Annotated in this window: 47 protein-coding genes, 2 tRNA genes and 1 other RNA gene; 28 read left to right on the top strand and 22 right to left on the bottom strand. The window is 26.9% G+C overall.

What is annotated here, in order from left to right:
• Nucleotides 1-347 precede the first annotated feature (347 nt).
• Both rplK and rplA read left to right on the top strand, forming a co-directional pair.
• Nucleotides 348-791 carry a 50S ribosomal protein L11 gene (rplK, locus tag ACWXVO_RS01420; protein WP_438340820.1) on the top strand — a complete coding sequence of 148 codons (444 nt, stop codon included), beginning with the start codon at nucleotides 348-350 and terminating at the stop codon, nucleotides 789-791.
• The gene (gene rplA / locus ACWXVO_RS01415) at nucleotides 791-1,483 is read left to right on the top strand and encodes a 50S ribosomal protein L1 (protein WP_438340819.1); all 693 of its coding nucleotides are present in this window, start codon (nucleotides 791-793) and stop codon (nucleotides 1,481-1,483) included. Before rplK ends, rplA begins: the two co-directional genes overlap by 1 nt.
• A 110-nt stretch (nucleotides 1,484-1,593) precedes the next feature.
• Here rplA and eno read toward each other — a convergent pair whose 3' ends face one another.
• Entirely contained in the window at nucleotides 1,594-2,970 is a 1,377-nt protein-coding gene (eno, locus tag ACWXVO_RS01410) for a phosphopyruvate hydratase (protein ID WP_456002105.1), read from the bottom strand.
• A 150-nt stretch (nucleotides 2,971-3,120) separates the two neighbouring features.
• On the opposite strand from eno, the gene ACWXVO_RS01405 reads away from it, so the two are divergent.
• Both ACWXVO_RS01405 and tig read left to right on the top strand, forming a co-directional pair.
• Nucleotides 3,121-3,822 (top strand): hypothetical protein, encoded by a 702-nt coding sequence (locus ACWXVO_RS01405; protein ID WP_438340817.1) that lies wholly within the window; start codon nucleotides 3,121-3,123, stop codon nucleotides 3,820-3,822.
• Between the two features lie 48 nt (nucleotides 3,823-3,870).
• Entirely contained in the window at nucleotides 3,871-5,304 is a 1,434-nt protein-coding gene (gene tig / locus ACWXVO_RS01400; RefSeq protein WP_444705116.1) for a trigger factor, read from the top strand.
• A gap of 418 nt (nucleotides 5,305-5,722) precedes the next feature.
• Here tig and hpt read toward each other — a convergent pair whose 3' ends face one another.
• The 13 genes from hpt to ruvA all read right to left on the bottom strand — a co-directional run bounded on the left by hpt (nucleotide 5,723) and on the right by ruvA (nucleotide 19,246).
• A complete protein-coding gene (gene hpt, locus ACWXVO_RS01395) occupies nucleotides 5,723-6,277 on the bottom strand; it encodes a hypoxanthine phosphoribosyltransferase (RefSeq protein ID WP_438340815.1) in 555 nt (184 codons plus the stop codon).
• Nucleotides 6,247-6,918: a deoxynucleoside kinase gene (locus ACWXVO_RS01390; RefSeq protein WP_456002102.1), complete on the bottom strand. Its 672-nt coding sequence runs from the start codon at nucleotides 6,916-6,918 to the stop codon at nucleotides 6,247-6,249. Before ACWXVO_RS01390 ends, hpt begins: the two co-directional genes overlap by 31 nt.
• A 158-nt stretch (nucleotides 6,919-7,076) precedes the next feature.
• The gene (locus tag ACWXVO_RS01385) at nucleotides 7,077-7,949 is read right to left on the bottom strand and encodes a tetrahydrofolate dehydrogenase/cyclohydrolase catalytic domain-containing protein (RefSeq protein ID WP_456002099.1); all 873 of its coding nucleotides are present in this window, start codon (nucleotides 7,947-7,949) and stop codon (nucleotides 7,077-7,079) included.
• Between the two features lie 2 nt (nucleotides 7,950-7,951).
• Complete coding sequence (locus ACWXVO_RS01380) at nucleotides 7,952-8,128, bottom strand: DUF2188 domain-containing protein (RefSeq protein ID WP_438340812.1); 177 nt, start codon at nucleotides 8,126-8,128, stop codon at nucleotides 7,952-7,954.
• A 623-nt stretch (nucleotides 8,129-8,751) separates the two neighbouring features.
• Nucleotides 8,752-9,145, bottom strand: a transfer-messenger RNA (tmRNA) gene (ssrA, locus tag ACWXVO_RS01375).
• 1 nt (nucleotide 9,146) lies between these two features.
• Nucleotides 9,147-9,578: an SsrA-binding protein SmpB gene (gene smpB, locus ACWXVO_RS01370; protein WP_438340811.1), complete on the bottom strand. Its 432-nt coding sequence runs from the start codon at nucleotides 9,576-9,578 to the stop codon at nucleotides 9,147-9,149.
• Between the two features lie 31 nt (nucleotides 9,579-9,609).
• Nucleotides 9,610-11,754, bottom strand: coding sequence for a ribonuclease R (rnr, locus tag ACWXVO_RS01365; RefSeq protein ID WP_456002096.1), 2,145 nt, complete (start codon nucleotides 11,752-11,754; stop codon nucleotides 9,610-9,612).
• 12 nt (nucleotides 11,755-11,766) lie between these two features.
• A complete protein-coding gene (secG, locus tag ACWXVO_RS01360; protein ID WP_438340809.1) occupies nucleotides 11,767-12,009 on the bottom strand; it encodes a preprotein translocase subunit SecG in 243 nt (80 codons plus the stop codon).
• 14 nt (nucleotides 12,010-12,023) lie between these two features.
• A complete protein-coding gene (gene aspS, locus ACWXVO_RS01355; protein ID WP_438340808.1) occupies nucleotides 12,024-13,697 on the bottom strand; it encodes an aspartate--tRNA ligase in 1,674 nt (557 codons plus the stop codon).
• A 1-nt stretch (nucleotide 13,698) separates the two neighbouring features.
• Complete coding sequence (gene hisS / locus ACWXVO_RS01350; RefSeq protein WP_456002093.1) at nucleotides 13,699-14,958, bottom strand: histidine--tRNA ligase; 1,260 nt, start codon at nucleotides 14,956-14,958, stop codon at nucleotides 13,699-13,701.
• Nucleotides 14,959-14,973: 15 nt separating this feature from the next.
• Nucleotides 14,974-17,616 carry a protein translocase subunit SecDF gene (gene secDF / locus ACWXVO_RS01345; protein WP_455994008.1) on the bottom strand — a complete coding sequence of 881 codons (2,643 nt, stop codon included), beginning with the start codon at nucleotides 17,614-17,616 and terminating at the stop codon, nucleotides 14,974-14,976.
• Between the two features lie 87 nt (nucleotides 17,617-17,703).
• On the bottom strand, nucleotides 17,704-18,651 hold the full coding sequence (gene ruvB, locus ACWXVO_RS01340) for a Holliday junction branch migration DNA helicase RuvB (protein WP_456002090.1): 948 nt from the start codon (nucleotides 18,649-18,651) through the stop codon (nucleotides 17,704-17,706).
• Complete coding sequence (gene ruvA / locus ACWXVO_RS01335) at nucleotides 18,635-19,246, bottom strand: Holliday junction branch migration protein RuvA (RefSeq protein ID WP_438340804.1); 612 nt, start codon at nucleotides 19,244-19,246, stop codon at nucleotides 18,635-18,637. The genes ruvB and ruvA overlap by 17 nt, the downstream gene beginning before the upstream one ends.
• Nucleotides 19,247-19,357: 111 nt before the next feature.
• Here ruvA and ACWXVO_RS01330 point away from each other — a divergent pair, with 111 nt between their 5' ends.
• The 3 genes from ACWXVO_RS01330 (at nucleotide 19,358) to ACWXVO_RS01320 (ending at nucleotide 21,721) form a co-directional block, all read left to right on the top strand.
• Nucleotides 19,358-19,906 (top strand): inorganic diphosphatase, encoded by a 549-nt coding sequence (locus ACWXVO_RS01330; protein WP_438340803.1) that lies wholly within the window; start codon nucleotides 19,358-19,360, stop codon nucleotides 19,904-19,906.
• A gap of 140 nt (nucleotides 19,907-20,046) precedes the next feature.
• Nucleotides 20,047-20,427 (top strand): hypothetical protein, encoded by a 381-nt coding sequence (locus tag ACWXVO_RS01325; protein ID WP_438340802.1) that lies wholly within the window; start codon nucleotides 20,047-20,049, stop codon nucleotides 20,425-20,427.
• A gap of 184 nt (nucleotides 20,428-20,611) precedes the next feature.
• Complete coding sequence (locus tag ACWXVO_RS01320) at nucleotides 20,612-21,721, top strand: MHO_1580 family protein (RefSeq protein ID WP_456002087.1); 1,110 nt, start codon at nucleotides 20,612-20,614, stop codon at nucleotides 21,719-21,721.
• A 148-nt stretch (nucleotides 21,722-21,869) separates the two neighbouring features.
• On the opposite strand, the gene nadE is transcribed toward ACWXVO_RS01320, so the two are convergent.
• Nucleotides 21,870-22,637 carry an NAD(+) synthase gene (nadE, locus tag ACWXVO_RS01315; RefSeq protein WP_456002084.1) on the bottom strand — a complete coding sequence of 256 codons (768 nt, stop codon included), beginning with the start codon at nucleotides 22,635-22,637 and terminating at the stop codon, nucleotides 21,870-21,872.
• A gap of 139 nt (nucleotides 22,638-22,776) precedes the next feature.
• Here nadE and efp point away from each other — a divergent pair, with 139 nt between their 5' ends.
• From efp to ACWXVO_RS01300, 3 genes are read left to right on the top strand one after another with little or no spacing between them, the layout of a single operon-like run.
• Nucleotides 22,777-23,334 carry an elongation factor P gene (gene efp, locus ACWXVO_RS01310; protein ID WP_438340799.1) on the top strand — a complete coding sequence of 186 codons (558 nt, stop codon included), beginning with the start codon at nucleotides 22,777-22,779 and terminating at the stop codon, nucleotides 23,332-23,334.
• Nucleotides 23,334-23,645: an MMB_0454 family protein gene (locus ACWXVO_RS01305; protein WP_444705108.1), complete on the top strand. Its 312-nt coding sequence runs from the start codon at nucleotides 23,334-23,336 to the stop codon at nucleotides 23,643-23,645. Before efp ends, ACWXVO_RS01305 begins: the two co-directional genes overlap by 1 nt.
• Nucleotides 23,638-25,479 (top strand): hypothetical protein, encoded by a 1,842-nt coding sequence (locus tag ACWXVO_RS01300; RefSeq protein ID WP_456002081.1) that lies wholly within the window; start codon nucleotides 23,638-23,640, stop codon nucleotides 25,477-25,479. The genes ACWXVO_RS01305 and ACWXVO_RS01300 overlap by 8 nt, the downstream gene beginning before the upstream one ends.
• Before the next feature lie 16 nt (nucleotides 25,480-25,495).
• Here ACWXVO_RS01300 and ACWXVO_RS01295 read toward each other — a convergent pair whose 3' ends face one another.
• Entirely contained in the window at nucleotides 25,496-26,203 is a 708-nt protein-coding gene (locus ACWXVO_RS01295) for a pseudouridine synthase (protein WP_438340796.1), read from the bottom strand.
• A 124-nt stretch (nucleotides 26,204-26,327) separates the two neighbouring features.
• On the opposite strand from ACWXVO_RS01295, the gene ACWXVO_RS01290 reads away from it, so the two are divergent.
• From ACWXVO_RS01290 to ACWXVO_RS01270, 5 genes are all read left to right on the top strand, one after another.
• A complete protein-coding gene (locus ACWXVO_RS01290) occupies nucleotides 26,328-26,636 on the top strand; it encodes an MG284/MPN403 family protein (protein ID WP_444705106.1) in 309 nt (102 codons plus the stop codon).
• Nucleotides 26,620-27,753, top strand: coding sequence for an MHO_1580 family protein (locus tag ACWXVO_RS01285; protein ID WP_456002078.1), 1,134 nt, complete (start codon nucleotides 26,620-26,622; stop codon nucleotides 27,751-27,753). The genes ACWXVO_RS01290 and ACWXVO_RS01285 overlap by 17 nt, the downstream gene beginning before the upstream one ends.
• The gene (locus ACWXVO_RS01280; RefSeq protein ID WP_438340793.1) at nucleotides 27,753-28,298 is read left to right on the top strand and encodes an MHO_1590 family protein; all 546 of its coding nucleotides are present in this window, start codon (nucleotides 27,753-27,755) and stop codon (nucleotides 28,296-28,298) included. The genes ACWXVO_RS01285 and ACWXVO_RS01280 overlap by 1 nt, the downstream gene beginning before the upstream one ends.
• Nucleotides 28,299-28,306: 8 nt before the next feature.
• The gene (locus ACWXVO_RS01275) at nucleotides 28,307-28,531 is read left to right on the top strand and encodes a phosphopantetheine-binding protein (protein WP_438340792.1); all 225 of its coding nucleotides are present in this window, start codon (nucleotides 28,307-28,309) and stop codon (nucleotides 28,529-28,531) included.
• 36 nt (nucleotides 28,532-28,567) lie between these two features.
• Nucleotides 28,568-28,642: transfer RNA gene (locus tag ACWXVO_RS01270), tRNA-Trp, on the top strand.
• 101 nt (nucleotides 28,643-28,743) lie between these two features.
• Here the strand turns inward: ACWXVO_RS01270 and ACWXVO_RS01265 are convergent.
• A tRNA-Thr gene (locus ACWXVO_RS01265) sits at nucleotides 28,744-28,818 on the bottom strand.
• Nucleotides 28,819-28,913: 95 nt separating this feature from the next.
• Between ACWXVO_RS01265 and prfA the strand changes: the two genes are divergently transcribed.
• The 10 genes from prfA (at nucleotide 28,914) to ACWXVO_RS01215 (ending at nucleotide 38,549) form a co-directional block, all read left to right on the top strand.
• Complete coding sequence (prfA, locus tag ACWXVO_RS01260) at nucleotides 28,914-29,993, top strand: peptide chain release factor 1 (protein ID WP_438340791.1); 1,080 nt, start codon at nucleotides 28,914-28,916, stop codon at nucleotides 29,991-29,993.
• On the top strand, nucleotides 29,993-30,703 hold the full coding sequence (locus ACWXVO_RS01255; protein ID WP_438340790.1) for a peptide chain release factor N(5)-glutamine methyltransferase: 711 nt from the start codon (nucleotides 29,993-29,995) through the stop codon (nucleotides 30,701-30,703). Before prfA ends, ACWXVO_RS01255 begins: the two co-directional genes overlap by 1 nt.
• Before the next feature lie 35 nt (nucleotides 30,704-30,738).
• A complete protein-coding gene (gene dnaJ, locus ACWXVO_RS01250; RefSeq protein ID WP_456002075.1) occupies nucleotides 30,739-31,845 on the top strand; it encodes a molecular chaperone DnaJ in 1,107 nt (368 codons plus the stop codon).
• Between the two features lie 90 nt (nucleotides 31,846-31,935).
• Nucleotides 31,936-33,777 carry a type I DNA topoisomerase gene (gene topA, locus ACWXVO_RS01245; RefSeq protein ID WP_456002072.1) on the top strand — a complete coding sequence of 614 codons (1,842 nt, stop codon included), beginning with the start codon at nucleotides 31,936-31,938 and terminating at the stop codon, nucleotides 33,775-33,777.
• Between the two features lie 81 nt (nucleotides 33,778-33,858).
• Entirely contained in the window at nucleotides 33,859-34,968 is a 1,110-nt protein-coding gene (locus ACWXVO_RS01240; protein WP_456002069.1) for a hypothetical protein, read from the top strand.
• 3 nt (nucleotides 34,969-34,971) lie between these two features.
• On the top strand, nucleotides 34,972-35,262 hold the full coding sequence (locus ACWXVO_RS01235) for a hypothetical protein (protein WP_444705101.1): 291 nt from the start codon (nucleotides 34,972-34,974) through the stop codon (nucleotides 35,260-35,262).
• Nucleotides 35,262-35,930: a (d)CMP kinase gene (gene cmk, locus ACWXVO_RS01230; RefSeq protein WP_455994567.1), complete on the top strand. Its 669-nt coding sequence runs from the start codon at nucleotides 35,262-35,264 to the stop codon at nucleotides 35,928-35,930. Before ACWXVO_RS01235 ends, cmk begins: the two co-directional genes overlap by 1 nt.
• Nucleotides 35,930-37,246: a ribosome biogenesis GTPase Der gene (der, locus tag ACWXVO_RS01225; protein ID WP_444705100.1), complete on the top strand. Its 1,317-nt coding sequence runs from the start codon at nucleotides 35,930-35,932 to the stop codon at nucleotides 37,244-37,246. Before cmk ends, der begins: the two co-directional genes overlap by 1 nt.
• A 2-nt stretch (nucleotides 37,247-37,248) precedes the next feature.
• The gene (locus ACWXVO_RS01220) at nucleotides 37,249-38,223 is read left to right on the top strand and encodes an NAD(P)H-dependent glycerol-3-phosphate dehydrogenase (RefSeq protein WP_456002066.1); all 975 of its coding nucleotides are present in this window, start codon (nucleotides 37,249-37,251) and stop codon (nucleotides 38,221-38,223) included.
• Nucleotides 38,224-38,252: 29 nt separating this feature from the next.
• Nucleotides 38,253-38,549 carry an HU family DNA-binding protein gene (locus tag ACWXVO_RS01215; RefSeq protein ID WP_438340782.1) on the top strand — a complete coding sequence of 99 codons (297 nt, stop codon included), beginning with the start codon at nucleotides 38,253-38,255 and terminating at the stop codon, nucleotides 38,547-38,549.
• Here ACWXVO_RS01215 and recU read toward each other — a convergent pair.
• The 5 genes from recU to ACWXVO_RS01190 form a co-directional block, all read right to left on the bottom strand.
• A complete protein-coding gene (gene recU, locus ACWXVO_RS01210; protein ID WP_438340781.1) occupies nucleotides 38,539-39,042 on the bottom strand; it encodes a Holliday junction resolvase RecU in 504 nt (167 codons plus the stop codon). The genes ACWXVO_RS01215 and recU overlap by 11 nt on opposite strands.
• A gap of 51 nt (nucleotides 39,043-39,093) precedes the next feature.
• Nucleotides 39,094-41,220, bottom strand: coding sequence for a UU173 family protein (locus ACWXVO_RS01205; protein ID WP_456002063.1), 2,127 nt, complete (start codon nucleotides 41,218-41,220; stop codon nucleotides 39,094-39,096).
• On the bottom strand, nucleotides 41,210-42,061 hold the full coding sequence (locus ACWXVO_RS01200; protein ID WP_438340779.1) for an MAGa7180 family putative nuclease: 852 nt from the start codon (nucleotides 42,059-42,061) through the stop codon (nucleotides 41,210-41,212). Before ACWXVO_RS01200 ends, ACWXVO_RS01205 begins: the two co-directional genes overlap by 11 nt.
• Before the next feature lie 192 nt (nucleotides 42,062-42,253).
• Nucleotides 42,254-42,772, bottom strand: coding sequence for a peptide-methionine (S)-S-oxide reductase MsrA (gene msrA / locus ACWXVO_RS01195; protein WP_438340778.1), 519 nt, complete (start codon nucleotides 42,770-42,772; stop codon nucleotides 42,254-42,256).
• Between the two features lie 221 nt (nucleotides 42,773-42,993).
• Nucleotides 42,994-44,061 (bottom strand): hypothetical protein, encoded by a 1,068-nt coding sequence (locus ACWXVO_RS01190; RefSeq protein WP_456002060.1) that lies wholly within the window; start codon nucleotides 44,059-44,061, stop codon nucleotides 42,994-42,996.
• Nucleotides 44,062-44,284: 223 nt separating this feature from the next.
• On the opposite strand from ACWXVO_RS01190, the gene ACWXVO_RS01185 reads away from it, so the two are divergent.
• From ACWXVO_RS01185 to ACWXVO_RS01175, 3 genes are read left to right on the top strand one after another with little or no spacing between them, the layout of a single operon-like run.
• Nucleotides 44,285-45,220 carry a Vmc-like lipoprotein signal peptide domain-containing protein gene (locus ACWXVO_RS01185; RefSeq protein ID WP_444705096.1) on the top strand — a complete coding sequence of 312 codons (936 nt, stop codon included), beginning with the start codon at nucleotides 44,285-44,287 and terminating at the stop codon, nucleotides 45,218-45,220.
• A 51-nt stretch (nucleotides 45,221-45,271) separates the two neighbouring features.
• Nucleotides 45,272-46,231 (top strand): ABC transporter permease subunit, encoded by a 960-nt coding sequence (locus ACWXVO_RS01180; RefSeq protein ID WP_456002057.1) that lies wholly within the window; start codon nucleotides 45,272-45,274, stop codon nucleotides 46,229-46,231.
• The gene (locus tag ACWXVO_RS01175) at nucleotides 46,221-47,396 is read left to right on the top strand and encodes an ABC transporter permease subunit (RefSeq protein ID WP_456002054.1); all 1,176 of its coding nucleotides are present in this window, start codon (nucleotides 46,221-46,223) and stop codon (nucleotides 47,394-47,396) included. The genes ACWXVO_RS01180 and ACWXVO_RS01175 overlap by 11 nt, the downstream gene beginning before the upstream one ends.
• The last annotated feature ends 91 nt before the right edge of the window (nucleotides 47,397-47,487 follow it).

The raw sequence follows: 47,487 nt of genomic DNA, 5'->3' as shown, positions 1-47,487 counted from the left end.
TGGTCTTATTTCACAAAGAGAAATAGATTTAATGCGATCAATTAATGAAGATTTAGAAAAAATAAGAAGAGATATAAATAAAATTGTAATTTTATAATAAATTATTCTATTCCTAAAAGTAGAGCTATTTTTTTATATTTTTTTATTAGAAATTATGCAAAATGTATAATTAAACAAATTCAAAATATCGGTGGCTCATTTTTCACGCTAATTAATGAAATATAATGAGTTTATTTTAATAAAATAAGTTATTTGCTATAATTTCTAGGTGCAATGTAAAATTGCCTAAAAAGTGGAAGAATTTATTAATTCGTTTGAACCACAATTATCGAAAGGATTTTTTAAAAATGGCAAAGGAAATAGTAAAAAAAGCTAAATTACAATTTTTAGCTGGACAAGCCAAACCGGGCCCTGCATTAGCAGGTGTTGGTATTAACATGCCTGAATTTACTAAAGCTTTTAACGACCAAACAAGAGATAGAGGTTCGGAACCGGTTCCTGTATTAATTACAGTTTATAAGGATAAATCATTTATTTTTAAATTATTTACCTCACCAACATCATATAAATTGATTCAAGCTTCAAAAATTAAAAAAGGTAGTGGAGTTCCAAACAAAGAAAAAGTTGGTTCAATTACTTTGGAACAATTAAAAGAAATAGCGGAATATAAAATGCCAGATATGAATGCAATAACTCTAGAAGGCGCTATGCATCAGGTTGCTGGAACTGCTAAAAATATGGGTATTACAGTTGAAGGTTATGAAGAATGACTAAAAGGAAGTGCTAACTAATGGCTAAGAGAGTTACAAAGAACGCTAAAGTTTTAAAAACATTAGTTAACAAAAAAGATATTTACCCTTTAGCAGATGCAATTGAATTAGCTAAGAAAGCTTCATTTGCAAAATTTGACGAATCATTAGATATTGCTATTAAATTAAATTTAGACACAAGAAAATCAGACCAACAACTACGTGGAGCTGTAGTGCTACCAAATGGTACTGGTAAAAGCATTAAAGTTTTAGTGGCTACTGATGAAGTTTCAGCGCAAAAAGCAGCATTAGAGGCTGGGGCAGACTTCGTTTATTCATCTTCAGAACTACCAGAAATTTTAAATCAAGATAAATATGAATTTGATGTGATTGTTGCCGATCCAAAAATGATGCTTGTTTTAGGAAAATATGGTAAAAAGCTTGGTCCAAAAGGTTTAATGCCAAACCCAAAGACAGGAACAGTTACAACAAATCCAGTTAAAGCTGTTGAAGAATTGAAAAAAGGTAAAGCAAATTACCGTGCTGATAAGGGTGGAATTATCCATGCCTCGGTTGGTAAAAAATCAATGCCTACTGAATTGTTGGCTCAAAATGCTGAAACCATAATTCAAACAGTTAAGAGATTAAAACCACAAACTGTTAAGGGAACATATGTTTTAAACATTGTAGTTTCTACTTCAATGGGTGCTGCTGTTAAAGTGAAAATCGATTAATTTGTTTTAAAAAAACTTGGCTTTTTGGCTAAGTTTTTTTAAAACAAAAATAATAAAATTAGACCAAACCCATAACAATTGGGGATTAGGTCTAATTTTATTTTGATATATTATTTTAAATTATAAAATGTTTCTCTTCCTTTAAACTTAGCTCTATTACCTAGCTCATCTTCGATTTTTATTAATCTGTTATATTTAGCAATTCTATCAGTTCTTGACATTGAACCAGTTTTTATTTCTCCGGTGCTAAATGCTACTGATAAATCAGCGATAAATGTATCTTCTGTTTCACCAGAACGGTGTGAGATCACAGGAACTAAATTAGCTTCTTGAGACATCTTGATTGCTTTAATTGTCTCTGTTAATGAACCAATTTGGTTAATCTTAATTAATGAAGCATTAATTGCTTTTTTAGTAATAGCTTCCTTTATATATTGAGGATTTGTTACAATTAAGTCGTCCCCTACTAACTGAACCTTTTCACCATACTTCTCATTCATTGCAATAAAACCGTCCCAATCATCTTCATGGTGTGAATCTTCAATTGAAATGATAGGGTATTTATTAATCAATTTACCAAAGTAATTCACAAGTTCTTTAGTTGTAAATTCGTATTTATTTTTAGCATATTTTTCAAAACCAGCTCTTTTATCTAATAATGCCTTCTTAAATTTCTTAAATATATACTTCTTCGTCTCTGAATCATATAGTTCCGAACATGCAGCATCCAAGCAAATTGCAATCGAATTTACGCCTTCTGTTGCAGGATTAAAACCAGCATCCTTAATTGCTTTAACAAGAAAATCAAGTGCTTCCTCATGGGTATGTAAATTAGGTGCAAAACCACCCTCATCACCTACTTGTGTTCCGTGTCCTGCCTTCTTAAGTAATTTAGCTAATGTATGAAATACTTTATTTGCCATTTGCAGAGAGTGTTTAAATGATTTAGCCCCTACCGGCATAATCATGAATTCTTGAAAATCAATGGTATTTGAAGCGTGTTCACCACCGTTAATAACATTTAACATCGGCACCGGCAAAGTAAATGAACTTGCACTAATTTGTTTTAAAGAAGCCAGATATTCATATAATGGCTTTTTAGCTTCGATTGCAGCTGCTTTTGCGCATGCTAGAGATACAGCTAAAATTGCATTGGCACCAAATTTTGATTTTGTTGGAGTACCATCAGCATCAATCATAATATTATCAATCAACTCTTGATTTTTTACATCATGCCCAATTAATAAACTAGCTATTTCATTATTTATATGATCGCAAGCACTTTGAACACCCTTTCCACCAAATCAATTATCTTCATATTTTGTTCCTTTATCACGTAGTTCTAAAGCTTCCTTTGATCCAGTTGATGCGCCCGATGGCACTAGAGCTTCAGCGAAAGCTTTTTTAGTGGTTATCTCAACCTTAACTGTTGGATTCCCTCTACTATCTAAAACTTCATATGCATATATTTTCTTAATTTTAGACATTCCTATTCTCCTTAAAAATTCTTTAAAAATAAAATTAATTTTCGTCATCTAATAACGTTAATTTTTTTATATATAAATTATAAAATTATTTATTAATTTAGAAGCAACATTATTTATTTTAATAATGTTAATAGTGTAAAATTTTATATTATGGATTTAATAGAAAAAGAATTTAATGATTTCATTGATAAAATAACAGAAATAAGATATGACGACCCGCTCAAAGCAATTTATCTCTTAGATAACTCGAGAAATAAATTTGTTATTGATGCAATGCAAAAAGAAATTGATGCTTTCAGAAATACTATATTATTTCAGATTAAAAAAAACAATTTAAAAACAAAAACCAATTTAGATACTTTATCACTAATTAATTCATTAAAAAACAAAAAAATGGATTATATTTTTATGCTTAACTATAATGAATTAAAAAACCGAGATATAAATGAATATCTATCTGAATTTCAATTCTTTTTTAATGGAGATGGTTTTGACAACGGAGGATTTCAAACGCTAATATATGATTTATTGCAAACAAAGAATGTTGATTACAATTACAAAGTTAATAATATAATAATTAATCCTAAAATAGATGGTTCATTTTTAAAAAATGAGGCAATTGCTAAACTGGAAAAAGAAATATTAACAATTTACAGCAATGATGTAGCAAAAAGCAAAATCGCCAGACAAGTATTCAGTGCATATTTATTCAAAAATTGAATTAATATTTTAAAAAATAAAACTATTAGCGAATATGAAGAAATAATCAACGTTACTAAGGTTTTATTTGGCGAAAGTGATGAAAATTCACTATCAGATAATGAAAAATCATTATATTCATTATTTAAATAAATAATGTTATAATAATAACAATATTTTTTATTCAAGGAGAACAAAAAAATGTCAAGAAAATTCAATGAGGAAAATACCGAATTAATTATCGATTATACCATTAATGGCGAGGAGTGAACCAAGGCCTATGAAAAAGCCCAAAAATCATTAGCTAATGATGTTACAATTCCTGGATTTCGAAAAGGTAAAGCCCCTTTAAAAGAAGCTCTAAAAAGAGTTGATCCATTTAAAATTTTTAATAAAGTAATTCATGATAAATTTGATGATGTTTATAAAAATCATATAATTACTCAAATTAAAGACGAAGATAAAATTATTAATGATTATCACCCTAGTTTTGATGTTAGTGATTATTCTGACCAAGGTGCCACATATGTATTTAGATTCCCTCTATTTCCTAATGTAAATTTAGGTGAATATAAGAAACTTAATACTAAGTTAAACATTGCAAACATTGATAAAAAGATGATTGAAGGTACCAAAGAAACAATTCTAAAAAATTACGCTGTTTCCATTGAATCTAATGAACCAATAAAAATGGGTGATAGTGTAAATTTTGATTTTACTGGTTACATTAATGGGGAAAAATTTGAAGGCGGAGAAGCTGAAAAATTTGACATAGTAATAGGATCAAATCAATTCATTCCTGGCTTCGAAGAACAAATGGTCAATCTAAATCGTGGTGAATCAAAAGATATAAATCTTAAATTCCCTGAAACATATCATGCAAAAGAATTGGCTGGAAAAGATGTAGTCTTTAAAGTAAAAATTAATTCAGTTAAAACAAATAATTACCCAGAGGTAAATGATCAATTCTTAAAAGAAGCAAAAATAAATCCATTAGTAAACACTATCGAACAATTTAATGAATATGTTGAATTTGAAGCAACAAAAGCAGTTTTACAAGTAGCTTCGCAAACCTACACAGATGAAGCAATCAACGAAATCATCAAGAACTCTTCAATAACAATTTCTAACATAATTATTAATGAAGAAGCTGAAAAATATTATAAAAGTTTTATTCAACAACTAAAACAAAAAGGGATTAGCGAAAGAGATTATTTTGAATTCACAAAAACCAATAAAGAGGATGTTCTAAAAACATATCAAGATGAAGCCTTTAAAAATCTTTTTAAATCATTTGTTTTAGGAAAAATTGTAGATGAGGAAAATCTACAAATCACTGATGAAGAATATGAAAATAAGGTTAATGAAATAGCTAAATCATATAATTTAAAACCAGAACAAATAAAAACCTTCGTTTCAAAGAAATCATTGGAACAAAATGAACTACCACATAAAATTTTTACTTTACTAGTTCAATTTAGCGATTCTGAAAATTATGAAAAATATAGAAAATTAGAAGAAAATATAAAACAATATGAAAAGAATGTTGAACAAGCTATTGTTAAAATGGTACAATCAAAACCTAAGGACAATGATAAAGAATCAACAACTAAGGCTGACAAGGCTGAAAAATAGATAAACGCAAAAATAAAAATGCAAGATTAAATTCTTGCATTTTATAATTTCTTTTAATTATTCAGCAATGAGTGTATGCTTTGTGTATCAAGCAACAACCCTTTGTGGCAAGATAAAGAAAGTATAAAAACCAAATGTTACAATACTTAATAGTCATCATTTAATAAATGAATCAAATAATTTGTCCACCTCTTCCATCAGATTTCAATCTTCTAGCGCTTATAATGGTGTGGTTTGCAATAAATTTTTGTCTTGCACAATAAACTCATGGTATAGCAATTCCTAATGTAAAAACAAGTGATAAAATAATTCCTCAACGGAATAAAAAAAACTGTAAAAAATCAATTTTTTAATGCTGAAACCTCATATATTGAAGAAGGCTCATTTTTGTTTGTTTTTTTCCTTTATTTAATTACAATTAAATAATACTTTTTTTAATTGTACCTATATAAGGCAGCTGTCTCATTTTTTCTTCTCAATCAAAACCAAAGCCAACAACAAAGTCTTCTTTTTGAATAATAAAACCATAATTATCAGGCTCAAATTCCACAATTCTACCACTAGGTTTATTTAATAAAGTAAGGACCTTAAGACTCTTAGGATTTCTAGATTTCAAAATTGACACAACCTTAGTCATAGTTTTTGCTGTATCGACAATATCTTCAACTATTAACACATCACGACCCTCGATATTATTAACAAGATCAAGAATTATCTTAACATTTCCTGATGGTTTGTCTTTCCCATCATATGAACTAGTTATCATAAAATCCGTAATAAAATCTATGTTAATTGTTTTTATCAATTGAGCGTAAAACGGTAAGCATCCTTTTAATAAACCGACAAGAATTAAGTTATTTGAATTTTTATATGTTTCATTAACTCAATTGCTTAGTTCAATTATTTTTGATTCCAATTGTTCTTGGTTGAAAAGAACTTTTTCTATTCGTGGATCAATTGTCTTAACTGCCATTGTTTTTCCTCTTCATCAATAATTTTTACTACTTGCTTATATACCTCATCCTCAGATAAATTGTTTGTATCGATAATTTTGTAATTAAGTTGAAAATCATCAGCAAGTTCTTTAAAAATTTTATAATAATTTTCATGCAAGTTCTTGAAATAATCGTAATTAAGATCTCAATTATCTATTTCAATAGCTCTCCCTCGCTCAAAAATTCTTTTCTTAAAAGTATCAAAACTTATATCAAGAAATATTACTAAGTCCGGTAATTCGCTTTTTGTAATTAACTTAGAAAATAAGGCTTTGAAGCCATCAAAATATTTAGGTTCCTTTTTGCTAAGAATTAACTTAGCAAAAATATAATGTTCAATAGAAAATCTATCCAAAAACAAATGCCGATCTATATCGGGTTTATCTTGCAATTTATTATAAATTTCCATAAATTTTGCTGAATGGTTTTCAATAATAAAACTTTGAAAACTAATAGTTAAATTTTGTTTCTTCTCATATAATCACTTTAAAAAAGTATTGAATACCTCATCATTTTCTTCAAATTCATTCAGTAGTAAAGAATTTTTATAATGATTAGCTAATTTGGAAGAAAGCGAACTTTTTCCCGCAGCAATCATTCCACTTATTCCTATTATCATAAAGACCCCCTAAATAAGAAAACTAAAAATATTTAAATTATTTTACTAAATGTTGTAATCAAAAAATAGTAAAAAAATAAAAAATAGCAATTTGTGTAATATGCTATTTTTTTATAAAAAAACAGTTAATAATTATATTAAAAAACATATAAAGTTAATTATAAATCTATCAATATTTTTGATAAAAAATTTGAATCGTTTTGCATATCATATGCCTTAACCAAATTAAGCATTAAGGCAATGATAGTCATGGGTCCAACACCGCCAGGTACTGGAGTTAAATATGATATTTTGTTATTTATCTTAGAAATATCAATATCACCGACAATTAAACCATTTATTCGATGTATTCCTACATCAATAAGGACAACATTATCCTTTAATTTTATTCCGTCCAGGCAGCCACGGCAGCCAGTTGCTACAACAACTAAATCATTCAATAATAAATCGTCCTTCGGAGTATTAATATCATATCTTCTTACATGAGACCCATTTTGCTCAAAATAATCAGCAAGCGGCTTTCCAACTATCTTGCTTTGACCGACAACGGCAATATTCATATTATTAAAATTAATTTGGTATTTTTTTAATAATATAACAACACCAAGAGCTGTAGCAGGGAGAAATGAATTAAAATTAGTTAGAAAATTTGCTTCTTGATTCCATTGTGTCAAACCATCAATGTCCTTAGTTATATTAATGCAATTAAGTAAATCTTGTAGATTTTTGACTTTATCCGTTTGCAAAGGAAGCTGAACTAAAAAACCGGTTGTTTCTTTGTTCAGAATATCAATACTATGCTTTATTTCTTCTTCTGATACGTTTCTATTTAATTTTATTAATTTTGTTTTAAACCCAAGGAAATGAGCAATATTTAATTTATGCTTTATATATATATTAGATTCCTCAAGATCACCAACCTGTAATACACCTAAAATTGGCATTTTATCTTCTGCCATGTTTTCAAATTGCTTTTTTATTTTAGTTTGTATTTCTTCCTTAGTTTTTTTACCATCTAAAATATTGTACATTTTTATACTTTTCTAAATGCACCAGTCTTACTTTGCACATTAATTGACGTTGTATCCTTCAATGATTTTGCATAATCCATAGCTTCTTTTTGCGTTTTAAAAACTCTCAAAGCTCTTTGACCTTTTGGGTTTTTTACTGCCCATCCATCAGGATGATTTACGACTAATCTCACTGCCATTATTTTTCCCCTTTTATTTTAAGATTTACAATAAAAATACTTTATATATTATAAAATCATACATTATTTTTTAATTAAAAATAAGCTATTTTATTTAAAAAAAATAAAAAAACTTTTTTTGTTATTAATATATTTTTTTATCAAAAAACCGGATTAAATTATTTTCTAAACTTTACATCAAAAAATAACAATAAAATAGGTTTTTACGATAATTGTAAAATTTAACTTAACAATTCGGCAAGATTACAATTGTTATTTTGAAATAAAGCCACCACAAATTAATAATTTCATAAATTTATTTATTTGCTAAATACCTTAATATTTTAAAATTTGCTATTTCCCAAAATTTTAAAAGGCCATTTCTTTCGATATCTTTTGAGTTTTTTGTAAATTGAAAAAAATAAATTTTAAGCAGTTTTTTCTAATAATGGCGACTCTTTAACTTTCTGCATCTATCATTTTACTTGACGTTGGTATATCGGTGATTCCTCTTATTTAGTTATTAATATTGCTATTTGTCTAATAAAAATTTTTACTATAATTTTTATCTAATTATTTTTATAATTGATTCTTAACATAAACAAAAACATGATGCCAAGGCATCATGCTAGTGTATTTACATTTGGTGGAGATGCGGGGAATTGAACCCCGGTCCATACATTGTAATATTTCAATATCTACAGTTTATTCTATTTTTATGCTAAACCAGTTTTAATTAAAATAGAAAAAAAATTAAAAGGGTGTCAGTTTATTTGAGTCATTCAGCCCTTAACTGAAACAGTACTGAATCAAGCCCAAGACAACAAAATTCTTAAATGCGGGCCACATTATAAGATTTTGACCAGATTTTAATTAAGCAAATACTGGATTTAATTGACGATTCATAACGTTTGTCATGAAGTAGTCTTTTTCTTTTTTGTTTTCTAAGTTTGCATTTAAAAAAGCCTAGAAGTATTATGGTTTACAAGACCACTGCAATTGAAATACGTAAATATTTGTCGAAGCCATTACATCCCCGTTAATATATTTTTCTAAGGTTTCTTTTTAGCTCTTCTTGTTTAATTTTTTCACGTTTATCGTATTTTTTTAATCTTTTAGCCAAAGCAATTTCAACTTTTATATAATTGTTCACTCAATAAATCGAAAGGGGAACCATTATTAAGCCTAATCTATCAATTAAATTACTTATTCTCAAAATTTCTTTTTTATGCATCAATAATTTTCTTGATCTATCCAATTCGCCCTTAACTAGCATATATTGAGAAATATACAAATTATTAATCCAAACTTCATTTTTGTTGCTAATAGAGCAAAAAGCATTATCCATTTTTGCATTTTGTGCCCTCAAACTTTTTACCTCTCAACCAAGTAATGAAATTCCTGCTTCATAAGTACTATGAATCTCATAATCAAATTTAGCAAATTTATTTTTTATAATTAACTTTGGCATAAATAATATTATAAGATCAAAAAAAGAAATATTAACACAAAGACGCATTAATATTTCCCTTTTCTCTTTCAATCCCAATAATTTTTATTTTATAATTATGGCCAACCTTGAATAAAAGGCGGTCGCCTTTAGCTTCATAATTGGAAATTTTTATAACATTATCATTCAAATCTTCAAATCTTATTAAAACACTTGTTTGATATTCGTTAATATTAAAAAATACTCCAAATTTTTCAATAGAAACGGCCGTAGAAACAAATGTCTTATTGATTAGTGATTCAAAATATTCAGCTTTTCTAATATCAACAATTTCTCTTTCAACAGTCATTGCCGTTCTTTCACTTTCAGAATTCATAAGCGCAATTTGTTCAATTTTACTAGATTCCTCCGAAAACTGTTCATCGCTAATTTTTTTACGAGCAAACAAATATTTCTTAATTAAACGATGCAATAATAGATCAGGATATCTTCTTATTGGTGAGGTAAAATGTGAATAATATTTAGAAGCAAGACCAAAATGACCGATATTTTTAGATGAATATACTGCTTTTTGCATTGTTCTAAGAAAAGCATTTTTTATATAATCATCCAATCCTTTTTCTTTTAGTTTATTTACCATTTTTGAAAAACTTAATGGGTTTCCATCAAAAGGTACCAATATATTATTTAAATGTGCAAATTTAATAAGTTCTTGAAGCTCAAAAAGCTTATCATCAGATGGTTTATCATGAACACGATATATTGAAGGAATATGGTTTTCAAACATCATTTCTGCTATTGTTTCATTTGCTCTAACCATAAAATCTTCAATCATATTTTCACTTTCGCCATCCTCTCTTATTTTGATGTCTACTACTTTATTATTTTCTATAATTAACTTTGGTTCCTTAATTTCAAAATTAACATAACCTTCTTTGATCTTATATTGTCGAATAATTTTTGATATTCTTTGCGAATCATCCATTAATTTTTTTAATTCTAACGATACATTTATCTTTTTATTAAAATAATCATTCACTTCATTATAAGTTAGGCGATAATTAGAATTAATTACACTTTCATAAATATCTTTTTTAACATTATTACCTTCTTTATCTATTTCTAACTCAAGTGTAATAGTACATCTATCGACATTAGGGTTTAATGAACAAATTCCATTAGATAATTCATAAGGTAACATAGGTATAACCTCACCTGGCAAATAAATTGATGTACCCCGAAGCAATGCCTCACTATCAATTTTGCTTCCTTCTTTTACATAATAAGAAACGTCCGCAATATGAATATAAAGTTTTGTATTACCATTAGGTAACACAAAACATGATATTGCATCATCAAAATCCTTTGTATCTAGACCATCAATAGTAACAGTTAATAAACTGCGTAAATCTTTTCGTTGTTTAATTTCATGATCACTAACAGATGTAGGCATATTGGAAGCTTCTAGAAGAACACTATCATTGAATTTCTGGCTAACTTCATTTTCTGCGAGAATTTTAGCAAATGGAAATTCAAAAGAATTAATATTTGTAATAATTCTATTAAACTTAATAGCAATATTTTTTTCATTTGGTTCTAAAACAAAAACCTCAACAACATCATCTCTATTTATATTTTTAGGTATATTCATTAAATTAAAAATCTCAAACTTTCCTTTATCTCGATCATTTGATGCTTCGAAATAAATCTTCCCATTATGCGATCTTAAGAAATTTCCTATCAAAATATTTTTTTTATGTTTTAATAGTTTTGTAATTTTTGCCTTATATAACAATTCATTTTGATCGTTATAATAATAGAAAATTTTGGCCTCTATTAAATCACCATCAAGTAGATTTCTTGTTTCAAATGGAAATAAAATTGCAGATTTTTTCTTCGATTCATCATTAGCGTCAATAAAATCAATAAAACCTAATCTTTTATTAGTTATTGCAACAATATCTTCGACCATTGTAAGATAAAAAATAGGAATATAGGAACCATCCCTCTTGTATTCGATTTTTTCGTTTTCTTCCAATTTTTTAAGTATTAATGATAAATCAGTATTTAATGATGGATGTATGTTTAATTTCTTTACAATTTCCAAAAAACTTAAACCTTGTGGATGAGATTGAATGAATTTTAATATCTCAACTGAGTCTAATTTTTTAACATTTTTAAAAAATTTATTGTTCATTATATGTAAGTTTTAACCTTGCTGTCAAACAACGCGCAAAATAATTGCAAATATAAACATTAAAATACCTAAGGAAATCATCGACCATTTAAGAACTTTTTTAATTCCGCGTTCTTTTGAAATTTTAAATAGGTCAAGATCATTGCTACCAACAAGTGCACCGCTAAAACTATTAGAATCTGGGGCCATCATAAACGATATTCCTATAATACCTAAGGATATTATTAAAAGAATTACAACTAATGCTCATACCATAATATTATTTTCTCCTAACTTTTAATTTCTATCCCATACTCAGCAAGTTGATCTTTTGTTAATTCTGATGGCGCTGAAGTAAGCAAATCTACACCTTTTGCGTTTTTTGGAAAAGCAATAACATCCCTTATAGATAATGATTTAGTTAAAATCATTAAAACTCTTTCAATACCAAATGCAATGCCACAATGCGGTGGTAGGCCGTATTCAAATGATTTTAAGAAGAAGCCAAATCTTGATTGTTGTTCTTTTCTTGATATTTTTAAAATATCAAAAATCATTTTTTGAATATTGAGATCATGAATTCTAATCGATCCAGAACCTAGCTCAAAACCGTTTAAAACTAAATCATATGATTTAGCTCTAACCTTATTAAACTCATCATTTTTCAGATAATGAACAGTAGATTCATCAAATTGAGTAAACGGATGATGTGCAGGAGCATAAGAATTAGTTTCCTTATCAAATTCAAACATTGGCCAATTAACTATTCACAAAAAGTTTAATTTATTTGGATCTGCTAACTTATATAGCTCATTCAATAGCGTTCTTATTGCACCCAAGGCTTTTAAAACATTTTCTTCATCGTTACCGGCCGATATTAAAGCGATCGGGTTTGATAAATGAGTTGACTCTTTTTTTGTTGCAAGGTGTTTGCTAACTTCACATGATGGACAAGTTAAATCTAATGTTTCAAAAAACTCGCCACCATTCTTATAAAAAATTTCATTAATTATATCAATATGCTCATTAACATCCCGGTCAAATATTATACCCTTTACATATTTCATTCCGAATTTATCACTCAATTCCTCTGAATAATCTTGAATTAAATATGGATATCTTGTGTCGGGTTTATCGTTTCCATAATGTTTCATTGAGTATTCGAAATCCATTCGTGGAAATTTTGTTTCAATATTATAGCCTAATTTTCCCAGAACTTCTGCTCACATTTCCTCACATAATGCAAAGATTTCTTCCTCCGACCCAAAAGACATTTCAATATCTAATTGAGTAAATTCTGGTTGTCGATCCTTTCTTAAATCCTCGTCTCTAAAAACTCTTGCTAGTTGAAAATATTTTTCAACACCTCCAGCCATCAATAATTGTTTAAATAATTGAGGTGATTGAGGTAGTGCAAAAAACCTTCCTTTTTTTCTTGTTGGCACCAGGTAATCTCTTGCGCCTTCTGGAGTTGATTTAGCTAAAATAGGTGTTTCAACCTCAATAAAACCTTTCTTATCGAAAAAATTTCTAATATAAAGCGATAATTTATGTCTAATTTTAAGATTGTTCAATACTTTTTTATTTCGAATATCCAAAAATCTATATTCTAGACGTAAATCCTCATTTGCAGAATTATTCTTATCATCTTCAATATCAAAAGGGATTTGTTTAGATGAATTAAGAATTTGATATTCATTAACTAAAACTTCAATTTCACCTGTTTTTAAGTTTGCATTAGCATCAAGGCGCTTCTTAACGATACCATTAACCTTAATGCAACTTTCCTTGGTTAAAAGTGGGTCAGAAATATTAACAAACACCAATTGAATGATACCGCTAGAATCTCTCAAATCAACAAACATTTGATTCTTAAATTTTCTCTTAGTTGCCACTCAACCAAACAGTTCCACACTATTACCTATATTATTTATATCTAAATCTGCACAATATATTTTCTTCATTTTATATTACATCCTTTATTATCTCTTGAAATTGTTTGATGTCATGGTATTTATGAATAATTTCAATATCTTTAATTTTTATTTTTATTTCTTGATGTTTCGAATTTAATTCCTTAAATATGAGCATTCTAGGTTTTAATTGATAATTTAATTTAAAAAGTTGTTTAATTGAGCATTTTTCATTAATAAATTCAATGTTGTACTCTTTTCTTAAATCATAAGCGATTTTTAATATTTCATCTTTTTCGTGATCATTTATATAACCTATAAGAATATCTAAATCTTCTTTTATCTCTTCGTATTTGTCAATGTTATAAGCAATTATGTTAGATATTCTATCAACGCCGAAAGCGAACCCGATCGATCCGATCATAGGGCCGCCGAAAGATTCAACCATTCCATCATATCTGCCACCAGCAAGAATTGTTGATTTCGAACCAAGAGCCTTCGAATCTGAAACAAATTCAAAGACAATATCTGTATAATAGTCCAATCCTCGCACTAAATATGGATTAACCTTATATCTAATATTAAATTTATCTAGCAAAATTAACAACTCATTAAATTCCTGCTTTTCATTATAACTTAAGAAATCAAGTAATTTAGGAGCATTCATTACAAATTCTTTTTTATTTTCCTCTTTATCATCAAGAATTCTAAGGGGATTTTTTTCTAATCTAATTTTTGAAATTTCACTTAGTTGATCTCTGTATTTTAAAAAGTAATCCTTTAAGTATGCAATATATTTATTTCTGCTTTCAATGCTACCAAGATTATTAATTTCTAAAATAGAATCATTTATTTTTAAATCATTTAAGAAATCATTAGCAAATTTAATTGCCTCAAAATTAGAGAGAACTGATTTTTTTTCGATTAATTCAATTCCACCTTGAATAAATTGTCTATATCTACCCTTCTGTGGTCGCTCATATCTAAACATAGGACCAAAGTAAAATAATTTTGCCTTTGTAAAATTATTTATCTTATTTTCGATATATGCTCTAATAACTGATGCTGTGCCTTCAGGCCTTAAGCTAATAGTTCTATTGCCGTTATCGCGAAAAACATACATTTCTTTTGTTACAATATCACTAGTTTCACCAGCTGCTCTTATAAAAAGATTATAGTCTTCAATGATTGGTGTTTCAATAAATTGGAAATTATATTTTTTGCTTATTCCCTCAAAAGTCTTACGAATAAAATTTAGTATTTTAGCCTCTTTATTATAAATATCCTGTGTGCCTTTTAATCTTTTGAACATATATTCCTCACTAAATTACATCGAAAAATCATTAATACCAATAAAGGTTTGCTCTTGGATTTTTTCTGTTTTTCAAAAATCATTTTCAATTCTTTTGTGTTTATTTTTATATCTTAAATTAATTAAATGTTCTAATAGTCTTGGAATAATAAACATGTTTAAATATCAAGTAAATAACAATGCTAATTGAAGTGAAAATATTGCATTAAACGATACACTCACAAGCAAGAATGGAGCTGATGATAATAATACAAATCCCAAAATAACATTAAATGTTTGAATAGTAAAGGTATCACTTATTAATATTTTGATAATATTATGAACCTGGGTTGGATTATAAATAAAGTTCTTGGTATTAGTATCTTTTAAAATTTCATCTTTTATGATTGATGAATTGATTACCGAATCAACAATATTGATAAACGAAACAAATAATAAACCGTCAAACACAAAATTATCAATTTTAGTTCTAAAGATAATGAATATCCCTAACACTAAACCAATCAAAAGAATTTGTTTTACTATAAAAATAACTGCTGATTGCATTGAATATCTAACTGTGATATATATGAATATGCAAATATTGGTTAATAGCATTAATAGAGAGATTCAGGCAGTTGAATACCCGATGCTGTTATTTCCTAAAGCATTAGAGCTAGTTACTAAAGTAACATCTGCATAATTCTTTGAATTAAATAACTTTAGCAATTCGTTGTTTATTAAATTGCTCATATCCATATTAGAATAAATTAATAGCGAATTTAATCCGTTTTCACTTGCTTTTACTTTCTCGATTAAAACACCTTCATTATGAGAAATAATAAAATTTTGCAATTCATTTAATATAGTAGTTTGTCCACTAATATCAACGCCATTTTTGAAATTTAAACCAACACTATAAATAAACTTAAATTTTAAATTAGAATCGACATTAAAACCTAATAATGCTGACTTTTGTATTCCAGAAAAGGAACCAAATATTAATATTGACACCATAAGAATAGCGATAATAGGAATAATAAGTAGTCTTACTTTAAAGAAATTATTAATCTTTAAAGTAAATTTATGTATTTTTTTATTTGCACTTAAAAGCAAATACTTCTTATTATCAAACGATTCGGTTTGAATTATAAGTCTAAACAATATGGTATTTAAACCAATAACAATAAAAGAAATTAACAAAGCGCCAATGCCCATTAACGCACCAATAGTTGAAGAATGATTAATATTTAAATAGAAAGCCAAAATGGCCCCAATGCCTATAACAGCTACTACATCAAGTCCAGATATCAATGACCTTTTTGTCGCCTTATTTATAGCTTTGTTAGTATTCGAACCTTCCTTAATTTCCTTTGCAAAGATGTGCAATTTTCTAATTAATAAACTAAATGCAATAAATAGTAACATAATTGCTGTTAGTCCAATTATTGAATTTATAACTACACCAAAAGCAGTTATGATTGATAAAAATACAAATATCAAGAATGCCAACGTAACACTAGCAGTTACACCAAGTAGTCTGTACTTTATTAATAAAAATAGTGACATAACGGCTCACATAACAACTATAGCAATGATATATGAATCAAATTGTCTATATGATTTAGTAATAAAATAAGAAGTTTGTTTTTCTAATTTAAATGGTGTATATGAGAAATTAATTAAAGAAGTTAATTGTTTATTTGAATAACCATTAGAAATATTATTAATTAAGTAAAATATTGAATCACGTTTTTTTGATGAAATCAATGAAATAGGAGATATTGCAGAAATTAAATATCTTTGGGCATTAATTGAATATTTTAAGCTTGGTTTTAACGTCTTTAATACTTTTCCGTCCTTATCGCGTGTAACATCATCACCTGCTTTATTATTGGCATATGCATAATTAACAGGATTATTTTTTGCTCTATCTCAATTTTCTCTATCATTTTGAATGGCATTTTGAATGAATTCATCCAAATTTAACCAAAAGTATACTTTTGAGCTAGGGTCATCTTGACCTTGTCCTTGTTGTTGAAAACCTCTTATAAAATAATCATATGCAAGGTGTGTAAATTGATCTCATGCATAACTATTCAATTTAATTTGAATTCTATCTGCATAACCCTCAGGTATTTTATCACTTGCGGGATTTGGATCTAAATCCATGTTAAAATTTTGAGACCCTTCATCAATGAGCTCTTTCAACCCATGGAATGAACTTTCATTACCTTGATATCTACCTTTATAAAATAATGGATTACCATTATGATCGGTAATTGTTAAATTAGGTTTTTTAATTAATGAGTCTAAAAGCTGTTTTTGGGATTTATCATCAGTTGCTGACAAATCTTTTACTTCAATAAGATTATTAGACAATAAATTAACATCATAGTTAGAAGTTAATTTATCACCTTTTTCTTGAAGGTACTGCTTTACAATATCTGCAATTTTATTTGGTTGTAATTCGTTTTTAGAACTTGTTTGGTTGCTATTTTTTTGAATTTTTAAAACTGTTTTAGTTCCGATAATTTCATTATTAGTACGATTAAATTTATTCAATGTTGGTGTTAAATAAAAAATAGAACCAAAAATAAATGCTAACAACATCCCAATAAATATAAAAATACTAAAAACTCATTTTATTGCAGGGCTAATTTTATTTTTTTTATTCATAGGTACAATTATATAATAATTGTTATATTTTGAATATATTTTAATAGTTATAAAGTTTTAAATATAAAAAACATAAAAACTTATTAGTTATTTATTAATTGATTTTAGATATTCAATTCCGTCGCTGGTTATTCTTCGACCCCTAACAGTTTTTTCAACGAACTTTTTTACTAAAATAATAGGTTCTAAATCATTAATTATTGTTACCTTATCATCTTTTAAAATTGAACTTATAGTATCTAAAGAAGCACTTTTATTTTTAAATACATTTTTTAAAATACTCAAATATTCAACCTGAAAAATATTTAATCCCCCGGGATATATATCTAGATACTCAAATGATTCCTTTACCAAACTTGCTTCTATTTGATTTAAGTTTCGAAATAATGCAAAGTCATAAACTCTTTTTAATAAGTTGTTAGCAATCCTTGGAGTAGATCGACAGTTTCTTGCTATCTCCTCAATTGCATCTGGTGCGATTATAATGTTATTTCTATTGGCTGAATTACTGATTATCTCTTTAATTTCTTCGTTACTATAAGGCAATAATTTTCCGATATATCCAAATCTATCTTTTAGTGGATTTGATACTAAATTAAATTTTGTAGTAGCCCCTATTAATGAGAACTTATTTAAATTTAATCTCATTATTTTCATATCACCTTCAACACCAACAGGCAAATCAATAACATAATCTTCAATGGCAGAGTATAATAATTCCTCAATATTCTTATTTATACCATGAATTTCATCAATAAACAGAATATCATTTTCACGCAACGAAGAAAACAAAGTTAATATATCACTTTTCTTTTGAATCAGGGGCCCTTGCACATAAATGATGTTACTTTGAGTCTCATTAGCAATTATTTGAGCTAAGGTAGTTTTCCCTAATCCTGGTGGCCCGTAAAATAATAAATGGTCAATAGGCCTTTTTTGTTTTAGTGCTGAGTTTATCATCACTTTTAAAGTAGATGTAATCTTATTTTGCCCAATAAAATTATCAAAACTTTTTATTCTAAATTCTTGCTTCATTTTGTTTTTGACTAATTATTTTAATTGCATTTTCAACAGATTCTTCAATATTGCTCGTTAATTCCATATTATCAAGAGCAAGTCTGATCTGATTATTTTTGAATCCTAACATTTTCATTGTTTCTTCAAATTCTTTTAAAACTGTGTTGTTTTTTGAAACTTTATTGAATTTTTGCATTTCTTCATCACTCATCTTTGAAATAAATTTAATATATTTATCCTTTAAGGTCAATAAAATTGCATTAGCAATCTTTGGCGATACATAAGGTACCTTTATTAACTCTTCTTTATTAGAGTTTGCAATATAATTAATAATATTTTCTCAACCTGAATTTAATATTGAAATAGCAGTTTTAGGGCCTAATCCTTGCAATGAAATTAAATCCTCAAAAACTACCATTTCTTTAAAATTGTCAAATCCATATGTCACCCTAGAATATTCATTGTTTATTTCAGATATAAATATTTTTCTCACCTCCCCTGCTTTAAATCTACTCATTTGTGGCGCATAAATAAGTTCACCTCTACCATTGTGGTCTAAAATAAAATAATTTGTATTTGTGTGTACAATTTTTCCGTATAAATAAATTGTCATTTTTTTCTTCCTCCTGGATTCAAATATAAGTGCGAAATTTTAAAAATCATCGACTTTAAGAAAAAATAGGGAAATTTTTTAGAAAAAATAAAAATTGATAAAATTTTATTTATGAAAAATGTAATAGTAAATATAGAAATTCCTAAAAATTCAAATATTAAATATGAGTATGATCGAAAAACCAAAAAAATAAAAGTTGATAGAATTTTGCGTGAAGGTTTTAGATATCCAGCAAACTATGGTTACCTTTCAGAAGCACTTGATTGAGATGGCGATGAACTAGATGTCTTAGTTTATTCACCTGAAATTTTTATGCCAGGTGTCTCAGTTGAAGCCAGAATTATTGGAGCAATGAAAATGATTGATTCAGGTGAAACTGATACTAAATTAATCGCTGTTCATGCTGATGATTATCGTCTTGATCACATTAAATCATTAGATGACTTGGATAAAATGTGACTACATTCAGTAGAAATATTCTTTAAAAACTATAAATTCTTCAAAGGCCCAAATATTACCAGCATAACTGGATTTGAAGATGCAAAATGAGCGCAAAATGAATATAATGAATGTGTCGAATTAATGCAAAAATACGGCTCTCTTACTAAAGAGGAATTCATTAAAAAAATGAAAGAATTACACCCAGATAAATATCTATAAAATGTAGCATTGCTAAAAATGCTACATTTTTTTTGAAACTTTAAAATTTTTTTATATTTATAAATATAAAATGTTTTTTCAGTTTCATAGATTCCTATAATTCCTAAAAAAAATATTAAAATAATGGTGAAAGGTAAAAAATGAGACAAAGATTTAAAAATATCCTTATTATAAGACCAATATTATTAAAACTATTAAAGGATTTTGTGGGTTTAAAAAATGAAAATGGCAGTTTTAGATTAGAATTAGACATTACTAGACTTGAACTGGAATTATCCAAAAAAATTGCAAATTTTGAAGAACTTAGATTGCAAAGATTAGAAATTACGAGCGGATCAAAACAATTAGTTATAAAACTAATTAAAAGTCTAAGTCAATTGGACCGTTCAATATTACTAACAATTTTATTCAAAGACGATCTAAGCAACATAACTTGAAAAACCTTCAATATATCAAAATCCACATTCTATCGAAGATTAAAATTTATCGAAAGTTTATTATATTGATGTTTATTCGATTAATAAAATAGTCAAATAAAGCTTATTTGCAAAGATAGCAAATATGGCTTTTATTTATTTTGGCAAAAAATGAGAACAAAATATTTTTTTATGTAATAAAAGGTTTCAAAAGTTTCATTTATTAGCATAAAGTAAAAAATAATGGTGTACTTATTATAGCCCATGAGAGAGGCATAGAGAGGATTTAATGCTACCAATTTATAATTATTCAAACATTGAACGCCAAAAAGAAGTTGTTGAATATAAAGAGAAAATTAGTGCAACTGTCGGAACATACAATGTCGAAGATAGATGAAATTTAGACATCGGACTTACAAAAGATCAAAAATGTGAAATATTAATTTTAAGAAACCTAAAAGAGAATACATGAATTATTGAATTCACGATTCCTAAATCAGCATATGAGAATTCAAGAATTAAAATTTTGCAATTAAATAATAAGGATCTTGAAGTGCAAGATCTAGAGAAATTAGAAAATGAACGGATAAAATTTCGCATTTCAAAATATGTAGACAAAAGCGAAATAAAATTCGAAGATTTAAAGGAACTAAAGGTTAGTTTTTATAACAGGTGAAGAGCTAATTTTTATAACAAACTTTCTTTTGTTATTAATTTCAAAATAGAAAATAATGTTGTTGATTTTAATAATATTAATGTTAAAGAAAAAGATTTGAAGTTTGAGCTAATTGAATCTATAAAAATTACCTTCGATGGCGAGACTGGGGAATATACAAACATTTTCGAAAATAATGTTGCTTATGCTAATAATCTAATTTACAATATGAAGTTTTTTAACCTAAAACAAAATAATTTTTTAGAAAAAGCAATGCAACAAACGATTGAATTAAAGAGTCCAGATCAATATTACATTCCTAAAAGGCAATATCAGTTAGAATTTTTAAATAGTATCTCTATTGAAGAAGGCAATAGATTTATTACTGCTGAATTAATACCAAGAAAAACCGAAATAAACAAGTTCAAGCACACAATAGATTACTATATAAATAATAAAAATAGTTGAAATAATAAAAAGAAAGAATTTATCAGTTCCAAAACAGACGGACTTATAGGCTATCATATTTCGCCCACATTTAAAGGTAATGTTAAATTAGAATTTCAACTAAATCAAAACATCATAAATAATATTAGCAAAATTAAATATTATGACCATTTTGACAAAAAACTTTTTGATTCCAACGAGGGATTAATCAAACTTTTTTGTCAAGTTGTAAAGACAACTGATGAATATCAAAATTTATATTATTCAAATTGAAAAAAACACATAAAAACTTCATAAATTTTTTAAAATTTAGGTTCGAATTAATAAAGGCCTAAATTTTAATTTAACATTATGCCTATATATTAACTAAATTTAAAAAAAATTTATATATAACATTCATTAATTAAAAATTAATAATTTCAATGTAGTTATAAAAAAATAAATTTTATTTAAACTTTGGGCCTCTTGGAATTAACCTTCTTTTATGGCTTGTTTTTTTATGAAAATACTCAATTTTAGTTGAAATATCACTACTTATTAAAGTGTTATCCATAATATATTTTTCGAAATCATCATATGAAAAGCCAAGTTCATCTTCATCATATTGATCATTAAGCAAATTAGCAGAAGGCCTCTTATCCAAAATTTCTGTTGGTGTATTTAATAGTTTAGCCATTTCATAAATATCAGATTTAAATATATTTGCAAATGGTAATAAATCGCAACCACCATCACCTCATTTGGTAAAATATCCTAAATAATATTCATCAAAATTGTCTGTACCTAATACCAATGAGTTATTTTGTTGCGCCTTTGTATACAAAACATTCATAAAATATCGTGATTTAGTGTTGGCTTTTATTCAATCCTCCTTTAAATTAAACTTATCAGAAAAATCGTTAAATTCCTTTGTTAAATCAATTGTTTCAATCTTATTTTCAACAACTAAATTTAACTTCTTGATGTGCATTTCATTAATATCATCTGCCCTTGTTTTTAAATAATAAAAATGAGCATCTTTTTTAAAAGCTTGATAACTAATAATTGCCAAGGTTGAACTATCAATGCCGCCAGAAATTCCAAGGACAACCCCACTAGCATTAGCTTTTTTCACCTTATTTCTTATCCAATTTTGAATTTTTTTAATCATTATCAAGTATTTATTGTTTAAGTTTTTTTTATCATTATAATTATTTAATTCATTTTTTTTCATAGTAATTATTCTATTATTAATTTAGATTTTATAAATGTTTTTAAATTAATATTAATTTATTAATTTATAATTTAGATATTTTTATTATAACAATATAAAGCAAATATAATTAATAAACAATATTTTAAGGAGTTAAATTATGATAAATGTTAATGACCTAAAACCGGGTGTAACCTTTAAATTAGACGGTAATATTTATGTTGTTTTAGAAGCACAACATTCAAAACAAGGAAGAGGCCAAGCCAATGTTAAAGCAAAGGCAAAAGATCTAAGAACCGGATCGATAACTGTAAAATCTTTTACTGGTGGTGAAAAAGTAGAAAAAGCAATGATTGATAAGGTCTCAATGGACTATCTATACAATGCAGGAGATAACATTGTGCTAATGGACCAAGAAACATTCGAACAAATAGAAATACCTGTATCAACAATAAAATGAGAAGTCAATTTTTTAAAAGAAGGTATGAAGGTTATTGTTAGAAAATATGAATCAGAAGTTTTGGATATTGAATTACCAGCTAATGTTGGATTAGTAGTAACAGAAGCACCAGATGCAGTTAAAGGAAACACAGCTCAAGCCGCCCAAAAGAAAGTTACTTTGGAAACCGGTTATGTAGTCGAAACTCCTCTATTCATCAAAGAAGGAGAAACAATTTTGGTTTCAACTGAAACTGGTAAATATGTAGGAAGAGCATAATGAGCAATTTTATCTCAGTCAACACAAGAATGAATTTTGACTTCAAGGTTGAAGAACATGTTATTTATCAAGCAATAAATCAATTTTTTGAGTCTCAAGACTCAATAATTCTTACAAAAAAACCTATTATTAATATAAAAAATAGCACAAATAATATTGAGATTTTTATTTCTTACAAGTTAAAAAAAGAAGCTATATTATCATTCGAAACTAAGAACACAATATTCATGCTTGAACAAAGAATTTATTCATTAATCAATGTTAGACCAAACAATATTAACATTGTTTTTGAAGGAATTGAAAATGTTTAAAAATAGAAGAATTAATAATTTAGCTATTGATAATATCAAAATTAATTCATTAGCCCAGATAGCAAATACTAAAAATCCAAATGTAGCAATTAATATTAGCGCTGCAAAGATTTTTCATGCGCTCTTTGCTTTTCATTATAAATTTGATATAAATAATCCCCAGTGAATATCTAGAGATAGATTCATTGTTTCGTGCCCGGATGTAAATACCACCTATTACACAATTTTATATTTAATGAATCTTATTACGAAGGAAGAAATTGAAAGCATTAATAAACCAAGTTGCAAATATCATAACTATTTAAAACGCAATAACAAACTTGGTATTGACTTTTCATCAGGCAAACATGGTTGTGGTATTGCAGAGGCTGTTGGTATTGCGGTTGCTGAGGCCTTTTTATCAAGTAATTTTTCTGAAATAAATCACTTTACATATGTTTTTGCTTCAAGCAAAGATCTAGAAACAAGCATTGCGACTGAAGCTCTACAATATGCAGGATCAATCAAACTAAATAAACTAATTGTGCTATATGATTCAAACACATTATTAAATAACTTTAATTCTAAAAAGAATAGTAATGATATTAGAAAAACATATGAATCATATGGATTTAATTATATTATTTTAAAGGATGCTAATTACAAATCTATTGCAAACGCAATATCGAAAGCTAAGAAAGCAAAAAAACCAACACTTATCGAAATCAAAAGTTCAATTGTTGAATTAGCAGTTAATAATTTTAACAACTACTACAATAATAAATATTATTTAACAGTAGATGAAATTGAGGAATTCAAAGAAACAACTAACTTCAAGCGTGGTGACTTTTTTGAGAAATATCAAGAAGTGGTTGATGAGTATAAGAAAGTTATTGATTATAATAACGATTTATTTAATAAATGAACTGCTTCAGATAAATTAATTGAATTCTTGGGAGAAGATCTAAAAGAAAATGTAAATGATAACTTTATATCAAATTCAGGCGATATCTACTCTAATATGGTTGTTATCTTAAATAATATATTTGATAAATACAAAAACGCTTTCCTACTTTCTTCTTCGCTAGATCCAATAACAAGAATTAAATCAACTAACGGAGTTTTTGATTTTAACAACAAAGATGGCCGTTCTTTACTATTAGGATTAAAAAACGAGGCAATGAGTTTAATTGCAAATGGTATATTTGGACACTCAAATTTTAAACCAATAATAATTGATTCCTTATCAAATACAGACAAGTTAATTCAAGGAATCAAAAAATCTGTTAGTGATAACCTAAAGGTATTATATATTCTAAAAAATGACTTAAATTCTGTTGAAAACTCTAATATTTATTACCAAAATGAGGAACAAATAGGTATTTTATTGCAAATTCCTAATATAAAAATTTTATATCCTGGCGATCTTAATGAATTGATGGGCTCTATTGAATATTACCTTAATAAATTTAATGGCCCCGTAATCATTATAGCCAATTTTCATAGCAATTGAAATTGTGAAAAAACTTCAAAATACAAATTTCTATCAGGGTCTTATCATGTACTAAAAAATGATTCAAAATATAGCCTTTTAGCCAAAGGCAACGATCTCCAGGTTGCATTCAAAATTGCTAATAAGCATAACTTGAATTTAATTTCAATATCAAATGATGAAAATATTGCAAAATTAAATTATGATAAAAAAACGGCCATAACATTCACAAAAGATATTTCTGAAGGTTGAATGAAATATGCTAAATATAACCTCAACATAAATAACTCAAACAACAAAATTAAATCAGATTTTAATTATATTGAAAAAAATATAAAATTAATCATTAATAACAAAAGCTAGGTTCTTATATATCTACCTAGCTTTTTTTAATTTTTTTAAACCATTCCAACTCAGAGGCCGTAATATGCCTATGTTCTCCAACTCTTAAACCATCATCTGTAATAACTCCATATCTTTTTCTGTGTAATTTTTTAACAAAATTATTAACTAATAAAAAAAGATTTTTCACATGATGATTTCTACCTTCTTTAAGAACTATAGAGTAGGTTAAATCTTTAATATGTTTTATTGTTTGTTTAGAAAAAACACCATTAAGTTTTACGAAATTAGAGTTTAAAAAATTTAAATCTTTTTCACTCATTGGCTTTTCCAATGTTGCAATGTATTCTCTTTCTATATTAGATGAAGGATGGGCCAAAATATTAGCAAAATTGCCATCGTTAGAAATAATTATTACTCCTGTTGTATTAAAATCAAGCCTTCCAATTGAATAGCAATATTTATCCATTCCCATTCACTCATAAATAGTTTTTCTACCCTGCGGATCTCTTAAAGTGCAAATGGTGTTTCGAGGTTTATTAAGTAATATATAAAATTTTTTATCACTTCTTTCGATGATCTCGCCATCTATTTTAATAACAGCCTCAGCATCAACTCTCTGACCAATTTTTGCAACTTGACCATCAACTAATACTCTTTTTTGCATAATCATTTTTTCGGCCTCGCGTCGCGAACAAAAACCAAAATCCGAAATCATTTTTTGCAATTTAACCTTGTTTTCCATAATTAACAAACCCTTCAAATAACACGTTAAAAAAAATATATTTATATTATAAATATTTTGCGTTCATAGTTTCTTTTTTATTTATCTTTTTGATTTATCTAATTTAATTAAAGCAGGAGGAAAAATGTTGGAAAACAAAATTAAAAATCTTAAAAGTATGAGTTTGCAAAGAAAACGAGCTTTTATAATTGATTTTTGCCTAAATCAAAAACTTAAAAGAATACAAAACAACATGAAAGATACTAAGAATGTAGGATTGTTAGATTTTTTCATAAGTTCGCTAAGTGAGGACTATAAAAAAATCTTCATTAATGATTTCATTACAGTAGATAGTGATTCGTCGTGATATCTTGAAAACTGATCTAAAAATGCTTATTATAAGAAATTAAATTATTTAGTAGACCTATTTATAGATTATGTTTATTGCTTTTAATGAAACCCCTAAACTTAATTCATTAGAAAATAAGCAAGAACAGTGAATGGAAGAATATATCATAAATGCAAAACAAAGAAAATATTTAGAAAACTGAAATAGTTTCAATGAATTAACCACAATTAAAATCAGACGCATTATAAGAAGCGATAAATTCATTATTACATTTGAGCATAAAAATCCATTAAAAGAAATAGAAGCCATAAGAGTTAATGGACTAATTAATAATAAAATAATAGAATTCAAGCCAAAATATGAATATAATAGTGGGCATTTTATACTAACTTATAATAGTGATAATGATTCTAAAAATAAATTGGAATTTAATGACATAGCAAATATCAATTTTGAAATTGAATATAAGGTGAGAAATTTATGATATCAAGCAAAAGCATTTACCTATTGAATTAAAAACAATCCAAGATCTAAAAATATAAATCTAAATAATACGAAGGCCATAAATGTATTAAGTGAGATTGAAATAAAATCACTACCAGACCGCATTAATAAGAACATAATTAACCATAAATTCAAAACAAAATATTTGAATTTATTCTTTAATACTAACAATTTAAAACAAGGAATTCATAACATCAAACTATTATCACTAAAAATTGCCAAAAGCGATCAAGAGACTAATGAAGAATACATTCTAGATAATAGTGATATTTATGATTTAACATTTTCATCTGCAAACATTTATGACTACGCAAAAAATAAGTATGATACTAAGCTTAGCTATCATAATTTTAATAATGCTGACTTAGTTATAGATACATATTCTTATTATGATAAATTTTCAGATACTGTTATGGTAAATAATCAAAACCTTAATGCAAAATTAGGGATTCTAATACCATTAAAATACAAGGGAACATATGGTTATGAAATTAACCTTGATATAGGCAAAAATTTAAAGTCCTTTAAAATGAGTTATTCACAAGAAATTGAAAAACCTTTTTTTGATATCAACAATGGATTAATAAGAATGAATACAAGATCAATTAAAGGTTGACTTACAGATGAAAAATGGCACAAAATTAAATATGATAATTTTGCGGACGTAATCAAAATGGCAAACTCTTTGCAATCAATAGAACAAATAGGAGGTAAATAATGAGTGAAAAAAGTAAAAAATTATTATTATGAACATCATTAACCATAGCGATTGGTGGTTGTGCTGGGTTGGCGACAGCATTTGTAGTATTACAACAAAAAAACAAAGAAAAAGAAAGTAGCCAAGTCGATACTATTCAAAAAGAAAAATTAAACGACAAAACTAATAAACTATCAATTAAAAAAAGCCAACAACAAAAAGATTTAAAAAATAAAGAGAATGAATTGGAACAAAATGACCATAAAGAAGATTCATACATAGAACCACAGGAAAAGAAAAATATTAATTGAAATGATGTTTTCCCTAATATAAAGAGCAGTGACTATTATGACAAATTAAACTATAGAAACGGGCAGGCTTGAATTGATGAAGACATGATAGTTTATATCATAAAAGACATCATAAATAGAATGCTTGTAACTGAAGGCGAAGTTGAATATGCTTACAAACAAATTGATGACCAAAATTTGTTAATAACTTTTAAATGGAGCAGTGAAAAAGAAAAAAGTGTTGTAACATACAAGATAAATACAAATAAGTTATAATAATATTTATGAATTTTAAAGAATTAGTATTTAACGAACTTAAAAAACATACAAAAAAAATTTTTAATAACGAAACATTAATTAAGGATCTTGATATCGATAGTTTAGATCTGGTTCTATTAGTTTCAGATATTGAAGTAAAACTAAAAATAGAAATAAAAGACGAAGAACTAATAAAATTAAAAACCATTGGTGATATTATTTACATAATAGAGCAAAAATATACAAAATAGAAAAAAAATGTATAATATTCTATGAGCGTTTCTTATACGGGTATAGTTCAATGGTAGAACAACGGGCTTCAACCCCGTGTGTTGTGAGTTCGAGTCTTGCTACCCGTGCCATATCATTAATAAATGTTTTAATAGAACAACTAAGGTTGTTCTATTTTTCTACAAAAAGCAAAATAAAAGCCAATTGAATTGGCTTTTGGCAATTAAACATATGGTGCCGTCAACTGGAATTGAACCAGCGACCCCTTCCTTACCATGGAAGTGCTCTGCCCCTGAGCTATGACGGCAATATTTAATACGCTAATAATTATATAAAAAAATGCATATTATTTTTAATAAATTTGACGCAAATTATAGTAATTTAAAATATACTTTTATTACTATGGAAAAAACAATGTATGAATCTCTATGCTCAATAAAGAAGCAATTCCTGGAATTAGAACAAAAACTAAACGATCCTGAAATCTATAACAACATCAAACAATACACAAAAATATCTAAAGAAAAAGCAAGCATTGAAGATATCTATGTATCATTCAAAAAATACCAAGATATTGAAGAACTATACTTATTATCAAAAGATATTATTAACAATGAAAAAGATGCTGAATTGATTGAATTAGCAAGAAATGATATTAATAGACAAATAGAACAGATGCATGAACTCGAAGAAACAATAAAAGAATTACTATTGCCCGTTGATGAAAACGATGAAAGAGATGTTATTGTGGAAATTCGCGGGGCTGCTGGCGGCGATGAGGCCAATATTTTTTCAGGTGATTTGTTTAGAATGTACCAAAAATTTTGTGAAGAAATGGGATTTAAAATAAAAATTATTGATTACACATACGGTTCAGCAGGTGGATATAGTCAGATAGTTTTTAGTATAAAGGGTGAAAAAGTGTTTTCAAAAATGAAATTTGAAAGAGGAGTTCATCGAGTCCAAAGAGTACCATTAACTGAAACACAGGGAAGAGTTCATACTTCAACAGCGACAGTTACGGTTTTACCTGAAGTAGATGATAACGTTCATATCGAAATTAAGCCTGATGAAATCGAGATTGATGTGTTTAGATCTTCAGGAGCAGGAGGCCAGTCAGTTAACACAACAGACTCTGCAGTTAGAATTACACACAAACCATCTGGAATAGTAGTTACATCACAGGATGAAAGAAGTCAAATCCAAAATAAAGAAACTGCTTTAAAAGTATTAAAAAGTAGACTTTATGAACTAGAAGTTCAAAAGCGCGAAGAAGAAGAAAGTGGACTTCGAAAACTTGCGGGTACCGGAGAAAGAAGTGAAAAAATTAGAACTTACAACTATCCACAAGATCGGGTTACAGATCATAGAATCGGGTTTTCAACTTCCTTAAAAATAGTTATGGAAGGTGATTTGAAAAAAATTATTGAGGCGCTAATTGCTGATGAAAAAGCTCACAAAATAAAAGAAGCAGGTTTATAATGATTAAAAAAGAGGTATTGCTACAAGAAAAAAGAAGATATGAGCTACCTCTTTTTGTTTCAAAAAAGGAAGAAAAATTATTAAAAAAGGACTATCCGGTACAAAAAATTATCGGATATCAAACAATGCAAAATATCCATATCGATATTAGATATAATGTATTAATTCCACGATACGAAACAGAAGAGGTTATCATCGAATCATATAATTACATTAGCAAATATTCTGATGTCCTAGATTTATGCTGCGGTTCAGGTTTTATTGGTCTTGCTATTTGCAAAAATATAGGATGTAATGTAACATTATCAGATATTTCAAGACAAGCAATCAAACAAACTAAATTAAATGCAAAAATTAATAATCTATCAAAATACAATATTATAAGAAGTAATTTATTTAAAAAAATAAACAAAAAATTTGATTTAATTATCTCCAACCCACCCTATTTAAACAAGAAACATTTATTTTCTTCTTCTTTAAAATGAGAACCAAAGCAAGCGCTATTTGCCAAGGATAATGGATTATTTTTTTATAAAAAAATTACAAAAGAAGCACCAAATTTCTTAAAAAATAATGGTTACTTAATTCTTGAAATTGATGATTATGCTAAAGAATGAATTGAAAAGGAATATTCTAATGTCACATTTAAAAAAGATATTAATAAAAATTTTAGAATTGCAATTCTAAAATATGATGACCTTAAAAAATAGCACTCTAATTAAAAATGTGCTAAAATTTTATTATTATGATGAATAAAAGAGACTATTATGAAGTTTTAGGCATAAACAAAAGTGCGACCGAAAAGGAAATCAAAGCTGCCTACCGTAAATTGGCAATGCAATATCATCCAGACAAAAACAAAAATGCTGATGCTGAAGAAAAATTTAAAGAAATATCAGAAGCATATGAAATTTTATCAGACACAAATAAAAGAGCAAAATATGATAAATTTGGTCATAACGCATTTGATGCTAATGGATATCAATTCGGGGATTCGGAGGATATTTTCCGTAGTTTTTTTGAGGGTTTTAGCGGAGGTTTTTCTGGCGCTGATATCTTTGGGGATATTTTTGGATCATTTTCAAATTTTGATGAATCAAACCATCAAAGAGGTCAAGATCTACAACTAATATTAAACATTGATTTTGAAGATGCACTATATGGAAAAACAATTGATCTTAACCTGGATAAATATGATGTTTGCAGTCATTGTAAGGGCAGCGGTGCAGACACCCCTTCTGATGTAATTTTATGTAATAATTGCCATGGTTCTGGAAAAATACAACAAAGAGTTGCAATATTTACTACCATAAAGCCATGTCCAGTATGTTTAGGATTGGGCAAGAAAATAAATAAGATATGCCATCAATGTCACGGCAAAAAAACAGTAAATTCAAAGACTATTCAAAAGATAAATATTCCGGTTGGGATTGAGGATGGGGATACAATTAGAATTGTTGGCTTTGGAAAACCTTCATCAAACGGAAATAATATTGGAGATTTATATATAGTATTCGCTATTAAACCTAGCAAAAAATACAAAAAAATAAATAATGATCTTTACATTGAAATGCCTTTATCAATTAAGAGCTTATTACTCGAAGAGGAAATTAATGTTCCAACACCATACGGAACAAAAAAAATTAAGTTAGACCATAGCATTAAAATAAATGAACCATTTAAAATCAAAAATTGCGGATACCCATATAAAAATTCTAGTTCCAAGGGCGATTTATTCATTAAATTTGATTTATATGTTCCTAAATTAAGCAAGAGTGATAATTCTCAAATTAAGGAAATATTTAAAAATACAAGTGATACAAAACGAGAAGAATGATTAAAAAAATTCTAATCGTTTTTTTAATTCGTTTTTTAAAATAAAATTGTGCTATTATTTTTGATAACATTTTAAAATATTTTACTCAGAAGAGAGGCTTAGCTTATGTCAGAAAAAATAATGATTGTCGAATCACCAAATAAAATTAAAACAATTCAAAAAATTGTTGGTGATCAAATTAAAGTTATTGCTAGTTCAGGGCATATTTTAAAAATGGCAACATCGGGCACAAATAATCTTGGAATAGATTTCGAAAATTGAGAACCAGAAATGATTCCTGATCCAATGAAAAAGTCAACCATTTCAGATTTAAAAAAAGCAACTAAAAATGCTAGCGAAGTTCTAATTGCAACTGACCCCGATCGCGAAGGCGAAGCAATAGCAAGTAATCTAATTTCAACCTTAAAATTAAAAGATAAATACAAAAGAATAAGATATAATGAAATTACAGATGAAGCAATAAAATTAGCAGTTGAAAATCCTTCTGAAATAGACGAAAACCTTGTAAGAGCACAAAAGTCAAGAAGGATGCTAGATAGAATTATAGGCTTTAGACTATCACAATTAATGATGCAAAAGGTAAAAAATGCTCCTACTAACCCTTCGGCAGGAAGAGTGCAATCCATTGCTTTAAAACTAGTTTGTGATCGTGAGCGCGAAATTGAAACATTTGATCCAATAATTTATTCAAAAATTGAAGCAATTATAGATAATGATGTCAACATTCCTTTGTACTTAAAAAAAGACAAAAAATATGAAGATAATACTTGGTTAACCAATGAACAAGGTGAAAAAATACTTTTTGAATTATTAAATAGCAACTATGAACTAATTGTTGATGACATCAATGTTTCTAAACGCAAGGAATCGGCTTATACACCTTTTAAACAATCAGTTTTATACAAGGAAGCAAAACACAATTCCCAGGCAGTGCAATCATCAGCCCAAAAACTTTTTGAAAACGGGTTAATTTCATACCCCAGAACTGATTCAACTAGATTAAGTGAAACATTTGTTAAAAAAGCTCGTAAATACATAACTGAACAATATGGTAGCCAATATGTAGCTAAAGAAATAAAAGGTTTTTCTGGCGCTCAAGATGCTCACGAAGCAATTAGACCCACATACATTGAATTAACACCAGAATTAGCATTACAAAAGTATAATCTTAACAATATCGATTTTGAAATATATAAGATGATTTATGATAAAACAATAATGTCACTAATGAGCTGTCCTGAAAAAGAAATTGTAAGATTTAATTTACATAACGGGAACAATAATTTTAGAATGTCGTATAGTAGAATACTTTTTGACGGTTATTATATTTATTCAGGCAAAGAGTCATTAATTAATATTCCAAATATTAAAATTGGCGATATCATCAAGGCAAAAGATTTTATTAAAGAGGACAAAAAAACATTGCCGCCTGCACGTTATAGCGAAGGTTCATTAATTAAAAAACTTGATGATATTAAAGTTGGAAGGCCTTCAACATTTGCATCAACAATAAAAGTATTAAAACAAAGAATATTTGTTGAACCAATTGACGGACATCTAGTACCCACAGAATTCGGAAAGGTTGTTCTTGAAAAACTTTTAACAAGTTTCCCAAGAACTATTAATGAAGAATATACAGCTAAGGTTGAGGAAAAATTAGACTTAATTTCAGAAGGAAAAGAAGAATACAAAACTTTAATGAAAAAATTCTGAGATAGTTTCAATGAACGATATGAAGATATAAAGGATCAATTAAATGTTACTATTTTGGAGCCAGCTAAACCAAATGAAAGCTGCCCTTTATGCAATGCAGAACTCGTTTATCGCTATACAAGACTAACTAAACAAAAATTTATTGGTTGCTCTGCTTTCCCTAAATGCAATTTTATTAAGAACATTGATAATCCTGTAAAAAAATTCTACAGAAGAAAAAAAGCAAAAAAATAATAAAATACATAAGTTCGTAAAATACTATGTATTTTATTTTTATTTTATTTAAAAAAAATATTAATATGTAAAATATTAATCATGAAAAATAGGCAAAAGAAAGCTAGGGAAAAATCAGACTTTTGAACACTTTTTGTAATACCAACTGTCACTCTATCTGCAGTAGCGGGTGCTATATATTATATTGTTAAAAATAGTCAAACAATTCAAAAAGAATTTTGGTCAATTGATAAATTCAATAATAAAGCCAAGGAAATTCTCTTAGAAAAAAATATCATAGGATCGTTGCAAGCTAAGAATTTGTATGAAGATTTTAAAAATCAACAAAAACTTGCAGAAATCCGAACCAAAGATTTTGATAATACTTATAAAGATATTATTAAAATGAACAAGAGCAAACTTACTTTTGAACAAAGAAAAATCCTCAATAATCGGCCAAAACCATTTGACGCGGATAAATTTTTAAAAAACAAAATTAATATTATCCTCGATTTTGAAAAATCAAAGTTTTTAGATTTTCATTTTACAGATGTTGAAAGAATTCAAAATAACCCTTTTGACCTTAGAATTCATTATGAAGTTTTTTTAAATTATGAATATGCAAGTGGAGTTTTTGAAACAAATAAAATAAAATCCACCCCTGAATCAAAATACTATTATAAATCAAGCCAAGTTGTAACTTTTTTATCAAATACCTTAAAAACACATCAAGGCACAGAGTTTTCAAAAGAATGACCAAAAATTAAAAAAGAAGCCGAAAAGATTGTAAGCAAATATGATGAGATAAACAAAAAAATTAAAGAAAAAATTCTGAAATATGAAGAAAAACGAAAAGATATTAATGAAAAAGAATCAAAAACTCCTTTAGAAATGCAGGAATTAGAAGATTTAAAAATTAAAATTAATAACTTAAAACAGGAAGTAGATAAAATCTTCAAGGCCAATAATTTTCAAGAAGAAATTTTTTCATGATTTGTTAAGGCGATAAATGAAACTAATGCTGCACAAGACATATATCCAAAGAAAACTTTTGAAATTGTTCCGTTTAAAGAAAAAGATAATGACCAATATGTTTTATGAAATCCAAAAAAAGGTGTTAATGAATTGACCATCAAATATCAGTTTGTTAATATTAATAACAAAAAAATTAAAAGCAATAATGAAATAAAAATTTTCACCTTGGATGTTTAAAATATGAGTAAGGATAAGGAAAATTATAACAATTTAAAGGCAATCATCAAAAGCGATCATCAAGTCGCAATAAAACTAATTAAAGTAGCGCAAAAATACAACCTTGACATCGACCAAAACGATTTACTTAATAAATTAAATAATAATCAATCTGATGATATCACACTATTAATCAAAAATTTAATCTATTTGCTAAAAAAACAACCAATCCAAGAAAAATTTAAACCTATCAAACTAAAAACTGATAAACAACTAGAAAAACTCATAAAAGACTTTAGGAAGGAAAATAAGTAATGAAAAATAAAATTAATATCGCAATAGATGGACCTAGCGGCGTAGGCAAAACTGTAATGGCCAGAATGCTAGCTAGTGAGTTAAATTATATTTTTATAAGTAGCGGAAATTTATATCGTGCTATTGCATATAATGCTATATTAAATGGCATTGATTCTAATAACGAATCAGAAATTAATAAAGCATGAAATTTTGAGGACTTATTCATAACAAAAGATGAAAAAATTTTTCTAAGAGGAGAAGATATTACTCTAAAAATTCGTGAGGATAGAGTTTCTTTGTATGCATCAGAAATTGCCAAATATCAATCTGTACGTTTAAAAGTTAACACATTCATTCAAAAAAAAGGCGCACAAGAAAAGGGAATAATTGTCGATGGAAGAGATGCTACTTACCGTATTCTTCCAGATGCAGAAGCAAAATTCTTCTTATGAGCCACACCAGAAGTTAGAGCTCATCGCCGTTTAAAGCAAAATAATTTACTTGGTATAGAGTCCAAATATGATGAAATTTTAGAATCAATTAAAATAAGAGATGAAAATGATACAAACCGTGATATAGATCCATTAATAGAAAGTGAAGGCAGTATAAGGATTGACTCAACAAATATGAGTGTGGATGAAAACTTTTTAGTAATGCTAAAAGAGGTCAAGAAGAGGTTAAACTAATGAAAAATACAATAGCGTTAATAGGAAAGCCTAATGTCGGAAAATCAACTCTTTTTAACAAAATAATTGATAAAAGAAAATCAATTGTTTATGATACTCCTGGAGTTACTAGAGATAGAATTTATCATAGCGCAAAATGGTCTGGATATGATTTTAATATTATTGATACCGGAGGAATAACACAAGAAAACGAAGACTTTAAAGAGCAAATTAAAAAACAAGCGGAAGTAGCAATCAATGAATCTGAAATTATCGTTTTCATAGTTGATGGTAGAGAACCGATCACATCAGAAGATTTTTTTGTCGCTAGTTTATTAAGAAAATCAAACAAAAAAGTTTTGCTTGTTTTAAATAAGCTAGAATCAAATATAAAAACATTTTTTGATAATCAAATATATAAATTAGGGTTTCAAAGCATTTTTCCAATAAGCGCTATTCATGGCGATGGAGTTGGCGATTTGCTAGATGAAATAGTTAAAAATCTAAATTTTAATGATGACAAACAAACAAATCACTTTAAACTTACCATATTAGGCTCGCCTAATGTCGGAAAATCCACGCTACTTAACACCCTTACCAATGAGGAACGTTCTATTGTATCGAATATTGCTGGAACAACTAGAGATTCTGTCTCTTCAATAATAAAAATTGAAAATGAGGAATTTGAAATTATTGATACAGCAGGTATTAAAAGAAAAAGTAAATTATCCAATAGCATCGAGCACTATGCATTAATGCGAGCCACAGATTCAATACAAGAAGCTGATTTATGTTTATTAATGTTAGACGCCACAGAAGAAGTTAGTCATTTTAGCCAAAATATTATTGGGATTGCCTATGATTTAAAAAAACCATTAATTATTATTGTAAATAAATGAGATTTAATTGAAAAAGATACCAATACAATGGATATTTACAAAAAAAATCTTTCTAAGAAATTAAAATTTGTAGATTGAGCACCTATTGTTTTTATATCTGCTAAGAACAGAGTTAGAATAAACAAACTAAAAGATGAAATAATTAAAATTAAAAACAATATTTCTAGAAAAATAGTTACCAATCAATTGAATTCAGTAATGATGACTGCACAAATGATAAAACCCGCTTCACCCATTAAGGGTAAAAGATTATCAATAACCTTTGCAAGACAAATTGATGGAAAAATTCCAACTTTTTTATTATTTGTAAATGATGAAAAATGTGCGCACTTTACGTATTTAAGATATATAGAAAACCAAATAAGGCAAAATTTTGATTTCAGTGGAACACCTATTACCCTTATACTAAAAAATAAAAATAAAAAAGAGGACAAATAATTATGAAAAAAAGAATAGCTATTCTTGGTAGCGGGGCAATGGGTACTGCATGTGGAAATGTTTTAGCTGAAAACGGACATGACGTTATATTTTATGGCATCAATGATAATGAATTGCAGGACCTTAAAAAGGGCTTTAATAAAAAATATTTTGATAATAAATTAATTACCAATTTCAAAACAACAAAAATCCTTGAAAAGGCAATAGAAAATGTTGAATTTATCATCATAGCAATACCTTCAAGATTTATTCCACCTGTTTTTGAAGAATTAATAAAATTAATCAAAAACGACGTCACAATTATTAATGTAATAAAAGGTTTTTGGCCTAATACAAACAGTTTTGTACATAACAAAATGGTCGAAATGGCAAAAGATAACACAAACATCAAAGGCATAACTTCATTAATCGGTCCTTCCTTTGCTATTGATATAATAAATAAACACATAACAATTGTCAATGTCGTTTCAAAGGATATAAATAAAGCTAATGAAGTTAAAACGATATTCACAAATGACTGATTTGCAGTTTCGGCTATTGATGATGTTATTGGTGCTGAAATAGGCTCAATATATAAAAATATACTAGCAATAGCATCGGGCATAATCGCATCATTAGGATATTCGACCAATACACAGGCAGCGCTATTAACTATGGGATTAAAAGAAATGGTAAAATATGGAAAATTTTTAGGCGCTAAAACCGAAACAATATATGATTTATGTGGCTTGGGCGACTTAATTCTTACAGGATTATCAGAAAAATCAAGAAACTACCAATATGGTTTAAACTTCCTAAAAAATAAAATAGATGATAGCCAAACAACCGTCGAAGGGTTATATGCCCTAAAATATATTTATCATCAAAATATATCTAAAAATAAACTAAATTTACCATTAATAGAAGGAATTTACAAAATAGTATATAATAAAGAAAATCCCCAAATTATTATTAATAGCTTAATTAAAAGGGTTTAAACTATTTATTAAATTAAGGAGTCTGAATAATGACAAAGAGAGAATTAATTAAAAAAACATCGGAAGAAACGGGCTTTCAACAAGCAATGGTTGAATCAATTTTTGATCAAGTTGTCGATATCATTATTGAAGAGTTAGCTAATTCAAGACAAATAACTATTTCAGGTTTCGGCGTTTTTTCCTCCAAATATGTAGCTGCAAAAACCCAACAGCATAACATTACAAAAGAGGAAATTGAAGTTCCTTCAAAAATGGACCCAAGATTTAAGTTTTCAGATGTTTTAAAATCAAAAGTTGATGAAATATATCAAAAAATTAAAAAGTAATATTCTCAACTATGTTCAATATTCCAGGAAAAGATAATGATAATTTTTTTCCTCAACACAAGGCTTCTTCATAGTGAAGGGCTTTTTTTGTTTTAAATTTTTCCTGCAAAATATGATGCTCAATTAACAAAAATAAATTTTTAGGCTTAAAATAAATTATTCAAAAAGCAATACCATTATGCTTTTTAATAAGGTCAAGGTATTCAATTTGATGCTGTTTAATATTATTAAAAGGTAAAACATCAGATTCAGTGCTTTTGGCCTCAAATGCCAAAAACCTTCCTTTATATATTCCATAATAATCAACAGAGCTTTTGCTACTGATTATTGCATTATCTAGTTTCAACTTTTTATCATGCAATTGAACAGATTTAAAAGTAATATCAAGATTCTTCTTATGGATAATACAAATGCTATTCTTAAAATAAAACTCTCTCGTTTGATTGATGATTGTTTCTAATAACATACCGCGATTTTTGAAATTAGCTTTCATGTTAGAATTACAACAAAAAAACAATAAAATTTTTCCTTGTTTTTTCTCTAATTATTTATTGTATTTATAAAAATTCTCAAAATATTCGTCCTTATTTTTTAACAAATACTTAACTAGCTCTGCAGCCATTAACATTGCCATAACATCATTATGACAATAAATTTTTAGATCTTTAATTTTTCGGTTTCATTCATTATCCTTAATAAGATTTAGGGCTCTTGTCGTAGCAATTGTTAGCGCCTCCGAACCATTTTTAACATTAAGTTTTGAATATGGAGTGATATTATATTTTAAATGTTTATTTAAATTATTATTTGTTACAAAATATTCAATCTTTTTTATTGAATATGATCCATTAATATATCCTAGATTTATCATTCTATCTACAACAAAAATTTTCTGTTTTCGTCCAGAAAAAAAATTGCATATGTCAACAAGACGGTTTACAATAAAATCGATTTTTTTTGCATATTCATTAAATTGAATCTCGTCTAATTTATTTTGTAAACAATAAATATGAAGCGACTCTTTTATTTCAAGTAATCTGCTCTTCTCATAATTTATATTGTAAATAATATAATATGAAATTTCTTGGTCATATAAATCATCGATAATTTTTTTATATGTATTGATATCAAAAGTTAAAGGATCATAAACATAATCATTACTTTCATAAATTTCATCATTCTGCGTCTTTACAATTGATGTTTGAGATATTACTTGATTTCATGCTGGCAAATAATCGAGCATTGGAGTAGGTAATGTTACACCTTCAAAATCAAACCAAGCAATCTTGGCATTCTTATCCGTTATTACATTATACTCATAAATGCTTTGTATTTCTGGATTTATAGAAATAAGATTATTATCATAAAATTCACTAACAGTTCTTTTTGTTAGCAAATCAACATCATTATTTAAACCGGAAATTAGCTTTAATATTTTTTTGCTTCCAAATTTATATTTAGGGAACTGTTTTTCAACTAATTTATAAAAGAAAATATTCGAATTAAAATTGTCAATGAAATCATCCTTAGTTAAAGTTCAATCCATTTGTAGCGAATCTCTATTATTAATCAAATAAATAAACTCTTTAAATGAACACGTATAATCACTTATATTTTTTGTGTGTTCTTCAATATTTGCCAATCTTTTCTCATTAAAATCGTATCCAGCGGAAATCAATTCACCTTTAACATGGTCAATGATTGATAAATTATTTGTTTTTTTTGATCTTACTGGTTTTGCATATGCAAAATTAGGATCACAAATATATTTAGCTTCAACTTCATCCTCGGATAATAAGACTTTATCATTAGGTTTAATATCTACGCCGCCTTTATTTGGAGAACAATATTTTGATAGATTGAACTTTAGGATATTTTTTCTTACATTCTTTTTCTTTTGATATCTAGGTTTTAACAAAAATATCTCATTAATATCACTATTTAGTGATTTGGTGATGATATTATAATTTCAATATGCCTTTAATAGATTTTTTCTATTCGTTTTTTGCGAATAAATTAAATCACCAAAATGTTTTAATTTTGTATCATAGAAAGCAACTTTTGCATAACAAGATTGATATTCAAAAGCTGGGTTTATAATCAAGCGATAATTTTCATTTATTGATTTAATTGTATCAGCCAATACATCATCCTGCTTTTGCTTCAATGATATATATTTGATTTCTTCGTCCTTTATATGATATCTTTCTTTATAAAAATCAACTAAAAAATCAATTGCCTGATCATAAACGGTATCTAAGCCCGAGGAAAGAATATTAACTGTTGTAAAAATGGAAAAAAGAAAATTTAAATTTTTATATACATCTTCATCAACTGTGTTATTAATTAATTCATGATTATTACGAACTGTTTCCTTTAAAAAATCTATTTTTTCCAGGGTGTCGAGTTCTTGGATATAGTCTTGCTTTTCCTTATCTAAATATTTAGACGCAAACTCGTTTGAAATATTGTCTATTTTATCAAAATAAAAGTTAATAAGTTCATGATTGACACTAGAATCATTATCGTCCTCTAAATCAAAATTAAAATTACCTGCAAAAATTTCATGGCTTGAATCTAAATTGCCATCAATGCTATTAAATACTAACCATGGGTGTGTAGTATTAGCAACTAAAAAATCGCTAAATGAATATCTTACCTTATTTTTCATACTCTGCCACAGCCTTGCCTTCATTAACTCACTCTAGATATAATTTTTTTCATTCATCATAATTCTTACATTCTAAATATTTTACAATATCAACATCTATACTATTATTTCAAGTGGGACTAATACCTAATTTTGTGTATTTATCATATCATTTTTTGCATGCTGCCATATCATCCAAGACTTGTTCTTCATTTACTTCAAAAGGTCAACCCTTAACAACTCGATTATTTATGTCAACTAAATTAGGGTCTTTGTAATCTTCTTCTTCTAAAAAACAAGCAATAATTGCAAAATGTTTGGCCCCCATCAAATACGAATATAATTGTGCTTGTTTTAAATAAGCAACATTAATCATACCTTGTTTCCAAGATTCAAGTTTTTTACTTCCGACGGTTTTTATCTCAATAATCATCTTCTTTTCAGCAATATAGCCATCTGGTAATCCGCCAAAGAAAACATTATTTTTGAAATAATCATAGTTAAACTTTTCGGCAGGGAACCGTTGAATAGGTAAATTGAATGATTTTTCAATTTTTTCAAGAATTTTAGGTTCTAAAATAACTCCGGCATTTACATATTTCGGATCCAATACTGGAAATCTAAAATTAGCTATTCTCGCAAATGCAGCAAAAGGGCTATTAAACTGAGTTAGTTTTAAAATATCTCCAAGAGCTGAACCAGTTATTTTTCTAAAACCGCCAAATTCACCAGGTTTTTTTGATAATAAGTTTTTATGGTATTCAGCAGTTAATTTAACTGTTTTTGTTTCATGATCAACTACATATTGATTGCCATTATAATGCAAGCGATTGGGAATAATTATTTTCTTTTCTTCATTCATTTATTTACCTCACTTATACTTAAAAAAATAAAAATTAAATAGATTTAGGTTATCTTTTATTAATTTTACTAAGTATTATGTTAACTATATTTGAATTTTTTTAAAAAAATAAACGAAATAATATAGATTTAACTAAAAACATAGCTTTTCTTGCTATGTTTTTTTCTCGTTACCTATATTAATATAATGATCTTATTTTAATAAATTAATAATTTTTTTCTCACTCTCATTTAATTCAGGTTCAATATCAAGTCTTACATGACAATAACCAGATGGATTTCTTTGCAAATAATCTTGATGATATTCTTCTGCGATTACAAAATTTGTGAGAGGTAAAAGTTCTACATAAAATTCACTATAATTTCCCTTTAAAATATTAAATAACTTTTCTAATTTAGTAAAATCACTTTCATTATCATAGTATACACCGGTTCGATATTGGATACCAATATCACCTCCCTGCTTATTTAAGGATCCTGGATTAATAATTCTAAATAAGTGTAAAACAAGTTCCTCTAAAGAAATTTTCTCATTATCATAAATGACTCTCACTGTCTCAGCATGTAAGGTTGATTTAATTTGATAATATGAGGTTACATCAGTATTACCGTTTGCATAACCAGTCTTAGTTTCTATAACACCTTTTAAACGCGAAAAATAGGCTTGCACACCCCAAAAGCATCCGCCAGCTAGATAGATAGTTTTTTTCATAATTTTCCTCCTTGATTTAATTAGTTTTAAGTTAATATAGTACTTAAAAAACCAAGCTAAATATATCTTAATTTCTATTAGGTATTCATAATTTAAATTATTATTAGTTTATTTTAAATATAATACATTAAAAATAAAAAAAGATATCAGCCTTTATTTTATGTTTTTTTTATTTTGTTATAAATCAACTTATTTTTAGTAGTTTTTAAAATATTTAGCATCTAAAATTTTATTTTTTTATATTTTTTAGCAATGCTCTTATAAATTTCAAGAATATTTTCATAAAAATTAGCATTATTCTTATCAAGCAAAGAAATTTGCTTAATTCCTTCTAAAATATCATCAATCATTCTTAAATTTCTGGCCTTATTGTATCCTCTTCAAATATCATATTTTTTTCTAAATTCTTCATAATACTCTTCTCTTGATAATCAAGGATTAAAGCAAATCATAATTTCTCTAAATAATGAAAATAAAATCAATATTTCAGAATTATACATATCAGTTATAATAATATATTTTTTAGGACCAAATGAAAAGGTTATCGATCTTGTCATTGTTTTTTCAATATAGGGTAGTTTTATTAACTCAATATTTCTATCTTTAAGAAGCAAAGAAACTTTACTAATTTTTTCATCAAAAGAATCAATTTCATTAAACAGTGTATCAATTAATCTAACAATAACAAATTTTGGTAAATATTCCTTAAATCTTGATCTTGAAGCAATGTCTTTTCCTTTAAAATTTTCTCTAATGAATAATTCACAAAAACGAATAAAAGGGATTCTATTATGTTTTGTAATTTTGCAATGATTAATATACAAATGTTTTGAAATATACTTTGAATATTCCTCAATGTTCAATGTTCCATAATATTTTTCAAGAAATTCAATTATTTCTTCTTCACTTGGCGACTGGCTAAGCCTATTATCACCTAAGATATTAGTAAGATAACGATTTTTTTCAAGTATCTCCCAGCCTAGTCTTTTAATTATTTCTGCTTTATCCAATGGGCCAACATTAAGATTATTTCTAAAAAAATATCATTTATTTGTTAAATAGCCAATTTTTAGGTCTAGCATTTTTTCTAAATCTTGAATTAAATTAAGACTAACATCATCTCTTAAATCGTTTAACAAGTTAAATATTTTTCTTCGATCGGCTTTAATCCTTTTGCAAACATCATTTGTCTTAATATTGGCAATTGTGAAAATATTTCTTAAAAATTCTCCAAAGGTTGTACATGAATTTATTCGATTCTCTAACATCAATAAATCTTTTTTACTCATATAACATCTTAACCTTTCAGCAACAAGTTTATAATACCAATTGGAAACAATTTTATAATTAATTTTAATTAATTACTTTGTTAATTTAAATTTTATTTAATTTTTCACATTATTTTAATAAAAATCGCATAAATAAGACAAAAATGCAAAAAAAATAAAAATATAGTTAAACTATTTTTGTTATAATTTATTAAAGTAATTTAATTTTAAATGAGGTAAATATATGAAAAAAAACATAAAGTTATTTTTATCACTATCACCTTTAATAGCAGTTTTAAGCACTCCATTAGTAGTTGCATCATGTAGTAATAAAAATGGCGATTCAACTGCGGAAATCAACCAAATTATTTCAAAAAAAGACCAAATTCAAAAAATTATTAAATACGAGGAAGATTTAAATGAAAAAGAGAATGCTCAAAAAATACTAGAAGAGATAAATAAACTTAAAAAAGATGAAAAAGACGAAAAAAAGGTTAAATCATTATTAGAAAAAATAAAATTAGCAATATCAAGTTTCAATAAAAGAAACACACAAGAAAAATCAGGATTAATTGTTCAAAAAATAGCCGAAAATCAAGAAGAAGTTATTGCTTCTGATGTAGTTAAGGAATTAAAATCAGCAAAAAAATGAGAAGATGTTAAAAAAGTTTTTTCAAAATATTCAATTATTTTTATCGAAAATGAATTAAGAGAAAAAGAAGAATTAAGTATCTCCGCTTCAACTCATTCGCATGATGATGAGGGTGAAATCCACCTAGATATTAAATTCAAGGTTTTAAATACTACAATTAGATTTACATTAATTGGTTTCAAAAAAATCGAACCTGTAAAAACGATTTCAAATTGAAAATTTACAACAAAATTAAAAAATAAAATTGAAGAAAAAGAAGCACAAACTAATTTCTTGAATAAACTAAAAGCAGAGCAGGAAAAAGGCTTTAAAAATTTATTAGAAGAATTACAAAAAACACTACCAATCGAAAAAATTGATAAGAATAAAAATGATATTGAATTTAGTATCAATTTTGATGATTCAAAAACTAAATTTGTAGATAACTTCTTAATATTAAATATAAATTTCTATAACACCGCAGACAAAAAAATAGTTCAAACAGAATCAATTCAAATAGAAAACATCGATGACCATCACGAAGAATAACGCATTCAAAATACGTCAATGATAGATAAAGTTAAAAATAGGGGGTAAATTATGACAACTAAAATTAAAATAAACTTGTTCAAAAATATTGCTTTCTATTTTTTTATTTTCTTTATTTCAATTGTTATTATATTCTTTGCAATAAATGTTTTAATTGAACCTCAAATTAAAAAAAATATAGCTATTTATTCACAAATTTCACATAACTATGGAGCTAGATTTAAGACCTTTTTAACAAATTTATTTACATTTAATCCCGGAAAAATATACTCTCATGAATTAGCAAGTGTTGAAAATAACATTTTATTTCTCTACCTACGGCAATTTCGTTGGACCTTTTTAATAAGTCTATCAGTATTTATTATTAGCTTTATTGTCGGCAACATATTAGGAGTGTTTTCTGCTTATAAATTTAATAAATCATATGATGTTATAACCTCTATTATTATTTCTTTTTTAGGTTCCTTACCAATCTTAATTATTTGCATTCTTGCTTTATCAAGTGCAGACATATTTGGCTATCCCTCGCAGTTTTTAAATAGTAAACTTAGCTTTGCTTCGCTAATAGTTCCTATACTAATTTCTTCACTTCCAACAGTAGCTATCTTCTTTTCTAAATCAAGAAAAAAAACGTTTGAAATTATTAAATCAGATTATTATCTATTTGCAAAAACATATGGAATGAAAAAGCGTGATTTACTAAAAAAAGTTGTTTTAAAAGAATTGTTAATTGGCGAACTCAACTTATTTTTTGTTCTCTATGTTTTATTATTCACAATAACAATTTTAGTTGAAAGAATTTTTTCAATCCCAGGCCAAAGTTTATTAATTTCATTTGCTTTCAGAAAAGGTGAAGTAGATATTATTATGTTTTACTTTATCTTTAATTTTATTTTACTAAGTTTTCTTTTATTAATCAATAAAATCGCTATAATAAAGTTGAGCCCGAAAAACGAATTCACTTCTTTACTTCTTTTTAAAAAATATAAACGAGGTAAAAATGAACAATAATCTATTTAACTTTGCAAGAGAAAAAAAATCGAATTCGAATCCTTATGTTATCCATACAAATTCTGCAAAACAATACTGAAAAAGATTTTTTGCCAATAAATTTAATCTTATTTGTTTTATATGCTTTGCTATTTTAATATTAGCTTTATTAATTGCCACATTTTTAATTAAAAACTCTCCTACTCACTCAATCAATGAAAATACAACACTAGTTAATGACCTGCCATCAAATATTTCTCAAAAAATAACAAAAAACTTTAATCGTGGTGTTGAATTAGATTTTATAAGAAACATCGCAAAACTGGAAGCAAAATCAGCAGCTAGTGAACATAGAAACTTAATATTTTGAATTGAATTTGACTCAGCGAGAGATATTGGTGGAGAGCAAACTATTTATACAGATATTGTTACTTTAACATACAATCCTTACAATCTAATCAAAGCAGTAAATCTCTTACAATTATCTAAAGATATGCCCATAGAAATTCCTAATGGTTTATTTCTAGGAACAAACAACCAAGGAATTGATATATATGCTAGAACGATAACATCTATTTGGTCAACTATTTTAATAATTCTTGCTGCAATTATTATTAATATTTTTATCGGTTTTAATTTTGCGGTTATTATAAATATTTATAAGCAAAATATAATTGTACGATTTATTGATAGAATAATTAACTCTATTAGTGTTATCCCAGAAATTATTTGAGTTTTTCTATTATCTATTTTTATCGGAACAAGTTTATATGGGTTGTTTATATCATTATCAATAATTTGCTGAATTTCATATTTCAAATTTGCAAAAGAAGAAATCAATTCCTTGCTAACACAAGAATTTATCGTTGCTTCAAGGGCTGTTGGTGCATCAAATTGAAGAATTGCCTATAATCATATTTTCAAAAGAATTTTTGCAAACTTTCTAATAATATTAGTTGAAAGATTTTCTATTAATATCTTAATTGCTTCTTCATTAGCATTCCTAGATTTTATTAATGATTCAAATAGCATAAATATAGGTTTCATTTTAAAAGAAGCAATTAGTTTGGTATCCAATAATCCTGGATATCTCTTAACCGCATCAATATTTATAATTGCTTTTTCAATAAATTTAAAGCTACTATCATCAGGTTTAGCTAATACATTTAACCCAAAAACAAAATAAAATAGGCCAAGCATACTTCACAAAAAAATTCAACTTTGATATGTACCCAGAATCCTGGACACATATTTATTAACTAGGCAACACAAATGGA

Source organism: Mycoplasma sp. 1890 (assembly GCF_053851615.1).
The sequence above is the reverse complement of the archived record's forward strand: the minus strand, read 5'-3'. Positions and strand labels throughout refer to the sequence as shown.